The sequence below is a fragment of the Paenibacillus ihumii genome (assembly GCF_001403875.1).
Lineage (GTDB): Bacteria > Bacillota > Bacilli > Paenibacillales > Paenibacillaceae > Fontibacillus > Fontibacillus ihumii.
The window spans coordinates 925,788-983,458 of the sequence record NZ_LN884299.1; the positions used below are offsets into that span (position 1 = coordinate 925,788).

Annotated in this window: 40 protein-coding genes and 1 pseudogene (1 of these 41 only partly in view); 32 read left to right on the forward strand and 9 right to left on the reverse strand. The window is 48.3% G+C overall.

What is annotated here, in order from left to right; all coding sequences use genetic code 11:
- Positions 1-54: 54 nt before the first annotated feature.
- From BN2762_RS11845 to BN2762_RS11865, 5 genes are read left to right on the forward strand one after another with little or no spacing between them, the layout of a single operon-like run.
- Complete coding sequence (locus BN2762_RS11845) at positions 55-948, forward strand: carbohydrate ABC transporter permease (protein WP_055107188.1); 894 nt, start codon at positions 55-57, stop codon at positions 946-948.
- Positions 949-951: 3 nt separating this feature from the next.
- Positions 952-1,791, forward strand: a complete 840-nt coding sequence (locus BN2762_RS11850; protein ID WP_055107189.1) for a carbohydrate ABC transporter permease — start codon at positions 952-954, stop codon at positions 1,789-1,791.
- 55 nt (positions 1,792-1,846) lie between these two features.
- A complete protein-coding gene (locus BN2762_RS11855) occupies positions 1,847-4,363 on the forward strand; it encodes a glycoside hydrolase family 2 protein (protein ID WP_055107190.1) in 2,517 nt (838 codons plus the stop codon).
- A gap of 55 nt (positions 4,364-4,418) precedes the next feature.
- On the forward strand, positions 4,419-4,967 hold the full coding sequence (locus BN2762_RS11860; protein ID WP_055107191.1) for a D-lyxose/D-mannose family sugar isomerase: 549 nt from the start codon (positions 4,419-4,421) through the stop codon (positions 4,965-4,967).
- Positions 4,968-5,004: 37 nt separating this feature from the next.
- Positions 5,005-6,045 carry an NAD(P)-dependent alcohol dehydrogenase gene (locus BN2762_RS11865; RefSeq protein ID WP_055107192.1) on the forward strand — a complete coding sequence of 347 codons (1,041 nt, stop codon included), beginning with the start codon at positions 5,005-5,007 and terminating at the stop codon, positions 6,043-6,045.
- A gap of 1,199 nt (positions 6,046-7,244) precedes the next feature.
- Here BN2762_RS11865 and BN2762_RS11870 read toward each other — a convergent pair.
- The gene (locus tag BN2762_RS11870) at positions 7,245-8,198 is read right to left on the reverse strand and encodes an AraC family transcriptional regulator (protein ID WP_055107193.1); all 954 of its coding nucleotides are present in this window, start codon (positions 8,196-8,198) and stop codon (positions 7,245-7,247) included.
- 194 nt (positions 8,199-8,392) lie between these two features.
- Here BN2762_RS11870 and BN2762_RS11875 point away from each other — a divergent pair, with 194 nt between their 5' ends.
- From BN2762_RS11875 to BN2762_RS11910, 8 genes are all read left to right on the forward strand, one after another.
- On the forward strand, positions 8,393-10,531 hold the full coding sequence (locus BN2762_RS11875) for a glycoside hydrolase family 52 protein (RefSeq protein WP_055107194.1): 2,139 nt from the start codon (positions 8,393-8,395) through the stop codon (positions 10,529-10,531).
- A gap of 88 nt (positions 10,532-10,619) precedes the next feature.
- Complete coding sequence (locus tag BN2762_RS11880; protein WP_055107195.1) at positions 10,620-12,353, forward strand: sensor histidine kinase; 1,734 nt, start codon at positions 10,620-10,622, stop codon at positions 12,351-12,353.
- A gap of 1 nt (position 12,354) precedes the next feature.
- Positions 12,355-14,019 (forward strand): response regulator transcription factor, encoded by a 1,665-nt coding sequence (locus BN2762_RS11885; RefSeq protein ID WP_055107196.1) that lies wholly within the window; start codon positions 12,355-12,357, stop codon positions 14,017-14,019.
- 107 nt (positions 14,020-14,126) lie between these two features.
- A complete protein-coding gene (locus BN2762_RS11890; RefSeq protein ID WP_055107197.1) occupies positions 14,127-15,785 on the forward strand; it encodes an extracellular solute-binding protein in 1,659 nt (552 codons plus the stop codon).
- A 101-nt stretch (positions 15,786-15,886) separates the two neighbouring features.
- Positions 15,887-16,786, forward strand: coding sequence for an ABC transporter permease (locus BN2762_RS11895; protein WP_055107198.1), 900 nt, complete (start codon positions 15,887-15,889; stop codon positions 16,784-16,786).
- Positions 16,787-16,798: 12 nt separating this feature from the next.
- Positions 16,799-17,680, forward strand: a complete 882-nt coding sequence (locus BN2762_RS11900) for a carbohydrate ABC transporter permease (RefSeq protein WP_055107199.1) — start codon at positions 16,799-16,801, stop codon at positions 17,678-17,680.
- A 42-nt stretch (positions 17,681-17,722) separates the two neighbouring features.
- Positions 17,723-19,213 (forward strand): glycoside hydrolase family 43 protein, encoded by a 1,491-nt coding sequence (locus BN2762_RS11905; protein ID WP_055109964.1) that lies wholly within the window; start codon positions 17,723-17,725, stop codon positions 19,211-19,213.
- 44 nt (positions 19,214-19,257) lie between these two features.
- Positions 19,258-20,928 (forward strand): MGH1-like glycoside hydrolase domain-containing protein, encoded by a 1,671-nt coding sequence (locus BN2762_RS11910; protein ID WP_055109966.1) that lies wholly within the window; start codon positions 19,258-19,260, stop codon positions 20,926-20,928.
- A 74-nt stretch (positions 20,929-21,002) separates the two neighbouring features.
- Here the strand turns inward: BN2762_RS11910 and BN2762_RS11915 are convergent, their stop codons facing one another.
- On the reverse strand, positions 21,003-21,815 hold the full coding sequence (locus BN2762_RS11915) for an NPCBM/NEW2 domain-containing protein (RefSeq protein ID WP_055107200.1): 813 nt from the start codon (positions 21,813-21,815) through the stop codon (positions 21,003-21,005).
- Positions 21,816-21,983: 168 nt separating this feature from the next.
- Positions 21,984-22,955, reverse strand: coding sequence for a bile acid:sodium symporter family protein (locus tag BN2762_RS11920; protein ID WP_055107201.1), 972 nt, complete (start codon positions 22,953-22,955; stop codon positions 21,984-21,986).
- A gap of 305 nt (positions 22,956-23,260) precedes the next feature.
- Between BN2762_RS11920 and BN2762_RS11925 the strand changes: the two genes are divergently transcribed.
- Positions 23,261-25,048, forward strand: a complete 1,788-nt coding sequence (locus tag BN2762_RS11925) for an acid phosphatase (protein ID WP_392391591.1) — start codon at positions 23,261-23,263, stop codon at positions 25,046-25,048.
- A 130-nt stretch (positions 25,049-25,178) separates the two neighbouring features.
- Here the strand turns inward: BN2762_RS11925 and BN2762_RS11930 are convergent, their stop codons facing one another.
- Both BN2762_RS11930 and pdxR read right to left on the reverse strand, forming a co-directional pair.
- Positions 25,179-26,339: a serine hydrolase domain-containing protein gene (locus BN2762_RS11930; protein WP_055107203.1), complete on the reverse strand. Its 1,161-nt coding sequence runs from the start codon at positions 26,337-26,339 to the stop codon at positions 25,179-25,181.
- Positions 26,340-26,461: 122 nt separating this feature from the next.
- Positions 26,462-27,871, reverse strand: coding sequence for a MocR-like pyridoxine biosynthesis transcription factor PdxR (gene pdxR / locus BN2762_RS11935; RefSeq protein ID WP_055107204.1), 1,410 nt, complete (start codon positions 27,869-27,871; stop codon positions 26,462-26,464).
- 159 nt (positions 27,872-28,030) lie between these two features.
- Between pdxR and hisC the strand changes: the two genes are divergently transcribed.
- Both hisC and sigK read left to right on the forward strand, forming a co-directional pair.
- Entirely contained in the window at positions 28,031-29,089 is a 1,059-nt protein-coding gene (hisC, locus tag BN2762_RS11940) for a histidinol-phosphate transaminase (RefSeq protein ID WP_055107205.1), read from the forward strand.
- Positions 29,090-29,214: 125 nt separating this feature from the next.
- Positions 29,215-29,910, forward strand: a complete 696-nt coding sequence (gene sigK / locus BN2762_RS11945) for an RNA polymerase sporulation sigma factor SigK (protein ID WP_055107206.1) — start codon at positions 29,215-29,217, stop codon at positions 29,908-29,910.
- A 169-nt stretch (positions 29,911-30,079) separates the two neighbouring features.
- Here the strand turns inward: sigK and BN2762_RS11950 are convergent, their stop codons facing one another.
- The 3 genes from BN2762_RS11950 to BN2762_RS11960 form a co-directional block, all read right to left on the reverse strand.
- Positions 30,080-31,384, reverse strand: coding sequence for an ABC transporter substrate-binding protein (locus tag BN2762_RS11950; protein WP_055107207.1), 1,305 nt, complete (start codon positions 31,382-31,384; stop codon positions 30,080-30,082).
- A gap of 108 nt (positions 31,385-31,492) precedes the next feature.
- Positions 31,493-32,335, reverse strand: coding sequence for a carbohydrate ABC transporter permease (locus tag BN2762_RS11955; protein ID WP_055107208.1), 843 nt, complete (start codon positions 32,333-32,335; stop codon positions 31,493-31,495).
- A complete protein-coding gene (locus BN2762_RS11960) occupies positions 32,335-33,225 on the reverse strand; it encodes a carbohydrate ABC transporter permease (protein ID WP_055107209.1) in 891 nt (296 codons plus the stop codon). Before BN2762_RS11960 ends, BN2762_RS11955 begins: the two co-directional genes overlap by 1 nt.
- A gap of 251 nt (positions 33,226-33,476) precedes the next feature.
- Between BN2762_RS11960 and BN2762_RS11965 the strand changes: the two genes are divergently transcribed.
- Entirely contained in the window at positions 33,477-35,234 is a 1,758-nt protein-coding gene (locus BN2762_RS11965) for a sensor histidine kinase (protein ID WP_230202501.1), read from the forward strand.
- A gap of 34 nt (positions 35,235-35,268) precedes the next feature.
- Positions 35,269-36,828 carry a response regulator transcription factor gene (locus BN2762_RS11970; protein WP_230202502.1) on the forward strand — a complete coding sequence of 520 codons (1,560 nt, stop codon included), beginning with the start codon at positions 35,269-35,271 and terminating at the stop codon, positions 36,826-36,828.
- A 7-nt stretch (positions 36,829-36,835) separates the two neighbouring features.
- Here the strand turns inward: BN2762_RS11970 and BN2762_RS11975 are convergent, their stop codons facing one another.
- A complete protein-coding gene (locus BN2762_RS11975; RefSeq protein WP_055107212.1) occupies positions 36,836-37,735 on the reverse strand; it encodes an AraC family transcriptional regulator in 900 nt (299 codons plus the stop codon).
- Positions 37,736-37,869: 134 nt separating this feature from the next.
- Here BN2762_RS11975 and BN2762_RS11980 point away from each other — a divergent pair, with 134 nt between their 5' ends.
- The 14 genes and pseudogenes from BN2762_RS11980 to BN2762_RS12045 all read left to right on the forward strand — a co-directional run.
- Positions 37,870-38,937 (forward strand): Gfo/Idh/MocA family protein, encoded by a 1,068-nt coding sequence (locus tag BN2762_RS11980; protein WP_055107213.1) that lies wholly within the window; start codon positions 37,870-37,872, stop codon positions 38,935-38,937.
- Positions 38,930-39,658, forward strand: a complete 729-nt coding sequence (locus BN2762_RS11985) for a ThuA domain-containing protein (RefSeq protein WP_055107214.1) — start codon at positions 38,930-38,932, stop codon at positions 39,656-39,658. Before BN2762_RS11980 ends, BN2762_RS11985 begins: the two co-directional genes overlap by 8 nt.
- Positions 39,659-39,810: 152 nt before the next feature.
- Entirely contained in the window at positions 39,811-41,490 is a 1,680-nt protein-coding gene (locus BN2762_RS11990; protein WP_055107215.1) for a glycoside hydrolase family 13 protein, read from the forward strand.
- Positions 41,491-41,744: 254 nt separating this feature from the next.
- Positions 41,745-44,420, forward strand: a complete 2,676-nt coding sequence (locus BN2762_RS11995) for a glycoside hydrolase family 66 protein (protein ID WP_230202503.1) — start codon at positions 41,745-41,747, stop codon at positions 44,418-44,420.
- Between the two features lie 30 nt (positions 44,421-44,450).
- Positions 44,451-45,323 (forward strand): lytic polysaccharide monooxygenase, encoded by an 873-nt coding sequence (locus BN2762_RS12000; RefSeq protein WP_055107216.1) that lies wholly within the window; start codon positions 44,451-44,453, stop codon positions 45,321-45,323.
- Positions 45,324-45,545: 222 nt separating this feature from the next.
- Positions 45,546-46,859 carry an extracellular solute-binding protein gene (locus BN2762_RS12005; protein ID WP_055107217.1) on the forward strand — a complete coding sequence of 438 codons (1,314 nt, stop codon included), beginning with the start codon at positions 45,546-45,548 and terminating at the stop codon, positions 46,857-46,859.
- Positions 46,860-46,945: 86 nt separating this feature from the next.
- Positions 46,946-47,905, forward strand: coding sequence for a carbohydrate ABC transporter permease (locus BN2762_RS12010; RefSeq protein ID WP_055107218.1), 960 nt, complete (start codon positions 46,946-46,948; stop codon positions 47,903-47,905).
- Between the two features lie 12 nt (positions 47,906-47,917).
- On the forward strand, positions 47,918-48,751 hold the full coding sequence (locus tag BN2762_RS12015; protein WP_055107219.1) for a carbohydrate ABC transporter permease: 834 nt from the start codon (positions 47,918-47,920) through the stop codon (positions 48,749-48,751).
- A gap of 33 nt (positions 48,752-48,784) precedes the next feature.
- A complete protein-coding gene (locus tag BN2762_RS12020; RefSeq protein ID WP_055107220.1) occupies positions 48,785-50,572 on the forward strand; it encodes a glycoside hydrolase family 66 protein in 1,788 nt (595 codons plus the stop codon).
- A 126-nt stretch (positions 50,573-50,698) separates the two neighbouring features.
- A complete protein-coding gene (locus BN2762_RS12025; RefSeq protein ID WP_055107221.1) occupies positions 50,699-52,738 on the forward strand; it encodes a methyl-accepting chemotaxis protein in 2,040 nt (679 codons plus the stop codon).
- A gap of 271 nt (positions 52,739-53,009) precedes the next feature.
- Complete coding sequence (locus tag BN2762_RS12030; protein ID WP_230202617.1) at positions 53,010-54,668, forward strand: cache domain-containing sensor histidine kinase; 1,659 nt, start codon at positions 53,010-53,012, stop codon at positions 54,666-54,668.
- The gene (locus BN2762_RS12035) at positions 54,665-56,215 is read left to right on the forward strand and encodes a response regulator transcription factor (RefSeq protein WP_055107223.1); all 1,551 of its coding nucleotides are present in this window, start codon (positions 54,665-54,667) and stop codon (positions 56,213-56,215) included. The genes BN2762_RS12030 and BN2762_RS12035 overlap by 4 nt, the downstream gene beginning before the upstream one ends.
- A gap of 15 nt (positions 56,216-56,230) precedes the next feature.
- Positions 56,231-57,484, forward strand: a complete 1,254-nt coding sequence (locus BN2762_RS12040; RefSeq protein WP_055107224.1) for an extracellular solute-binding protein — start codon at positions 56,231-56,233, stop codon at positions 57,482-57,484.
- An 83-nt stretch (positions 57,485-57,567) separates the two neighbouring features.
- Positions 57,568-57,671, forward strand: a pseudogene (locus BN2762_RS12045) (sigma factor); its annotated part runs 112 nt beyond the window's last position; the annotation flags it as partial.

Below are 57,671 nucleotides of genomic sequence, written 5' to 3' on the forward strand. Positions count from 1 at the left end.
CGCTCGCGTGCCGGCAGCTTGCATCCATTCGTTAATTAAGGAGGAAGCAGCTACATGAACCAGGCAATTCGTCCGTCAAGGAAGGCTTTCATATTGTACATGCTGCCGGGCTTTATCCTGTACACCTTTATCGTATTTGTTCCGATCGTCCTGGCCTTTTATTACGGGTTCTTTGACTGGTCGGGCGGGACGAAGATGAATTATATCGGTTTGGATAATTTTATAGCGCTGGCTAAGGACGACATTTTCATCCAATCTTTTGTCAACAACATTTATCTTACGGTGCTGTGCATCGTCGGACAAATCGGCTTCGCCTTCTTGTTCGCCATACTGCTGAATACAAGAGGCGTCAGATTCAAGGCCTTTCACAGAACGATGTCTTACTTTCCGTCGGTATTATCGGCGGTCGTGATCGGCTTTATTTGGACGATGCTCTATGACTACAACTATGGCTTAATCAATATTTTTCTTAAGCAAATCGGAAAAGCGGAATGGATTCAGCCCTGGCTGAACAATGAGAGTCTTGCGCTGACCCTGGTTGCGATTCCATTGATTTGGCAATATATCGGATATTACATGATTATCATCCTCTCCGCTCTAGCTTCCATTGACCCGCAGGTGCTGGAAATGGCGGAGATCGACGGGGCGAACGGCTGGAAGAAGGCGATCCACATCACTTTGCCTCTCGTAAAGAACACGCTGATCGTCTGCGTAACGCTCTGTATCGCGGGGACGATGAAGGTCTTTGACCACATCTATGTGATGACCGGCGGAGGGCCGGGGACTTCAAGCAACGTGATGGCGTTAAACGCTTATAAGACGTCCTTCCTCAGCTATAAGATGGGTTACGGCAGCGCGATGTCGATCGGCATCCTGATTCTGAGCCTGATATTTATCGCCGGAACGAGATGGCTGCTGTTGAGCTTTACGAAGGACAAGGAGGTGTGAGTGATGGGGGAGAGCAGTAAACGCCGTTTTTTGTCCGGGCTGGTTCCTAATCTGGTTTTGGCCGTTTTCTCCATAACCTGCATATTTCCGGCGATATGGCTATTCTATTCTTCGCTTAAAGGGAAGGCCGAGTTCTACGCCAATCCGATTTCATTGCCGCACAGCCCGAACTTTCAGCAATATATTGCGATTCTGACTAAAAGCAAAATTCTGCTGTGGATGGGCAACACCATCCGGAATAGCGTGCTGTCGCTCGCGATTATCCTGATTCTTGGCTTTATTGTCGGTTACTTTCTTTCCCGCTTCCGGTTTAAAGGGAAAAATGCGCTTTACAACTACTACCTGCTCGGGATGCTGGTTCCGATTCATGCTTTAATGGTGCCGATGTACGTGCTGTTTACGAAAACCGGGATGGGCGATCAATGGTACACGCTGATTCTACCGTATGCGGCCTTCGGTTTGCCGATTTCGATTTTCCTGGTAGAGAGCTATGTGCGAAGCATTCCCATTGAAGTAGAGGAGGCTGCGAATATCGATGGCTGCAGCTTCCATCGCACTCTGTTCCGCATCGTGCTTCCAATGTGCCAGCCGATCCTTGTTACCGTCGGCATCATTCAATTTTTTATCGTATGGAATGAATTTACGTTTGCGTTGATCCTGATCAGCAAGGAAACCCTGATGACCGTGCCTGTCGGCATCACGCTGTTCAAAGGACAGTTCGTTACCGATTATCCGAAAATGATGGCCTCAATGCTGATCGCTATTTTTCCCGCTATGGCACTATATTTCGCGTTCTCCAAGCAGATCATCAAGGGCATGGTCGCCGGTTCGGTCAAGGGTTGATTCGCACCAATGAAACAGGAATGACAACAATTACACATCAAGGATGGGGAGACTTATGAAAAGATTTGATTTAAACGACGCATGGCTTCTGCATGAGGCGCCGCTGCACTGGGGCAAAGACAGCCTGGCGGCTGTAAAAGCTTTGAAGGAAGGCTGGTATCCTTGCTCGCTTCCAACCGATGTTCGCATACCTCTGATCGAGAATGGCATAATTCAGGAGCCGCTGGAGTCCGATCATGCGCTCGCCAGCGAATGGATCGAACAGCGTTCCTGGTGGTACACCAAGGAATTCGACGGCGCGGGTATCGATTTTGACAGTGACATTATTGAGCTAGTCATTGAAACGATCGACACGAACAGCGATATTTTCGTCAACGATCAATATGTCGGCAGCCATCGCAACGTGCATTATCCGTTCGTCCGCAACATCAAGGATGTTCTGACTCCCGGGAAAAACACGCTTACGGTGCGCGTCACTACCGGGCTGGAGGACGTTACCGACAACGATTTGTCGGAGCTCAACTGGGCGACCTGCCGTGAATACGATAACGGCGGCAAAGACCGCGGCGACTATCGCCGTTCCTACGTAAGACGTCCGCAATATACAGTGGGCTGGGACTGGGGGCCGCGCGTTGTCACCTGCGGGCTTGGCGGAAATGCATACCTGCGCTGCGAGAAAGAGATCGCGGTTCGCGAGGTGAAGCTCGTAACCGTTAGCGCAGCTCAGACAGCTCGGCTGAAAGCGACGGTCAACATCGAGAACCTGGACATCATCGGGACGATAAACTGCGATCTGCAGATCGACATTTCCTATGACGGACAATCCTGTGTGACGAAGAAGCTCGAGAACCTGCTTCTGACCTCCGGCACGAACTATTTTGACGTGGATCTCGAGGTGGAGAATGCCCGGCTGTGGTGGCCTGCGGGACATGGCGATCATCCGCTGTACGATGTGCGGGTATCTGCAGCGAGCGCAAATGCGAAGACCGAATATCCCGCATTTCAATTCGGCATCCGGACGGTCGAGCTGGATACGTCCATCTTGCGCGGCGAAGAACGCAATTTCCGGCTGATCGTCAACGGCGTTCCTATTTTCAGCAAAGGGGGCAACTGGGTTCCAGCCGATTTCATCCATGCGCGTGTTACTGACGAGAAGTATGAGACCTTGATCCGCGAGGCGGTGGAGGCGAATTTCAACATGCTGCGCGTCTGGGGCGGCGGGCTGTTCGAGCGGGATATTTTCTACGATTTGTGCGACCGGAACGGTCTGCTGGTGTGGCAGGATTTCATGATGGCCTGCTCCACTTATCCTGACCACAAACGGGAGTTCCGCGATGAGATGCGGGCCGAGATGGACTATCAGACCAAGCGCCTGCGCAACCGGGCATCCATTGCCTTGTTCTGCGGAACTAACGAAGTCCACTGGATCTTTAACAAATATGACAATCCGCGATGGCAGATCGAGTTCAAGCATGAGAAGCAGTACGGCTTATATATTGCGAATATTCTCGCGAAAGAGATCATGTACAACAACTGCTCCCATATACCTTACTGGAACAGCTCGCCGTACGGCGGGGCGCTTCCGAACGACGATACGGTCGGCGATGTCCATCGCTGGCATAACGCCTTCATGAGCCTTAATATGGACGAGCGCATCGAGCCGATGGACTTCGATACGGTGAACTCCAAATTCGTGAGCGAATACGGCTTCGTCGGCCCTTGTTCTTTGGAGAGTACGAAGAAGTATTTGGGCGGGGAAGAAATCGACTTCGACAGCGAAGTATGGCAAATGCACTGCAACGTGTTTGAAAAAGGAACCGTCGTCACGGGCATCGCTAAAAACTACCTTGACCGCATCGACAATTTATCCATCGAGGACTATCTGCTGTACGGCGGCATGGTGCACTCGCTCATGCTGGAGTATTCGCTGGAAGCGATCCGATTCAAGGAGGATTGCGGCGGCGCGCTGTTCTGGATGTACAACGATGCCTGGGGCGAGGTCGGCTGGACGATTATCGATTATTATCTGAGCCGCAAAATCCCGTACTACGGCGTAAAACGCGCTCTGGCCCATACGAAGCTGTCGATGCGCGTGGTGGACGGAAACGTCGTAGTTCAGGGGATGAATGATACGGCAGAGAAGGTGAGTTTTCAGGCGGAATACGGCTATATTTCGTTCGACGGAACAGTTCGGCAGACGAGAACGCTGGAGATTTCCCTTGAGCCGCACAGCCGGGTTTACCTGCTTACGGAGAAGCTGCCGGATCAGGACTACACCAAAGGCAGCATGATGCTGATTCCAGATTCAGAGACTGTGAACTCCATATCCCTGCGGACAGGCGATATGAAGACGATGGTATTCGATCCATCGCCGGTGGAAATCGTCAGCGATGAGCAGATCGGACCGGATCGCAAAATTACGCTGACCAGCAAAGGGTATGCGCACGGTGTATATGTTGCGGGCGGTTATGACTGCTCCGACCTCTACTTTGATCTGCTGCCGGGTGAGGTGAAGACGATTACCGTCTATTCCGCAGGCAGCGAAGCGCTAAAATTTGCTTCGGTCAGATAAACATTAGTAAATTGCTAAATTTTTAAAACACTGGAGATAAGGAGGGGCGGCCGTTATGAAAAAATCAGTATATCAGCATTTTAAGCCCATCATTCTGGATTATTTCGACAAGGCCCATATCGTGCTGACCGAACAGGAGAAGGACAATCTGGAGATCGCCGACTTCGGGCTGGATCAATTCGCGCAGGTGGGGCTTTCCATCGTTACCCTGATCAATACTGACCGCTGCTGTGCAAAGGAAATGGTGCTTTTGCCGAGACAGACCTGTCCCGAGCACAGGCACCCGGCGATTCCCGAGCTGAATTATCCGGGCAAGGAAGAGACCTTCCGCTGCCGCTACGGCACGGTGTACCTGTACGTGGAAGGCGAGCCCAGCTCGAATATTCGCGGTGTTCTGCCGGAGAGCGGCAAAGAGCATTACTCCGTATTCCATGAAATCGTGCTGAAAGAGGGCGAGCAGTATACGATTTATCCGAATACGAAGCACTGGTTCCAGGCAGGCCCGGCAGGTGCGGTCGTATCTGAATTCAGCACCAGGAGCCTGGACGAATATGACATTTTTGCCGATCCCCGCATTGACCGGATTCCTCGCATCGAGGACTGATGAATCGAAATAATCACGCAAGATGGAGGCGTTTCTGTTGAACAATCGCGCAGCATTTATGACTGGCCTGAAGCAAATGGAAATCCGCGAAATTCCAGTTCCCGAGCCAAAAGAGAAGGAGGTGCTCGTCAAGCTTGAATACGTTGGCATCTGCGGATCGGACGTGCATTATTACGAGCATGGCAAAATCGGCGACTTTATTGTCAACGGCGATTTTATCCTCGGGCACGAGTGCGCGGGTACGGTTGTCGCTATCGGGAAGGGCGTCAGGCAGCTGCAGGTAGGAGACCGCGTAGCTCTGGAGCCGGGCGTGACCTGCGGACAATGCGAATTTTGCAAAAGCGGACGCTACAATCTGTGCCCCGATGTGGAATTTCTCGCTACGCCGCCCTACCATGGCTGCTTTGAAAACTACATTGCATTTCCGGAGAACATGGCGTTCAAGCTTCCTAGTTCTATTACGACTAGAGAGGGCGCGCTCGTCGAACCGCTTTCGGTCGGCATGCACGCTGCCAAGCAGGGCGGCGTCACGCTCGGCAGCTCCGTGGTCATTCTTGGCGCAGGCTGTATCGGCCTGACGACATTGCTGGCCTCCAAAGCGTTTGGCGCTATCGACATTACCGTTGTAGACGTCATTCCAAAGCGGCTGGATAAAGCGCTGGAGCTCGGCGCAACGAGAGTCATCAATGCGGCCGAGATGGACGCAGTCAAGCTGATTTACGAGCTGACGGACGGCGAAGGCGTGGATATTGTCATGGAGACTGCAGGCGCGGTAAAAACGGTACAGCAGACAGCGTACATGGTCAAGCGGGGCGGGACAGTCGTGCTGGTTGGCATGGCTCCGCAGGATATCATTGAATACAACTTCGCCAAGCTGCTGGGCAAGGAGGCGGAGATCAAAACGGTGTTCCGCTACCGGAACATCTACCCGCAGGCGATCAAGGCGATGGACGAAGGGCTTATCGACGTGTCCGGCATTGTGACCCACGAGTACAGCTTCGATGAAATTGCCGAGGCGTTTGACGTCAATATCAACCGGAAAAACGACGTCGTAAAGATTATCATCAAAATCGATTAATTTAGTAAGGTAGATGTAAGGGACTGTTCCAAAAGTAGTTATTCAATGAGAGTTATCTTTAGCAGGAACAGATGAATCGAGCAACAGGATTTCAATTATATGAAAAAAAGCGCAAGTTCTCGGGCTAGATCAGCCCCGGAATTTGCGCTTTTTGCTTCATGGTGGTATGGACCATTTGGGCATATTATCGATGGATAAGTGAAGGCCCCCCGACCTTTACGCCCGACCTTTACGCCCGAACTCTACACCCGACCTGTACACCCGACCTGTACACCCGACCTGTACACCCGACCTGTAGATGTACTTTTGGGCAGGCCGAGTAGCAGGGAGCGCCGAAATCCTTGATTTGACACTTTTATACTGGTGAATACAATGCCGAATATAGTAGCGAAGCTTTACATCGTATCCGCTTACTGCTTACCCTGCAACCTTTTGATAGTTCAACCCTTGTCTAAATGGATTTATAGTAGTTAGTTTCTGCGGCTGAGAAGAAAATGTAAATTTAACTGGATTTCATGTCGTTAGAATTAGAAAATTGCCAATCATGGAATGGATTCTTGATTATAGCAGCATGAAATCCATCTAATCCCCATAGGCATTCGTTTAGAGCATCATTAGATTCATGAAATCCATTTATGGTATGACCTGTACGATAGGTTAGTATACTCAACAGTTTATATAAGAGGATTTAAAGAATAGGTGCAGGTATGGGGGGGGGGAATTGTTCCGGAGAAACGGAGAGCTTCATGAAAGAAAGGGGTGCCTCAGCCATTTATAGCCACTTTCGGGACAGCCCCTTACTCTCTTCCTGCCTCAGGAAAAGAATAACGAATCGCAGGGAGTTAACGTCCGCCTTTAGGAGCCATTTGTTACATTAAAATCTAATCCAAAAACAAATGGCGGATAGCAGCGGCCCGTAGATCGTTATTCTTTCCCCCTAATTAGAGGTTGTCAAAAAGTCAATCTTTGATCACGAAGTAAAACAGGGAGTGTACTCGACATCGAATCTTGAATTCAGCCGAGACAAGCTAAGGCTTACGAAGCATGTTTCCTACGGAAACATTTCAGGTGCTCACGTAGGTTTCTCCAAGCATATGCTTTCGGAGTCGTTTTCTTCGAAAACGTGCAGCTCCGCTCCTCAGCCTCTAGCTTCATCCAACCTTCTCGGTGCTGAAAGACTTACTTTTTGAACACTTATTTTATATAAACGGATTGTCGCGATAATGCTGCTCGGCATCAATCTCCCGGCGGTCGGGGTGGTTGAGCTTGCGATAGCCCTGCGGAGAAAGGCCGGTCCAGCGTTTAAACTGCTTGCTGAAATGAGAGGCGTCCCGGTAGCCGAGGCGCAGGGCGATTACCTCTACGGACAGGCTGTAATTCAGCAGCAGCAGCTTGGCTTGGCGGATAATCAGCCCCGACAGGTATTGGCGCGGCGATTTGCCGTAGACCTGCCGGAACACGCGGTTGCAGTGGGCGGGGCTGTACCCCAGCTTCGCGGCAATGTCCTCAATGCCGGCTCTCCCTTCACCGCCAGCTGCTGAAGCGCAGACAAGCTCCTCAAGATGCTTTTCAATGGCATTGGCGAGCAGAATCGCGTTCTCGGGCGGGCTTGGCTCGTACGCCGGCGGGTTATCGGGCAGCTCTGATAATGCCCAGCCGCTAAGTGCGGTGAGCAGCCGGAGCGAGGCGCGAAGCGCATTTAGGCGCTGGCGATTCGTATCCGATTCACCGGAAATTGTAGAACGGATGAAATCTTCCAGCGCCTGCCGAACCTCCGCTATTTCCGCGGTATCTCCCGTAAGAATGACCGAATCAGCCATCATGAGGGAGCGTCTTAGGGATGAATCATCGATATCAAAATTAAGAGCGTAATACGTCATTCCCTCCGGCCCGCCGGAGCCTTGGCTGGAATGCTCCACGCCGGGCCGGATAAACAGGATGTCCCCGGCTTGCTGCAGGAAGGGGCGGCCGGCAACAGTCATATGCTGCTCGCCCTCCAGCACGATGTTGATTTCAAACGCGCGGTGCTGATGCACAGGATAACGCCAGGCGGCGTTGACCTTGCGCCAGTGGGTGGCATAAATGCGGAAGGCGGCCTGAATATCCGGAGACATGATGCTGTCCATGGTGTTAGGTGTGCCGGTATAATCCATCGCGATCGGAACCTCATCTACTGTAAATTGGTAGCTTTATTATATCATACAGCACCAGGGCAATCTGGACGGCGGGCGTCCGTTTTGCCCATTTTGTCGTAAGGTTTGACCCTGTTCCTCCTCGAATGTAAGCCTTACCATAGATTTTAACCCTATGGATTTTAGGAGAATTGCATTAAAGGAGTGTCCGAGGCATGACGCCGAAAAACCAGTTTTTTAACGCCCATCACTCCCCGATCGGGGCATTTGCCAGTTTTACCTTAGGTTTTCCCGAGGCAGGCGGGGGATTCGATTTGGAGCTGGGCCAGTCGCCTATGCAAAATGTGTACATTGGCCTTGAACGGGAGGATGGCAGCGGATACGATTCACTGCCATTCCATGAAATGACGGGAGAGGATGACCGCAAGCGCTATGACGTAGAGAAGGAAGACGATCCTGCTGTTAAAAAGAAGCGGAGAATCATCCATCATTTTCCCCGGGAAGAGATCAAACGGGATTTCCGGCTGGCGACCGACAGCTGGAGCGCAGGCGGCCTGACCTTCCGCATCATTTCGCAGGTGCGCTCCGTTCCCGATCCAAAGACTGCTTCGGAGCAGGAATTGAAGGATGTGCTTGTCCCCGCGGTTCTGATCGAGATGGAAGTGGATAATACGGGATGCAGCCGGTCAAGACGAGCCTTCTTTGGCTTTCGCAAGAACGACCCTGCAGGCTCCATGCGCAGGCTGGATGATGTGTCGGACCGGCTATCCGGAATCGGACAGGGCCGATTCATCGCGATTGCAGCCGAGCGCGGGACGGCGCAGTCCGGGCTATATTTTAATATAGAGGAAATTCTCAGACCTGCGCATGAAGAGAACTGGGGTTTCGGGCTCGGTTCGTCCGGGGCGATGCTGATGGATGTTCCGGCCGGGACGAAACAAACCTATCGGTTTGCCGTTTGCTTCCACCGCGCGGGATATGTAACTACCGGAATCGATGCGAGCTATTACTATAACCGCTTCTTTCCGAATATTGAGTCGGTCGCTGAATATGCCTTATTCAGGTTTGATGCTCTGAAGGAGGAGGCAGAACGGGCGAATGATTTGATCGATAAATCCCCTTTGAACGAGGATCAGGCTTTCATGCTGGCCCATGCCATTCGCAGCTATTACGGCTCCACACAGCTGCTGGATTATAACGGCGAGCCCTTCTGGGTGGTCAATGAAGGCGAATACCGGATGATGAACACCTTCGATCTGACGGTGGATCAGCTGTATTATGAACTGCGGATGAACCCGTGGACAGTGCGCAATGAGCTGGACATGTTCGTGAAGCGCTATAGCTATGAGGATACAGTTACGTTCCCGGGGGATCGCACCGAGTATCCGGGAGGCATCAGCTTTACGCACGACATGGGAGTCAACAATTCCTTATCCCGCCCAGGCCATTCCTCCTATGAAATATACGGCCTCGACGGCTGCTTCTCGCATATGACCCATGAGCAGCTGGTAAACTGGATACTTTGCGCGGCAGCGTATTACGACAAGACGAACGACTCCGACTGGATGACGCAAAATATCGGCATGATGGCACGATGTCTCGACAGCATGCTGAACCGGGATCATCCCGACCCGGCCCGGCGAAACGGTATCATGGGTCTGGACAGCACCCGCACGAAGGGTGGCGCGGAAATTACCACATACGACAGCCTGGATGTCTCCCTTGGCCAAGCGCGCAACAATATTTATCTGGCGGGCAAATGCTGGGCGGCTTATGTGGCGATGGAGAAGCTGTTTGCCGAGTTTGGGATGGCTGAGCAGGCTCAGACCGCAGGGGAGCAGGCTGTCAAATGCGCAGCAACGCTCGTGTCCAGCGTTACCGAGCAAGGCTATATTCCGGCCGTCATCGGGGAAGGCAATGATTCTAAAATCATACCAGCCATTGAAGGGCTGATATTCCCGTATGTGACGGGCTGCCGTGATGCATTGGAGCGCAGCGGCCGCTTCGGGGCATATATCGATGTGCTGGATCGGCACCTGCGCAGCGTGCTGCAGGATGGCATCTGCCTGTTCGAAGACGGGGGCTGGAAGCTGTCCTCGACGAGCAACAACAGCTGGCTCAGCAAAATCTACCTCTGCCAGTTCATCGCCCGGCAAATTCTTGGGCTAACCTGGGATGAACAGGGCCGCCATGCCGACAGGGCCCATGTAGAATGGCTGACGCATCCCGAGCTCTCGGTCTGGAGCTGGAGCGATCAGATCATCTCGGGGCAAATCACGGGCAGCAAATATTATCCGCGGGGCGTAACGGCCATATTGTGGCTGGAAGAGGATACGGCGGAGAAGCAGGCGTAACGGTTGCCGTTACAAGTTCATCGGCCTTCGGTAGGGAACACTGCCCTACAGCGAAGGCTCTTTTCTATTTTAGTGGGGGAGGGAGAATATGAATCTGAATCATCCATGGAAAAAAAACGTGCTCAAAAGGCTGATCCTCTCGTTTATTTGCATTCTTCTTCCGCTTTATCTCCTTAGCATGATCATTTATAACTGGGGAGTCCGCACGCTGAAGGATGAAATCTCCAAATCGATGATCTCACAGGTATCTCAGTACTACAGCGGCCTGGAGGAGGAATTCAAACGAATTCAAACGCTGCAGTATGATGTCTTGAGCGATGATAATTTGAACGCGCTGGGCGCGATCCCGGAATCGATGAATGATATCGAAAAAATGCAGAGCATTCTGCGCTTGCAGCAGCGGCTTAACGCCATACGGAACAGCAGCGCTTATATCGTCGATGTGTATGCCCATATTCCGGCGATCCAAAAAAACGTATCCGCTCTAACGATCTCCTCTTTTAATCCGGAGGAATATGACGATTTCAAGAATATTCCGCTATCGCTGGATTCGAAGCTGATCAATATGAACGGCAAAACCTATTTGAGCGCCTCATATCCTTTTGTGACGCCGGAGAGCAAGAAGTGGCCGCTCTTTATCGTGGTCATCGAAATTTCCAAAGACAAGCTCAAGGAAAATATGAAGAAGATGGTCAACTCTCCGGGGGAGGGGCTGGTATTTAAAAGCTCGCAGTTTGAGATCACGACCAGTCATGACGCTCATTTCGATCTTGCGGCTGCTTCGCAAATGTTAAGCGATGTCGACCCCAATACGGCGCAGACCGTGACGATTACGAACAAGCAGTATTTGGCCGTGTACAGCTACTCGCATTTCTTTGGGGCGGTGCTCAGCAAATACGTTCCGGTCCATGCCGTATTCCAGCCGCTCGAGAAGTACCGAAGCTGGTTCGTGCTGCTGCTGCTCGTATCTTTTGCCATCATCGTCGTGTATTCCCTTTATGTCTATAAGTATATTCACAAGCCGCTGTACAAGCTGGTCAAGGCTTTCCGCAAAGTCGAGCACGGCGATTTCAACGAGCAGATCGACCATGATTTCAATGATGAGTTCCAGTATATTTATACGCGTTTTAACGCCATGCTGGAAAATCTGAAGTCCTTAATCGACCAGGTGTACAAACAGCAGCTATTGACACACAAGGCCGAACTCAAGCAGCTGCAGTCCCAGATCAACCCGCATTTTCTGTACAACAGCTTCTTCATTCTTAATACGATGACGCGCTTGGGCGATTATGACAATCTCGAGCGGTTCACGAATCAGCTTGGGGAGTATTTCCAATTCATTACGCGGGGCGATTCCGACGAGGTGCTGCTGGGGAGGGAAATCAATCATGCCAAGGTGTACTCCGAAATCCAGGCGATGCGATTCGCGAAGCGCAACCGGATCGAGTTCGGCGAATTGCCGGAGCATGTGGGCCATATTATGGTGCCACGACTGATTGTGCAGCCGATTATTGAGAACGCCTTCAAATACGGGCTGGAGAAAAAAAGCGCCAACGGCATTTTAAGTGTCCATTTTGCCCGAACGGAAAACGAGCTGCTGCTGATCGTGGAGGATAACGGTGAGGAGCTGAAGGATGAGCAGATCCGTGCTCTGAACGAGAGCCTGTCGCGTCCGGATGAGGCGGAGACGACGGGGCTGCTCAATATACATCAGAGAATCCGCCTGAAGTTTGGACAGAACAGCGGATTGCATGTGGAGCGAAGCGAGTTGGGCGGATTAAAAGCGACGATTCGGATCGTCATTTCGGATGGAGGGATGTAAGATGTACAGACTTTTGGTTGTCGATGACGAAATGATTATAGCGGACGGGTTGTATGAGGTGCTGTCGAATCTGCCCCAGCTGGAGCTGGATGTTTACAAGGCCTATTCCGGTGATGAGGCGGTGCGGCTGTTCGACCGGACGCGCTTCGATATCGTGCTTACGGATATCCGGATGCCGGGCCTGAGCGGACTTGAGCTGCTGGACAAAATCAGAGAGAGATGGCCAAGCTGCAGGGTTATTTTTCTGACGGGACATAATGAATTCTCCTATATTTACTCGGCCTTCCAGTATGAGGGCGTGAGCTATTTATTAAAGACCGAAGGGTATGAAAAAGTGATTCAAATGGTCGAGCAGGCGGCTATGGATATCGAGACGGAGCTGAAGGCGGAGGCGTTGCTCCAGAAGGCCCAGGAGCAGCTTGATGCGACAAGGGAATTGCTGCAAAAAGACTACGTCAAAGGAATTTTGAACGAGCAGCTCGGCGTGCAGGAGATCCATCAGAAGCAGTTCGATGAACTGGCGATTCCCCTGCGCGCGGACCGTCCTGTGCTCATCATGCTGGGCAGGGTCAACAGCTTTGCCAGCGCGCTCACCTATGCGACGAAGTCCAGGCAGCTTTACAGAATCAGGCTTATAGCCAACCAGTATTTGTCCGCTCGCGTCTCGTTCGTTGACGTCGTCAATGAGAGCATGGACCCGGTTTGGCTGATTCAGCCGCTGCAGGAAAGCAGCGAAGCCGAGAGCTGGGAGCGGGCCATGACGTTCATGAAGGGAAATCTGGAGCTGATTCAGTCGGCGTGCCGCGAGTCCCTCGGCGAAGTGCTGTCGTTCGTGCTCGACGATAGCCCGGTGATGTGGAAGGACGCGGCGGAGCGCTTCTCCACGCTGAACATGCTGATGAATTACCGGATCGGGCAGGGCTGCGGCATGCTGCTTCTCGATAAGCAGATGATCGAGCAGGAGCTTCAGCCGCCGGGGGACGGAACGCGCTCGAGGCCCTTGCTGCGCCATGCCAAGCTGAGTGTGCTTGCCGATCAGCTGGAGCACGGGCAGCGGGCCGAATTCAGAGCTATTCTGCTCGATTGCGCGGCAGCGCTGGCCGGCGTCGACAGCATGCATCATGTCCCGGCCCAGGAGCTGTATTACTCCATCGGGCTGGTATTCCTGTCTTACATGAATCGCTGGAACCTGGTCGAGACGGCAGCGACCCGGATCGGCCTGCACAAGCTGATGCAGCCGGGGGAGCATGAGTCCTGGCAGCAAGCATTCGACTATTTGCTCCATGTCGGGGACATGCTGTTCAACCTTCAGAGTCAGGAGGAGGAGAGGCGGGCAAGGGACGTTATCACCGTTATTCAGAAGCATGTCCAGGACCATCTGCATGATCCCGACGAGATATCGCTGGTCCGGCTGGCAGAGCTGGTCTTTTTTAACCCGTCTTACCTATCCCGGCTGTTCAAGCAGGTGACCGGCACGAATTTATCCGAATACATCTCGGCGTGCCGAATGACGAGGGCCAAGCGGCTGCTGGAAAATCCGGACGTCAAGATCCAGGATGTGGCGGAGCTTGTCGGATACGGAACGGCCACGAACTTCACGCGCTCCTTCCGCAAGGCGACCCATATGACGCCCCAGGAATATCGGGCTACCATATTCAACAGGTAAACAGCTGATTCAAATGTCAAGAGATGAATATTGAATGAGAGCGGTTTCAAATCTAACATTAAACCTATAAGGGCCCTATACCACTTACAGCTTTCAGGGAGGTTCATATGAAAAAGAGAAGAACAATGAAGAAATCGGCAATTGTATGCTTGGCAGGTTTCATGCTGCTCACAGCCTGCGGAGGCGCAAAGGAAGCGAATTCGCCCGCAGCTGCTCCGGATCCGGCCAAGACCGATGTGGATTTGATGGCGAAGTATGATCCGCCCGTGGACATTACGGCATGGCGTTATACAGAATCAACTTACAAATACGAAAACAACGATACGATCGAGGACAATATTTATACCCGCACTTATTTAAGCGATCTCGGCATCAATTTGAAGTATGTCTGGACGGTTCCCGTCGAGCAGTTCGATCAGAAGATGAACGTGTCGATCGCCTCCGGAGACTTGCCCGATATTATGTGGCTGAAGAACAAGCAGCTGACCGATCTGGCGGAGAACGACATGCTGTACGATTTGACGGACTTGTTCGAGAAATACTCATCGCCAATTACGAAGGAAATCATGCTGCAGGATGAGGCCAGCTTCAACACGGCGAAGATCGGCGGCAGATTAATGGCGATTCCGCATACGTCCTCTGCGGTCGACGGGCTGCCGATATTGTATGTCCGGACGGACTGGCTGGAGAAGCTCGGACTGCCGGAGCCGCAAACGATGCAGGATGTGCTCGCTATTTCGGAAGCGTTTACAAAAAATGACCCGGACGGCAACGGCAAAGACGATACATTTGGCCTTGCCTTCACCAAAACATTTTTGACGGATGCTCATTTCGGTACGTCGGGATATTTCTCTGGTTACCACGTGAATCCGGGCAAATGGGTGAAGGACGATTCCGGTCAGCTCGTGTACGGCAGCATTCAGCCCGGTGTGAAGGACGCGCTCCAGCAGCTTCAGGATTTGTACGCCAAAGGCATACTGGATAGAGAGTTTGGCGTGAAGGATCGCGCTAAGGTTACCGAATCAGTGGCGAGCGGCAAGGTAGGCATGTTCTACGGTTCCATGTCTGCTCCGCTGTCCATTATCCAGCAGAATGTCGACAATGATCCGAAGGCTGAGTGGAAGGCATTGCCGCTTGTATCCGTGGATGACAAGAAGGCAACCCCGATCGGCAAAATGCCGATTACGAGATATTACGGGGTGAGCAAGGACAGCAAGCATCCGGAAGCGATTATCAAGCTGCTGAACTTCAGCATGCAGGGTTATGATCCGGAAGTCGCTCAAGAGAACAGTAAATTCGGGATTACCGATACGAACATTCCGGTCTATCTGTACAGTTTGATCAGCGCCGACCCGGCCAAGAAAAACCTGAACGCGCACTTGAATACGATGCAGGCTCTGGAAACGAATGACCCATCCCAGCTGTCTGTTGAGGAAAAGGGCTACTATGACAGAATCGTCGACTACCGGGGCGGCAACAGAGCGAACTGGGGAACGGAACGCGTATTCGGTTCGCCAAGCAGCTTCGACGTAATCGATCATTATGTTCAGGAGGATAACTACATTTTCGATGCCTTCTACGGGGCGCCAACGCCGACAATGGTGGAGAAGCTCGCTACCCTGGAGAAGATGGAGGAAGAGGTATTCACGAAAATCATCATGGGACAGTCGCTGGATAACTTCGACAAGTTCGTAGAGGACTGGAAGAAGCTTGGCGGAGAGCAAATTACGAAGGAAGTCAACGAATGGGCTGAGAAGAACAAATAAAAGTTTGGCTCGGATTGGATAAGAGGACGATGAAAAGGGAAGAAAGGGGCAACTCTATTTTCCCTTTTTATTGTCAGCATGGCATGAATGGAGGGGCCGCAATGGGAATGAAGAAGAAACTGCAGGAAATTCCTCTGCATCTGATGATTTTACCCGGCATTATTTTAACAGTTATTTTTAGCTATGTCCCGATTATGGGGACGGTGATCGCTTTTCAGAAGTTCGTTCCCTCCAAGGGGATTTTCAACTCCAAATGGATCGGGTTCGACAATTTCCGCTATATGCTGGACATGCCGAACTTCACGAGCGTACTATGGAACACCATCTTTATCGCCGTATTGAAAATTATCGCGGGACTGATCGTCCCGATTATATTTGCGCTGCTGCTCAATGAGCTGGCGGGAGCCTTTTTCAAACGTACGATTCAAACGATTATTTATTTTCCTTATTTCCTGTCCTGGGTCATCCTGGGCGGGATTCTGATCGACATATTGTCTCCTTCGAGCGGGATCGTAAATCAATTTCTGGGCGTATTCGGCATCAAGCCGATCTTTTTCCTGGGGGATGATAAGTGGTTCCCTTATACGCTCGTCTTGACAGACACCTGGAAAACCTTCGGTTACGGCACGATCGTATATTTGGCCGCCTTGACGGGGATCGATCAGAGCCTGTATGAAGCGGCCACCATGGACGGCGCGAACCGCTGGAAGCAGACGATTCACATTACGCTGCCCGGCATGCTGCCGATCATTACCCTGATGACCGTGCTCAGCTTGGGGAATGTGCTTAATGCGGGCTTTGAGCAGGTGTTCAACCTGTACAGCCCTATGGTCTACAGCACAGGGGATATCATCGATACGCTAGTGTACCGGATCGGTCTCGTGGACGCGCAATACGGCGTGGCGACGGCGGTTGGCTTGTTCAAATCGCTGATCTCCTTCGTCTTGATCGTCCTGTCCAACAAGCTGGCCAACAAATACGCCGGATACAGGGTTTTCTAGGAGGGAGAAGGCATGCACAAAATATCAATCAGCCGAAAAATATTTCTGACGTTCAACTACATTCTGCTAACCGTTACGGCCATTGTATGCATTCTGCCGTTAATCAACGTGCTCGCCATTTCCTTCAGCTCCAGCAGCGCGGCTGCAGCCGGGTATGTTAAGCTCTGGCCCGTTGATTTTACGGTCGCCTCATATAAATACGCGCTGACCAAAAATGAATTTTTGACTGGATTTTTCGTTTCGGGCAAACGAGTGCTGCTCGGCTACATCGTCAACATGCTTATTACCATTTCGATCGCCTATCCGCTATCGAAGGAGAAAAAGGCGCTCGGGATGCGGAACTTGTATGCCTGGTTCTTCATCATTACGATGCTGTTCCACGGCGGGCTGATTCCGACCTATATGACGATCAAGTCCTTGGGGCTGCTGGATACGATCTGGGCGCTTGTACTGCCTGGCGCCGTCCCCGTATTCAATGTCATCCTGCTGATGAATTTCTTCCGCAACCTGCCCAAAGAAATCGAGGAAGCGGCTTATATGGACGGGGCCGGGCATTGGCGCGTGCTGTGGAGCATCTATTGTCCGCTTTCGAAGCCAGCCTTGGCGACAATATCGCTGTTTGTTCTCGTGGGGCACTGGAACTCCTGGTTTGACGGCTTGATCTACATGAACTCGCCTGCTAACTATCCGCTGCAGAGCTATCTGCAGACGATCATTATCGAGGCCGATCCGAGCATCGTCAGCTCCAACGAGCTGCTGGATATGTCGGAGATTTCAAACCGGACGTTTAAATCGGCTCAGGTATTCCTGGCGGCCTTCCCGGTACTGATCATTTATCCGTTCCTGCAGAAATATTTCATGAAGGGGCTCGTGTTTGGAAGCGTGAAGGGATAAGGATAAGCTTTTTTAGAATAAAGGAGTGGAAAAAGAGTGGATATGAACCGAACGATGACAATGCCTGCGTGGGGGGATCTCGGCAACGGCTATTACCGCAATCCTGTGCTGAACGCGGATTTCTCCGATCCGGACGTCATCCGCGTGGGCGATGATTTCTATATGGTGTGCTCGGATTTTCATTTCATGGGCATGCCGGTGCTGCATTCGAAGGATCTGGTCAACTGGTCGATTATCGGCAAAGTATACGAACGGCTGGATATCGATCCGGCGTATGACGACATGCGGGCTTATGCCAAAGGGAGCTGGGCGCCTGCGCTCCGCTATCACAATGGGCTGTTCTATGTGTATTTCTGCACGCCGGATGAAGGGCTGTACATGAGCACGGCTCAGGACCCTGCCGGTCCCTGGAGTCCGCTTCATGAAGTGAAGCGCGTCGCCGGCTGGGAGGATCCCTGCCCATTCTGGGACGACGACGGCCATGCCTATCTGGGTCACAGCACCGTTGGCGCCGGCCCGATTATTATTCATCGCATGAGCGCGGACGGCAGGACGCTGCTGGATGACGGCATCATCGTCTATGTAGGAAAAATTGCCGAAGGAACGAAAATATACAAGAGAAACGGATATTATTATTTGGTAATTCCCGAGGGCGGCGTAGAGACGGGCTGGCAAACTGTGCTTCGCGCCAGGGATATTTATGGCCCGTATGAACGCCGGGTCGTCCTGCAGAAGGGAGCGACCGATATCAACGGCCCGCACCAGGGAGCCTTGGTGGAGCTGGACAGCGGGGAGACGTGGTTCATGCATTTCCAGAGCGCGGGTGCGATCGGAAGGGTGTGTCACCTGCAGCCAGTGGAGTGGGTGGACGATTGGCCCGTCATTGGCGCGGCTGGAGAGCCCGTGGCCGTGTATGGGAAGCCGTCCGTCGCCGGGCGTCATCCGGTGCGGCTGCCGCAGACCTCGGATACGTTTGAGGGGCCGGAGCTCGGACTGCAGTGGCAGTGGAACCATAATCCGGTCAATGACGGCTGGTCTTTGCGCGAAAGGCCGGGATATTTGCGGCTGAAGGCAATGCCGGCGCCGGAGCTTCTGCAGGCGAGAAACACTTTGACCCAGAAGCTGATCGGAAGCAAAGGCATCGTATGTACTGAGCTCAGCGTCCTGCATATGAATCCGGGACAGCGGGCCGGCTTGGCCTTCCTCTGCGCCCGGGAAGAGAACTGGATCGGCGTTGTGACAGAGGAAGGCGGCAATTATCTTCAAGCCGTTACAGGCGGAACGGTATTCCACGGTCCGAAGCTTGCCGGCGAATCGGTCTGGCTGAAGAGTCATATCGATTTATCGGGCGAGACCAGCTTCTTCTTCAGCCTGGATGGGGTAATCTTTATCCCGTTAGGCGGCGAGTGCCGCATGAGCGCAGGCTTCTGGAAGGGAGCGAGAGTCGGACTGTTTAGTTATACGATCGGTGAGAAAGGCGGCAGAGCCGATTTTCAAGGCTTTCGCTACGAGCATGATGGACCGTGGGCGTAAGCGGTGAAAAGAAGAGCATCGATGATTACATTGTAAAGAGGCTGATGAGATTGAATGAGAGCTTATTGACAAAGCTGCGGGGGCTGGACGCGGTAGCGCTGATTGGGGAGGAGAAGCAAAGTTCTCACGGATCAGTACTTGAGGAATGGCAGCGTTCAGGCGTTAAGTTTGTATCCTCGGCGGAACGGTTCGAGGGCGTCTATTACTCCGCGGGGCGCAAGCTGCTGGATTGCATCGTTATGTCCCGAGGAGGTGCTCACGTCCTGCATGAAGGCGGAGCTTATCCGGGCACCTGGCTGGAGAGCACGGGGACGATCAATGCCGAGCTGCTGTCACGATTCATACCCGGCGTGGCGGAGGCTACGTTCCGCCTGTTCGCCGATTATCAAAGGGACGACGGCCAGATGCCCTATAAAGTAACGGCCCAGGGGCCGGGCTACAGGCAAATCCAGATGGTAACTCCGCTGGCCAGAAGTGTATGGAATCACTATATGCTGAACGTAAGCGGTACAAGTGATCAGGTCTTCCTGAGGGTAATGTACACCGCCATGGCCCGGTTTGACGAATGGCTCGCCCGGTATCGGAACACTCGGGGCACCGGCTGCGTAGAAGCATTCTGCACATTCGATACCGGCCATGATCTGTCGCCGCGCTTTTGGCATGTTCCTGATACCGCCCATTTGGACGATGCCCGGAAGTATAACCCGGATTCGCCCATACTTCCATTTCTGGCGCCTGATTTGACAGCTAACGTATATTGCCAGCGCCAATATTTGGCCAGGATGGCGCGTGAATTGGGAGCAGAGGCGGAAGGGGCGGAATGGGAGCTGAAGGCCAAGCAGAGCGAGCAGAGCTTGTTCAGGCACTGCTTCGACGAAACCGACGAGTTCTTCTATGATGTGGATCGGAACGGGGAGTTCGTCCGCGTCCAGTCCGATGTATTGCTGAGGGTATTAGCCTGTGAGACAGGGGACCGTGCATTATTCGACAAGGCGCTGAGACGTTACTTGTTGAATACGAGCAAGTTTTTTGCTAAATATCCTTTAACCTCAGTAGCGATGGATGATCCGCGCTTTGATCCGTCCTCGGCGTATAATAGCTGGGCTGGGCCCACGAATTTCCTGACTTTGATTCGAACGCCGCATGCTTTTGAGCATCACGGCCGATATGTGGAGTTGACCTGGGTGATGCAGCCGATATTAAGTGCAATGTCGCGTATGACTCGTTTTTCGCAAACATTAAGCCCATGGACGGGAGAAGAAGGATACACGGATACTTATTCACCATCGCTTTTATGCGTGCTGGATTTCGTAGAGCGGATGTGCGGGATTATGCCTACGCCTGAAGGAGAGCTATGGTTCACAGGGCTGCTGCCGTATCCGATGGATCATGGGGAAGAGGTGGCCGGAGAAACAGCGTATTCCCGCTTCATCGATGGCGTGCTGTATGAATTGGTGAATACCCGAGCGGGCGCCACAGTGCACCGGAACGGCGAGGTTTATATGCGTTTTCCTTACGGCACCAGGGCAGTAACGGACCGCAATGGACAACTGCGGGAAATGGTCGGGATGACGTATGCGCCGGTACAAGGCGAGATAGAGTTCGAAGGCCGGATTTATACGCTTGAAATTAAAGGGAATGAACGAAAGACCTGGACAGGGGATACACTTGTAACCTGTGCAGACATCGGTACGGTAGTGCCTGCATATTGCTAGTGTGAAGATTTGAAAAGGGAAATAAAGAAAGGGGCCTTGCCGCGGATGCGGCAAGGCCCTTATGAATAAGAGAACTACTTCTTGAACCCGGCATTAACGATTCCGAAGTAGAGCTTATCTTTGTAATCCATGTCGGAGTCGGTGTTGGTAATGACGATTTTTAGTTTACTGATATTTGAGACGTTAACATCGAAATCAATCGGAAGCACGCCCTTCTCCAGTTTGTCGGAAGTATAGAGGAGTTGATCGTCTCCGTAAACTTTAAGCGTAGCGTGAGCCTCCTCCGAGGAACGGCTGTCATAGTGGAGGACAAAGCTGCCGCTAAAAGATTTGTATTTCTGGTTCAGCAGGTATTCTCTCTCCATAGCCAGACCATGCGTAGCCCCCGTGCCGGAGCCGACAAGCTCGAATTTCAGGCCATCATTATAATTGGTCCCGGTGTTATCCTTATCGTCTTCCGGGCTCCAGGCAGTTACTTTGTTGCTGCTGTGGCTCTGCCAATCCAAATGTCCCCATTTGATACTTTGACTTTCGCTAAGAAAGTCGAGTGAAGACAAGGAAACATCGTGATCGGTTGCATTGACTTTGCCTATATAAATGCTGTTGCCCGGAGCGTCCCATGTTACTTTGCTGTTGAAGGCTTCCGCTACTGCCCGGACGGGAAGATACGTGGTTCCTTCATAAACGAGCGGTTCGATTTTGTTGCCCTTGGCATCAGTTGATTGGACGAGCCTGCCGTCGACGTAAATTTTCGTGCCATTAAAGAAGGCAGTAATTTGCTTTTGAAGCGGGGCCGCCCATGCAGAGGTAGCTGTCGTCAGTACGGCCGCAGCCACGAAGCCTGTACTAAAGATGGCCATTTTTTGTTTGAAGTTTTGTTTGTTCATGCTGTTATCCCTCTTTCTTTAAATGTAGGAATGATCATCCCTATTTTGTATATCGGAAAAGAGAATTTGTTTTTTTAATGGAGTCAGTTAGCTTTTACCCAGGAAGTGAATGGGCTGGGAGCTTGTAATAAATGGCCTGCTATTTCAACGATGAGTATGATAAACGGCTTAAAGTCCCACAGCATTTTTCGATTGCCCCTTATCTGCCCGAACACTGCGGCCGAGCAAATAACCGACAAGGGAGGCGATCATTTGCTGAAATACCATGCCGAGTACGACCGGAACGGCAACAGGAGCGGGAAAATAAGTAACGGCCAGCACCGCCCCCGCGCTAATGTTCCGCATGCCGCCATTGAAGATGAGCGCGACTCTGTCGGGATAACTCCACCCCATGAGCTTGGAGAAGGCCAGGCCGAGCAAGTAGCCCGTAGAAGCTATGACCACGATGACGACGGCCAGACCTGCCAAATGCAGACTGAAATCCGTAAGATAGGGGGCGACGACCGAGCCGTTAATGGCCACGATGGCGGCCATCGCGAGCTTAGAAAACGGGTTGAGCCGCGGACCCCAAATGGGTGCGATACCTCCTTTGCTCCATTCATTCAAAATCATGCCGATCAGGGAGGGCACGACGATCATCCAGAACAGGCTGCTCATCATGTCGTATACATCCAATTGCACATCGGTGCCGACGAGCAAGGATAGAATGCCGGGAACAAGGAAGGGAGCCAGCATCGTGTCAATCAGAATAATCGATAGCGTCAGGGCGATGTTACCTTTGTACATGCTGACCCATACAAAGGTGCTGACCCCCGTCGGTATGCTGGCAGCGAGGATTAGCCCAGTGATCATATACATATCTCCCGGATAGACAAGATGGCCGAAGCCCATCGCAATGAGAGGCATCGCCAGATGCAGAATGAACAGGCAGATGATCAGGGGCAAGGGCCTCTTGAGCACATTCACAAAATCTTTAAAACCGAGGCTGATGCTTCCGGCAAAGGTCATGAATGCGAACAGCCATGGGGACAAATAAGTAAATGAAGACAGGCGGCTGCCGCAAAGGAGACCAATGACGATGCTCACCGGAGTAATTATAGGCATCAAGCGGTTCAGCAGGCGGTTCATGGATTGCAGCATGGTTGATTACGTCCTTTTCATCAGCTAGTAGAGTGGATTGTTTAGTTTAAGACGGGAGCTGCTAAATAAGGTGAAGCAGCTCCCGTCTTTTATATTAAAGGAAAGAAGAGGATGTTTAAACAGAAATGCTGTATTGATTTCGGAATGAGCTGTTTTGCCTGATTGCCTGTTATGTCATGTCCAGAAATTTAATAATTTAATAACATGTCCCGGACTCTACCATGACAATCGTAAGTTACGGTTGATATGTACATATTTTTGTATAAATCTGAATTCATGCCAGCAGGAGGAGAATTATGTTTAAGTTGAAGCCGTCGAACAAAAAACGAATCGTTGTATCCTTAGCGGTATGTTTGCTGTCAGGGAGCCTTGGCGGAGGAGCAGGGGCAAGCGCCGTGGCAATCCCCGAATCGGTAGCTCCGCCGAAGCCGTCATGGGGTTACTTTGTGGACCATTACAAAAATAATGATAAAGATCATTTATCGGCCGTCTTCAATCCCGCGATTGGAGTTCTATCGGAATATCACAAGCTCTGGACTCCCGGGGACAGCTGGGATACGGGAAGCAAATTGAACAATGCGCTGCTGGACGCCAATATCCAGAAGGTCGTCGAAATCACTGCCAACCGGACGGTTGAAGAGGCGGAAGCCGCCTATTACGATGACCGCCGCAAGCAAAGCTACAGCGTCATTGAAGGATTAGGCCCCCTTACCGATATCTACCGCGTCAAAGCAGGAGCTAGGACGACGATCAAAAGCATTCCGGCCGACGCTACCCGTAAAAAATATGACGATGAGGGGACGAATTCGGGCATTCCCGAATCATCGCTTGGCAGTATTGTCAGCTTAGTCGATACGCTGCGCGGCAGCTATTCTTCGACGAATCCTGCGAAGAGCTATTACAACTATGCCCGCCCTTTCCGCTGGAATGACCATGTAGCTGTCCTGCCAACTCTTGTTCCAGCTCAAAACCCCGATCCAAGCAATGACGGCGGCTATCCCAGCGGTCACACGAATGCGGCATATTTGACGGCCTACGCGATGGCTTATGCCATCCCGGAGCGTTACCAAGAGCTGCTCACCCGCGCGTCGGAGCTTGGGCATAATCGGATTGTCGCAGGCATGCATTCGCCATTTGACGTCATGGGAGGGCGGGTCATGGCGACAGCGCTAGCTGCGGCAATCCTGAATGATCCGGCCAACAGCAGCCTGAAGAAGGCGGCCTACGAGGAGGCGCACAATATATTGCTCGCTCATACGGGGGCAGCGGCAGATCGTTTCAGCGATTATGCTGCGAACAAGCAGAACTTTACGAAGCGGTTGACTTATGATTTTCCACAGGCAGGGCCAACAGGCAAGCCGGCTGTCGTGCCGAAAGGAGCGGAGGTGCTGTTGGAGACGCGATTGCCATACCTGGACGATACGCAGCGCCGCTGGGTGCTGGCTACAACGGCTCTCCCTTCTGGATATCCCGTGCTGGATGACGAGGAAGGCTGGGGGCGTCTCAATCTCTTTGCAGCAGCGGATGGATACGGCGCATTTGCAGGTGACGTTACGGCAACAATGGATTCTACACAAGGCGGCTTTCATGCAGAGGACCGCTGGCGTAATGACATCTCCGGCATAGGCAGGCTGATTAAGAAAGGGACAGGCACATTAAAACTGGAAGGCAGCAATATGTATTCCGGGGGAACGCGGATCGACGGAGGGACGCTTGTTGGCGAATCCGAAACGGCGTTCGGCCTCGGGGACGTGTCCAATCAGGGAGGCACTCTCGTGGTTGCCAATGCTTCCGGCAAGCTGACGATCGGAGGAAGCTTCAAGCAGTCTGAGCAAGGAACACTGGAGCTTCGCCTTGACGGCCCAAATGATGGGCTGCGGATTAAGGGAAGCGCATCGTACGCAGGAAAGCTGCGGGTAAATTTTGCAAAGGGTTACGTGCCTAAGGGCGTCATCACGATTATTACGGACGGCAGTCCGGATAAAAATGGAGAATTTGCAACGGTAGAGACCGCCGGATTGCCGAGCGGTTATAAAGTTCAGACGATCTACAACGGTTATAGCGTTCAGTTGAAGGTGCATGCGGGCAAGTAGTTTTTGATGCCATCTAGGCATCGTCCAAACGAAACTGGAAAAGCCAATCTACGGTCTTCTCAACCCCGTAGATTGGCTATATGCATTTAAAATAATCTATCATTACGCTCTATTCTGCTGCTGTATAGGGTTACAAGCTGCCATAAGCCGCTGCGCGGACGCGAAGATGGTGATACTCCTCCATGTTAGGGAATAATTGATGCATGTACACGACCGAGAAACCTTCGCTTGGATCGATAGAAGTCCAGGTGCCCGCGGCGCCGGTCCAGCCGAATTCACCGATGGAGCTGTTGGAGTGGCCGGCCGCCGGATCCATCATGGTTCTGACGCCAAGCCCATAGCCGTAACCAGCAAGGTAGGAATTGTGGAAGTCGGCCAACTGTCTGTCATTTAAATGATTAGTCCGCATTAGATCGATCGTTTTCCGGCCGATGATTCGCTCACCCTTCCAAACTCCGCCGTTGGCCAGCATTTGCGTGAAGGCCAGATAATCCTTCAAGTTGGAGTATAGTCCGACACCGCCGCCCTCATAAATAGAGTCTGCCTGATGATGCTCATCAAGCCAGCCGGGAACCTCCTGCAGAGATCCATCTGCGGCAGGGCTATAACAGGAAGCCATCCGCTCCTCGATATTATCGCGATAACGGTATCCTGTGCTGGTCATTCCCAGCGGGCTGAACAGCTCCTCCTGCAAAAACTGGCCCAGCGATTTGCCGGAAATGACCTCGATCAAAGCGCCGACCAAGTCGTGCCCGTACCCGTAAAGCCACTGTGTGCCCGGTTCAAAGGCCAGCGGAACCTGAGCTGCGGCTTTGGCTTCGGTGAGCAGGCTGTATTTTCCATGCTCCTCCTTTAGCTTCTGCTGCAGATCTCTTAGCTGCCGGGCCGATTCGGATTCCCCGAAGGGGTAAGGAATTCCTGCGGTCATGCAGAACGCGTCTTTGATAAGAATCGGGTTTTTGGCGGCTTCCATATAGATTTCGCCGTTCGGTTTGGTCTTGACGACCTGCGGATTTTTAAATTCGGGAATGTATTCATGCAGCGGCTCATTCAGGAGAAAATGTCCTCTTTCGAAGAGCATCATGGCTGCGGTACATACGACGACTTTTGTCATAGAGAACAACCGGAACACCGTTTCGTCAGATATCGGGATTTCCTTGCTTACATTGGCATAACCGTGATAGCCTTCATACAAAATTTCCCCATGTCTTGCTACAGCGCAGGCACAGCCAGCAAGATTCTTCTTCGTAAAGCCGTCCAGCATTGCGTCCAGATGCCGAAAATCTCCCATCCCAAGTCCTCCGTTTCATTGATTTTAATCATCATACCGTTAAAAAAGTCCATAAATCCATGAATAAAGTCATCATACTGCAAACATGAGAAATTCGCCAATAGGAGAGAAAAGATAATCAATTATTTACCGGTCATTCCCCAGGCTTCGCCTAGCTTGGCAATTCCCGTTTGTATTTCATCCTCCGACAAGCTTCCAAATCCAATTAATACAGTAGAGGTCATGGCCTTTTTAGGATTCAGCCAATAGACGGAGGTCGGATAGACTTTAACTCCTGCATGTTCAGCAGTAAGAACTAACTGTTCTTCACTCATATTATTTTTAACCTTTAGCAATACATGGAGGCCTGAACCTTGCCCGATGATCTCTGCATTTTGCTCGAAAACAGACTTTATAGAATGCAGTAAAATTTCATATTTACGTTGATATAGGGAGCGCATTTTGCGAATATGACCTGCAAAATCCTGCGATTCCATAAACAACTGCAATGTCATTTGCAGGATCGGTGATGATAGCTGGTTATAGCCATGTTTTTTACGCTGAAAGTGCTCTAATAAAGGCTGCGGCAAGACCAGGTAACTGATTCTGATATGAGGAGTCAGAACCCTTGAAAAAGTTCCTATGTAAATTACCTTTTCATGTTCATCGAGGCTTTGCAATGAGGGGAGAGGCCGGCTGTTATAGCGGAATTCCCCGTCATAGTCGTTTTCTATAATATAAGCCTGCTGTTCCTTAGCCCATTGCAGCAGTCTCCGTCGTTTTTCCATGGGCAAAGTCATGCCGAAAGGAAACTGGTGCGAAGGGGTCACATAAACCGCTTGGGCCTTGCTTTGATATAACTCGTCTATGCTGATGCCATCCTTCTCAAGCGCAAGCGGACAAAAGGAAATTGAAGATAATTGATCGAAAATTCCCTTTACTCCTACATTGACTGCTTCCTCTGTGGCCACAACGGCCACTTCATCCTTAAATAGCTGAAATAACAAGCCTAAGGAATGATATGTGCCGGCCCCGATGATAATTTGCTCTGGCTCACAGCGGACACCGCGCATTTGATGCAAATACGATGCGATTTCTCTTCGCAACCCCGGCATGCCTTGGAGATCTCCGGATTGAAGCAGTTGAAGGTTTTCAGGCGTTAAGCATGCGTTGTTTAGCTTGTTCCACTTTTTGTAGGGGAAGTGAACTAGATCGGTCTTGTCATAGTGAAAATCCAGAATATTGCTCTGAGGTGTGTCTTTTATCAAAGCTGTATTAGTTTCGTGTGTTACGGACAAATGCTCATTAAATGAAGCGACATAGAAACCGCTCCGGGGCTTGCTCGTGACATACCCCTCTGCAAGCAGCAGCTCGTAGCAATCTGCAACGGGTGTTCTGCTTATTTCTAAATAGGCAGACAGATTTCTAACCGATGGCAGCCTTGTGTTCTCTTTAATTCTTCCTGATACTATTTCATCGCGTATATATTGGTACAGCTGTAGATACAGAGGGGCTTTGGATCCTTCCTCCAGGCTAGGTATTAATTGAATCACAAGGCTGACTCCTTTCCTGCTAGATCAATCTGACATCTAAAATTTACAAGATCTGACCATTTAACATTATTCCATCTCCAGATATCGTTATCATAATCTCTCTTGCAAGTGAAGTACATAGCTGTTGAATTTATTAATGGACGATAAGGAGTGGTGCAAATGCCGATCATTCTCGATCATATTGAGCGAATGAAACCGTATGTTACTGCTAAACAGCCAACGGAAAGCAGCGGAGCGATCAAGCTTCATCTAAATGAAAATCCGTATCCGCCTTCCAAGGAGGTAATTAAAGTTCTCAAGGAGATGGATGAGGAAAGTCTGCGCTTGTATCCGGATGGACTTTGTGAAGAGCTTCGAAATGAACTGGCCCAGAGGCATCAGGTCCAACCGGAGCAGATTTTGTGCGGAAACGGTTCAAGTGAAATTATTACACTTATTTTTCAAGCCTGCATTAATGCCGGGTCCAGAATTGCGATGCCTGATCCATCATTTGCTTTTTATCGTACCGCTGCTGCGGTTAGACAAGCACAGGTGGTTAACATTCCAACGAGAGAGGATTTTTCAATTGATATTAATTTATTGATAGATAGCGGTGCTGATGTCACGGTTCTTGTTAACCCGAATGCTCCTACAGGACGTTGTCTCCCCTATTCGGAGGTGAAGAGGCTGGTACATGGATTCTCCGGATTGGTCATCATTGATGAAGCCTACATTGATTTTGCCGATGAGGCCGCTTCTGCAGTACCGCTAATTTCAAGCTGCAACAATGTCATTGTGGTAAGGACATTTTCGAAGTCCTATTCGCTGTGTGGAGTACGAGTGGGCTATTGTTTTGCCGATGAAGAGATCATCGGTGCCTTGCTCAAGGTAAAGACGGCTTATAATGTGAACTGGCTCAGCCAAAAGCTTGCCTTAGCCGCATTATGCGATCAGAATGACCTGGCAGAGAAGACATCTGCCATCCGAAGAAATCGTGATATTTTATCGATCAAGCTTCAAGCTATGGGCTTTGCAGTCATTCCGTCACAGACTAACTTTGTTCTATGCACTCCCCCCGAACAGATGAATGCTAAGGAACTATACGAGCGCCTGCTTGAAAAACATATCTATGTACGGTATTTTGAACAACCCCGGCTTGAGGATAAACTCCGCATATCCATCGGCACAAGAGCCGAAATAGAACTGCTGTGTGAGGAAATTGAACGGCTGCTTAATTGAAGCGAGATACTTTCCCCGTACATGCACATCTAGGCCAGTGCCCACATACAATGTAGAACTGAACTTCATTGTGAGCTGGAGCGGGGCGTTCCCCTTCGGCCAATCGACGTGGGGGTGCTTTGTACATGGAATTATTTTCTGCGATTGCCTTGTTCGTGAAACAGCTGACTTTGCTTGTGTCTTATGTGAAAAACAATGCGTTTCCCCAGCCATTGACGGAGGAGGAGGAAGCGAAGCATCTTCAGCTCATGGCTGAAGGAGATGCTGTATCCCGAAATATGCTGATTGAGCATAATCTGCGGCTGGTGGCTCATATCGTCAAGAAATTCGATAATACCGGCGAGGATCTGGAGGATCTGATCTCGATCGGGACGATCGGTTTGATTAAAGCCATTGAGAGCTTCCGGCCGAACAAAGGGACCAAGCTGGCGACATTTGCGGCGCGCTGTATTGAGAACGAGATACTGATGCATCTCCGGTCGTTGAAGAAGACGCGTAAAGATGTGTCGCTGCACGATCCGATTGGAACGGATAAAGAGGGTAATGAAATCACACTCATAGATATTCTGGGAACGGAAGCCGACGACGTAGTGGACCGGGTTCAGCTGAAGATGGAGAAGAGCAAAATCTATCAAAACCTCGATATTCTCGAGGCCAGGGAGCAGGAGGTCATTAAGGGTCGCTTTGGTCTCGAGCATGGAGGCGAGGAGCGGACGCAGCGTGAAATCGCCAAGGAGCTGGGGATTAGCCGGAGCTATGTGTCGCGGATTGAGAAAAGGGCGCTGATGAAGCTGTATCATGAGTTTTATAAGAAAAAATAACGAGATGGATGAATCGTTTAAAAGAATTGTTTTTCAGTAATAGACTGCTTGATTTGAAAAAATGTATATTTGAAAACAACGAGCAGTTATATAATAGCAAACAAACCAGCTGGCAAAAGGGACTGCCAAGCTGGCTTGTTTGTCGAATTTTAAAATTGAAGTGATTTGACTACTGTTTTACAATATCTTGAACTGCCTTATCCAGCTTCTCCAGAAGCTCCTCTCTTGAGATTTGGGCTCCTAAGTATTCCTGCATCGCAGCTCCAAAGCCTTGCGTAACACCGTCCGGGAACAGGTCCCAGTACCAGCCGACAGCAGTTGAGGATTTCTCTTGGACGGCGACAGCAATTTGGCCAATGTCATTTTCTGTTGCCTCAATGCTTGTAAGGGCAGGGATAAATTTAAACTCTTTGCTTACAAATGTCTTTCCGGTTTCGGACGTTACCAGCCAGTTCAGAAAGTCTTTTGCTTCTTCCGGATGTTCCGATTTGCTGTTAACAATATAATTGCTAGGTACTCCGATTAAAACGCTGCCTTCCTTATCGTTGATTGGAGCTGGAAGCACTCCTAACTGCAGGCTAGGATCGATCTTATCGATGTCGGCTTGTGTCCAATTGCCTTGGATCATCATCGCAGCTTTACCTGCTGAAAAGTTGGCGATTTGTGAGGCGTAATCCGTTGTCATTTTATCCTTTTGTGCATGGTTGAATACCAAGTCGACCAGATCCAGCCATTGTTTGAAAACCTCATTGTCTTTAAAGGTCGCATTTCCTGCTTTGACATCTTCAATAAACTTTTGCGGATTGGGCTGGTTGGCGAGTCCGACATTGACCAGGTGCATACCTAGTGACCACCATTCATTCGTTGCCATGAAGGGTGTAATATCTGCGGAGTTTAACTTTTCAACGGCTTCTTTCAATTGTGAAAGGGTCTTAGGTTCTTCGGTAATTCCAGCTTTCTCAAACAATGACTTGTTATAAACAATACCGTATCCTTCCACATTCATGGGCATGCCGTAAAGCTTCCCGTCTACCGTAGTAGGGGTTTTTGACGTTTCAATCAGATCTTTGGTCCAAGGCTCGTCAGTAAGATCCGTCGTACGATCCATATAAGGAATCATGCCGACATAGCCGCCGTTATTGAAGATCTCCGGTTCGGAGCCCGAAGCCAATTCGGCCTTTAGCAATGCGCTATAATCTTCACCGCCGCCATGTGTTTCCACTTCTACTTTAACACCGGTTTCTTTCTCGTATTCTTCGGCCAGTTTATTAAGTGATTCGGCAATTTCAACTTTGTAGTTAAACATTTTAATGCTGATGTCTTTTTTTGTCCCTTGCTGGGTTTGTTCGGTGTTATTAGTCTGTGTACCTTGGTTCCCTTCCTTGCCGTTGCCATTGTTGCCGCTTTTGCCACAGCCTGCAATCATTAAAGTGAAAACGGTTGCGACAATCAGGGCGAGCTTCCATTTTTTCATATAATAACCTCCCTTTTTATTTTGCTTACAAGGCCATTCTATTGAAATCGCATTCAAGCAGACACTTAATATTTTGCTGAAAAAAGTGGACATTATTGTTATTGCTTCCTATCCTTTAACGGAACCTGCTGTCACACCCTCGAGGATATATTTTTGGAGGGAGAGAAAGAAAATGATAATCGGTGTAGTGGCCATTACCAGGCCAGCTAGCGCAAGGTCCCATTTTTTGGTGTACTGGCCGAAAAATTTCGTGACAGCCAAGGGTAAGGTTGTCAGATCTTTATTGCCTCCAATCACAAGTACGGGTAGCAGATAATCGTTCCAGATCCATAATGTATTCAGGATGACGACAGTAATTGCGATTGGCATTAATAGAGGAAAAACGATGCGGAAATAAACCCCGAAAGGGTTTGAACCGTCTACCTTGGCCGCCTCTTCCAATTCGACTGGAACCGTCTTGATAAATCCATGGAACAGAAATACGGATAACGGCATCCCAAAACCGAGATAACAAGCCACAATGCCGTATAATTCCCCGCGCAATTCCAGCAAACTTGTGACCCGAACCAATTGTAGCATGATGGACTGAAACGGTATGATCATGGCCGAAATCAGCAGTAGGAACACCAGCATATTGAATCGGGTTGGTTTCCGGACGATTTGGTAAGCAGCCATGGAACTGAACAGAACGATGAGAACTACGCTAAGTCCGGTAATTTGAAAGGAGTTCCATAATGCTTGAGGAAAGTCTATTGCGCTCCAGACGTTCCGGTAATTATCCCAGTGAAAGATTTGAGGAAAGGATGCTGCGTCGATCAGAATCTCTTTAAGCGTTTTAACCGAGTTGGTCAGCACCAGGTAAAAGGGAGCTAAAAAAAGGATGCCTAGTAATATAGCGGCGACTTCCACAATCAACAGTGTTGTTCGATATTTTTGATTTTGAGAGAACATTAGGCGGAAACCTCCTTGCGCTTGGTCACCCAAACCTGCGCAATTGTAATCGCCGACACGGCGAGAAAGAACAGAAGTGCTTTAGCTGTGCCCAGGCCATAACGGTTATTTATCAGAGCTTCGGCGTAGATGTTATAAGCCAATGATTGTGTTGAAGTGCCAGGACCGCCCTTCGTCAAAGACAGGTTGAGATCAAACATTTTGAAGGCGTTGGAAGTCGTAAGGAAGAGACAAATTGTAATCGCCGGCATAATCAAGGGAATGTATATTTTTCGCAGAAGTTGATGTGGACGTGCTCCGTCAATCTGGGCAGCTTCGATCAAATCTTTCGGGGTTCCTGCCAAGGCAGCAATATAGATAACCATCATATATCCTGCGGTTTGCCAGATAAACACGATAATGAGTCCCCAAAAACCAGTGGAAGGCGTCCCAAGCCATGGCAATTGAAAAAAGGATAGGCCGGTCAATTCTCCGATCGTGCTAAACCCCTTCGTGAAAATGAACTGCCAAATATATCCGAGCAGAATGCCGCCTATCACATTAGGCATAAAGAAGACCGTTCGAAGAATTTTCCGTGTCTTTAAGGACCGGGTCAAAATTAGCGCGAGGGATAATGCTAAGATGTTGGAGAAGATCACTGAAATTACTGTAAACTTCAGCGTGAAGATAAGAGATTCCCAGAACTTGTCGTCGTTCATGAAGATTTTTCTCCAATTATCCGCCCCCGTCCAGACAGCCTTATCCAAGTCGAGACCGTTCCAATCGGTGAATGCGTAATAGAACCCGAGGGCGAATGGGACGAGCACAATGATGACAAAAAATAAGAGACACGGACCGAGAAATATAATTTGCTGGGCCCAATCTTTTTTCGAGCGCAAGACTCTGTTCATATGTTTTCTCCTTTCAGTTCTGCGAGGTTAACAAATTCAGTATAGAAAGGATAGATGCTATACAACACTCATTTTTATGACAATAAAAGTGGAATATTTTGCGGCCCTTTGCTAAGATGTTGAGAAAAAAAGGGGGGATATGACTGTTTCGCAAAAGTATCCGTTTTAAGTTAATAGCGCTTCTTCTGATCGCGGTAATGCTTCCGAACGGCGTTTCAATCACGGTCTCTTACTTTTATACCAAAGTATCTGTGACGGAAAAATCGATTCGCGAAAATACGAACTATCTCACGCTTGGGGGAGCGAATCTTCAAAGCTATTTCACAGGAATTCATGAATTAGCCATGTCCATTTATAGCGGAATCAATATCCCGGATTCCCTGTATACCGCGATATTGTCGGCCAAACCTCACGATTTGCCGGATGCGGGTCCAATCGAAGACTTAAAACGCAATGTTTTTTCGAGCCAGCTGCTCAATATGTTCCAATCCAATAAGGATATCTATCAGATTCATTTGTTCGTGAACGCAAATAAACAATCCAATACCTTATTGAAGGGTTTTTTTCGTAGAGAATATAACGACTCATATCGCCCCCCAGTCTCTCCGTCAGGAAAAGTGGAGCCATATATTGAGGTCTCGCATCCTGATCACAGATATGGTATGAAATCGGGAATACCCAATCTTAAACCGGGTCTGATTGAGGTTTTTAGTGCCCACTATCCCATTTACCGTACGCCAAGCGATGAAGCCATGGGTTATCTTTCTATAGATTTTCGTTTAAGTGAGCTTGAGGAAATTTCAAAGTCAATGAATGAGCAGGGGGCGGAGCAAATTTTCTTGCTTAACGAACAGGGTGAAGCCCTTTATTCTTCCGATCCGGATTTGATAGGAAAGACGATAAAAGCGGGATGGAGTAAAGTCCCATCCGAAGAAGAAGACGGTCATTTTTCTTGGAAGGATGAACGTTTCGAAGGGATTGTGTTTTACAGGGCGATCCAAAGTCCTTTATTTAAGGGTTATCTTCTCAAACTGGTCCCCTATGATAATTTATATGGGGATGCCAAAACCATAACTCGAATCACGACAGGAATCGGTATACTGTTTTTAATTATTGGCATGATCGCTGCTATTCTGATTTCTATTCGTTTTACGAATCCGATTAAACGGCTTATCTCCTTCACGCAAAAGGTACAAACCGGTGATATGGAGGCCCGGGTCGAGGTTGTCACCGAAGATGAATTCGGGATATTAACAAGAAAAATCAATAATATGACGCAAACCATCAATAATTTGATTTTAAAGGAATACAAGCTTGAAATCGCCAATAAGAGCAATCAGTTAAAGGCGCTCCAAGCTCAGATCAACCCGCATTTCCTGTATAATGCATTACAATCGATAGCTACGATGTCGCTTAAGTACAAAGCATTGGAGGTTTATGAACGGATTTGTGCGCTCGGAAGCATGATGCGATATACAATGGCTACGGGGATAAACACGGTCACGCTTCAAGAAGAGGTCGAGCATGCGGAACATTACCTCATGTTGCAAAAGGAACGATTTGGTGAAGAAAATCTTGAAGTTCATTTTGATATCGCGGAAGAAACCAGAATGCAAGCTGTTCCAAAAATGATTTTACAACCGCTCGTAGAAAATATATTTAAGCATGCTTTTGAGGACGGAATCGTGAGTGGAAGAATACGTGTACATATGGTCAGTCGCTTGGACGAGGCAGGAAATCTGTCAATCGCCGTCTCGGATAACGGAAGGAAGCTGCCGCCGGAAAGAGTTCTGGAGATGGAGTCGGCGATCAATGCCGAGATCAGGAATGAAATTGAACAAATTGGGCTTCGAAATGTATTGGCAAGACTCCGGTTGTATTTCGGTAAAGAAGCCAGCTTGACGATGAGGGGACATGAAAAAGGAGGCTTAACCGTATCTTTGTGGATACCTACCAAAAATTACATAAGTATGGAGGCGGACAAGGGTGAAAGCACTGATCGTCGATGATGAGAAGCATGTAAGGGAGGCGATTCGCTATTTTGTGCCCTGGGAGGAATACGGGATCGAGTCCGTATTTGAAGCTATGAATGGGAAAGAAGCGGTTCATCTCATTATGGCGGAGCGGCCGGCAATCATTTTTACGGATATGCGGATGCCCCTAATGGATGGGGTGCAGCTTCTGGAATGGATTCATCAGCATTTTCCGGGCACCAAAGTAATTATCATTAGCGGATATCAAGATTATAAGTATCTTCAACCTGCCATTGTATATGGGGGAACGGATTATTTGCTTAAGCCGATGAATGGCAAGAAAATCGTGGAGGCGACGGAGCGAGCGGTACGGAAATGGCAGCAGGAAAAGGAGGAGAGTGACCGCTCTCTTCATCGGAATATTCAAATCAATGAGCTGCAGCCTATATACCTAGACAGAATTTTTACGGATTTTGTAACAGGCCATAGGCGATATGAGGAACTATACCGTACACTAAATGACCACTTTAAACTAACATCGGGAACTACTCGCTGTCAGGTTTCGGTCCTATCATTGGAACATTTGGAACAAAGGCTTATAACTCGGTTCAATGGAGATGCTTCTTTAATGTATTATGCCATCATAAATATATGCAACGATGTACTTTCCGGGGAAAAAGATAGTCATGGATACGCTTTTCGCTGCGGGATTGAGGGGATAAACATAGTTATTTTATGCTGGGATCATGCAAAGGATATAGAGGGGATCCTCCAGAGTATTAATAAATCTATGATGGAGACCTATCAAATTCAAGTTCACTTTGGTCTCGGTGAAGTATACCCGATTTCGGAAGGGGTACCGCGTTCCTTCGAGCAGGCCAACAAAGCAATAAAACAACGCAATTTGCTTTGTTCGGAAAAACGGATTCACAAGCATCGCAAGCCAGATCAAGTTAGTGAAGAAAACTATTCGTTTCTTCGTTTTTTTGAGCCCTTTAAATTTGCTGCATTATCCGGACAGCGCGATCGCGTTATTGAATGGGTAGATAAATGGGCCGATCATATGGAGCAGCAACCTTACCTATCCCGGATTCAGTTTGAAAAATGGCAGAGGGAATTTGAATCTGCCCTGTTAAACTGGAAGGTTGAATTTGGATGGGATGGGTGCTCCAATTCGGCCGAAACATTTGGTTTTGATCTGCCTTTGGATCCAAACGGAAATTTTTCGCTTTCCGTTTGGAAGGAGCAAGTTGCGGCCAACCTGCTTGCCTTTTCTCGGGAGTACGCCTCCGTACATACCCTGGACGGTCAATTGGTGAGAAACATTAAACGTTATATTGACCAGAACTTCCACAAAGAAATTACGCTGCAGCATATCGCGGATCGCTTTTTTATCAGCCGAGAAAATATTTCCAGGAAGTTCAAGCAAATCACGAATGAGAATTTAACAGACTATCTTACCCGGTTGAGAATCGATAAAGCCAAAACCTTGCTGGCAGATTCAGGTATGCGTTTAACTCAAATCGCTGATCTTGTCGGATATCAGGATGAAAAGTATTTTAGCCGAGTATTCAAAAAGATAACAGGGCAGACCCCGCGTGAGTTCAGAAAACAATTAGATTCGAAATGAGTCTGAGCTATTGCGCGGAAGTTCCCCTCTCCCGAACTTTTTTATAATATTGACTGGGCGAAAGTCCCTCATACTTCTTAAATACCTTGCTAAAGTAATACGGATCGTCCAGCCCGGACAAATAGCCAATTTCATTAAAGCTTAAATGGGTCGCTTCGATCAATTCCTTCGCATGATCGATTCGAATCCGGTTTACATAACGCATAATGCTCCGGCCAGTCCATTTGGTGAATACCCGGTTGATGTAATCATAATTGCATTCAAATTCTTGCTCGATGTCCGTGCTGGTTATTTTTTCGGTATAGTGCTCATGGATGTAGTCAAGCAAGGCGTGGACTTTAATGAACGATTTGGTATTGCCTCCCTCATGCGTTTGAAGCGTATCGATAAAGTATTTCCTGGAGACCTTGATCAGCCATTCGGTAAATTTTAGAGCGGTCAATCCGCGGTTGAAATATTTGCGCCTGTACAGCCCCAGTATTTCATTCATCGCAAGAAAGGAAAAAGACAGGTCTTTTTTCGACAAAGAATAGTTTTTTGGGAAATGACAAATAGAATTGTCCTGGCCGGCCTGATAGGCTTCTTCTTCCAGAATGACGTGTCTGGCTAAGGGAAGGATATCTTTCACCTCCACCGCTTTCATGTCCGAATGCTCAAAATGAACATAGTAATAGTCGCAAACGTGCTTATCTATGCCTTCGTGCTCCAAATTTGGCTCCAGGACAAGGAGATCCCCCTTCTTCAGGATATAGTCGACACCGTTTTCCCGGAGATGAAGCTCACCGCATTTGATGAAATAGAGAACCCATTCGTGCGTCGTTCTCTTAAAGTGAATCCAAGGCTGTTTATAGGAAACGAACCCCATCAATTTGATCTTCGGCATTACTTCCACATTAATAGCAAGCATGATTATCCTCCCAGATCAATTTATAAAAGTCGCTTTTGTACAAAAAGGGTATCTTTCCGCCATTTCCGTCCATTCTATCACACTCTATACTGGGGTTGTGATTAAAACGATGTTAACAGGGATGGGGCGATGAAATGGAAAAGCTGAAAATCGGTGTGATCGGCTTGGGCGGTATCGCGGACATGCATATTGGGGGCATATTGTCCAGCGAGGATGCCGACGTATGGTCGATTTGCGATTGCAATGAAGAAGCGCTGGCAAGAAGGGGCGAAGAACTCGGCATCCCGGAAACGCGAAGATATCTGAGTGTTACGGAATTGCTGGAGAATCCCGAACTCGACGCAGTGACGATCGGTACGCCAAATCACAATCATTATGCGATCGCCTGTGAGGCGATAAAGCGGCGTAAGCCTTTTGCCCTTGAAAAGCCGGTGTCGCTGGATACGCGGGAGGCGCGTATGCTGAGGGATATGCTGGCGAACGATTACCTGCCGCATATGGTTTGCTTCAGTTACCGTTACAAAGCGGCGGTGAGATATGCAAAATGGATGATTGACCAGGGCAAATTAGGCGATATTAAACACGTGTACAGCCAATACCTGCAAAGCTGGGGACTGGACGAAAGCATTCCGCTGGTCTGGAGATTCCGCAAAGAGCTGTCGGGATCGGGGGCGCTGGGAGACTTGGGCTCGCATATTCTCGATCTTCAGCGTTTTCTCATCGGCGATGCAGAACGGGTGATTGCCGATGCGGATACGATTATCAAGGAACGCGGCCTCATTTCCGGAGACGGTAAGGGGGAGGTCGACGTCGACGACTTCTGTCATGTGCTGATGCGCCTTAAGGGAGGTGCTTCGGGAGCCATGTCCATTTCAAGATTCGCTTACGGGCGGGGGAACTACCAACAGCTGGAGATTTACGGTACCCGCGGAGCACTTGTGTACAATCTCGAAGAGGAAGACACTCTTTACGTCCATTTTTCCGAAGAGGGAGACCGCGGATTCCGGAAAGCGGAAATTCCTGAATCCTTCCGAACTGATCAGATGCAGTCTTTTATCAACCTTGTCCAAGGAAAAGGGGATGGGTGTGACGCCGATATGGAAGACGGTTATATGAATCAGCTTACCCTTGACTCTATTATCGAATCATTTACGGAACAACGATGGATTCATATCAAACAGGAGGTGTTTCATCATGTCTAACATCAATGTAACCGTATGGAACGAATACCGACATGAAAAACAAAGTGAACAAGTGAAAGCGATTTATCCGGAGGGCATTCATAGGGCCATTGCGAACTATCTGAACGGCCAGGACGGATTGGAGGCAGGAACCGCCGTGCTCGATGAGCCGGAACACGGACTGACCGATGAGGTGTTGGATAGAACCGACGTGCTGATTTGGTGGGGGCATTTGGCTCACGACGAGGTGAGCGATGAGATCGTAGAAAAAGTGCGCCAACGAGTGCTGTGCGGAATGGGTCTGATCGTCCTTCACTCGGGACACGGTTCAAAAATATTCCAAGCTCTTATGGGCACGAACACGGGAGCGCTGAAATGGCGGGATGACGGAGAAAAGGAAAGAATCTGGATTATCGAGCCCGGCCATCCAATCGCGAAGGGCCTTGGCGAGTATATCGAAATTCCGAAGGAAGAAATGTACGGGGAACGTTTTGAGATCCCGGCCCCGGACGAATTGATCTTTATTTCGTGGTTCGAAGGCGGTGAAGTGTTCCGCAGCGGTTGTTGTTACAAAAGAGGGCAGGGTAATATTTTCTACTTCAGGCCGGGACATGAAACATTCCCCGTATACCACCACCCCGAGGTGCTTCAGGTGATTGCCAACAGCGTGCGCTGGGCGGCGAAGAGTGAACTTGCTAAATTCTCTTACGGGCGCGTGGCGCCTCTGGAGACAGTTCGTTAATTTAAAGGCAGTTATCACAGGAGGGCGAATATGTCAACGCTCTCCTTTTTGATGTTTTGGAGATTATAGAATGTTGTACATGAAAGAGAGATTTTTTAAGATGAATTTGAAACGTTTATTTATATGCGGTATTGGGAGGAATTTAGGTGAAAATGGGCGCTTTTTGGCAAGAAGAAGTCGTTTATCAGATTTATCCCCGTAGCTTCATGGACAGCAACGGAGACGGGATCGGAGATTTGCGGGGGATCATCAGCAAATTAGATTATTTGAAGGAGCTCGGAGTAGGCATCGTGTGGTTGAGTCCGGTCTATAAATCTCCGAACGACGATAATGGATACGACATCAGCGATTATCAGGATATTATGGATGAATTCGGCACAATGGACGATTGGGAGGAGCTGCTCCACGGCCTTCATGAACGCGGTATTCGGTTGATTATGGACCTCGTGGTCAATCATTCCTCTGACGAGCATTCCTGGTTTCAGGAATCCAAAAAATCCAAAGATAATCCTTACCGTGATTTTTATATTTGGAAACCCGGGAAAGGGGACGGTTCCGAACCGAACAATTGGGTATCTTTCTTCGGCGGCTCAGCATGGCAATATGACGAGGTGACGGATGAATACTACCTGCATCTGTTTTCGAAGAAGCAGCCGGATTTGAATTGGGAAAATCCAAGGCTTCGGCGTGCGGTATACGATATGATGACTTTCTGGTTAGAGAAGGGGATCGACGGATTCCGCATGGACGTGATCAATTGTATTTCAAAAGCGGAAGGTCTGCCGAGCGCTGGGGATGACAAATATGCTTGGGGAGGCGAGTTTTTCCTCTGCGGGCCGAGGTTGGAGCAATATCTGAAAGAAATGAACGAAGAGGTATTGTCCAAATACGACGTCATGACCGTCGGGGAGATGCCGGGAGTGACGCCGGAGCTGGCTGCGCGCTATACGGATCCGGCTAACAAGGAATTAAACATGGTATTTCATTTCGAGACGATGGATATCGACGCCGGGGAAGGCGGGAAGTGGAACTTCACCAAGTGGAAGCTGGCCGACTTGAAAGCCGTTACGAACAAATGGCAGTACGGACTGAACGGCAGAGGCTGGAACAGCCTTTATCTGAACAACCACGACCAACCTCGTATGGTGTCCCGTTTTGGCGACGACACGGTATACCGGAAAGAGTCGGCCAAGCTTCTGGCCACGTTCCTTCACACCCTTCAGGGCACGCCTTACATTTTTCAGGGCGAGGAAATTGGCATGACGAACGTGAAATTCGATAATATCGACCAATACCGGGATATCGAGACGCTAAATTTCTTTAAAGAGGCGGTTCATGACGGGGGCATGCCGGTGGAGCAAGCGATGGCCGCGATCTATGCAAAATCCCGGGATAACGCAAGAACTCCGATGCAATGGAACGAAAGCAAACACGCTGGATTCACGACAGGAGAGCCTTGGATCGGAGTAAATCCCAACTTTAAGGAGATTAATGTCGAGGATGCGCTGCGGGATAAGGATTCCATTTTTCATTACTACAAAAAATTGATCCAATTGCGCAAGCAGCATCCGATTATGATCTATGGCGATTATGATATCGTGGCTGAAGAGCATGAACAAATTTATGCCTATACCCGAACTTGGCGAAACGAAAAATGGATCGTGATTCTCAATTTCTCTGACAGGGAGGCGGAATTCACGCTTCCAGAAAAGCTAGAGGAATATCGTAGTGGAAATCAATTAATCATTTCCAACTACGAAAACGTGACTGAAACACCGATCCGTGAGTTGAACCTCAGACCTTATGAAGCGAGAGTATATAGATTGGTATAGAAGAAGGGGCCGCCCCTTCTTTTTTCTTTTGCTGAGATAAAAAGTAAAAGAAGACACGATCAGAGTAATTAAATCCACTTTTTGCATAATTTAGGATGTTATTCTATAGAGGGAAGGGGGTGGTGACTTTTATCATACCGATGAAAAAGATTGTGCACGAGTAAAATCTATGAAGGGAGTAGGTAAATTTGATCGGCAAGAGTTTGAGGAGGATGCTTGCGGTATCTTTAACATGCACGCTGCTTTTTAGTCAAATGGGTTGGGGCTCGGATGAAGCAGCCGCCGCAAGTACGGGGAAAGTCGTTTATGACGTAACGACGGATAAAGCAATGTATGATCCGGGCTCGACAGTGGAAGTACGGATTGACTTGAAAAACAGGCTAGGGAGGGATCTCACCGGAGGAACCGTAGAAATCAAGGCCAAGCATTTAGAGAGCCAGATTGGTGAGACGATCCGGAAACCTCTGGATTTGAAGCATAGTGCAGATGTCATCATGGTCGCGAATTGGCAGGCTCCTAACCAGGATTTTAAAGGCTATTTGCTAGAGGTTGATGTGAAGGATGCATCAGGGAACGTTGTAGATTCGGACACGGTAGGAGTAGATGTCTCGTCATCCTGGGTTAAATTCCCGCGATACGGGTATGTATGGGATTTCGGACAAAACACGAATACTGCCGAACGCATAGATAAGCTGAAAAATTATCATATTAATGCCCTTCAATACTATGACTGGAAATACCGCCATCACAAGCCGGTAGCCCCCGATTTGAGACAGTGGGACGACTGGTCGGGACGGCCGATCTACGGCGACACGGTTCGAAGTTATATTGCCAACGCAAAGGCCGTCGGAATGGCGAATATGGCCTATAACATGATTTATGCGGCCACCTCGGGATATGACAAGGATGGTGTTAAACAGGAATGGGCTTTATATTACGCAGATGACAACCCGAGGGGGCAAGGTCACTTCAGTTTTAAAATGGCGGATTCCACACCGACGGGCATTACACATCTTTACTTCTTCAATCCGCTAAACCCCGGTTGGCAAAATTATATTTTTGCGGAAACGAATAAAATATTCGAACACTTCGATTTTGACGGGTGGCATGGGGATACGGTTGGAGAATGGGGGAAGATGAAAACCTCGGATAACCGGACCTTGTACGTGAAAGACACGTATACTGAATTTTTGAACAAAGCAAAGCAGGCGATCGGCGGTAAATATCTGGTGTTCAATCCGGTTGGAGCCCAAGGTATTGAAAATGCTAGCAAGGCGAATGTTGACGCGATCTATGCGGAAATCTGGCCATGGGACAGAGACAGTGAGGGTGAGCTATATGACACGTATTATTCATTGAAGAAAGAGATCGAGCAATCCCGAAAAGAGAGCGGAGGCAAGTCTCTAATTGTTCCCGCCTATATGAGCTACGATTATGGGGAGCAGAACCCAGGCAGTCCGTTTAATACGGCGGCTGTTCTGCTGACCGACGCCGCTGTGTACGCAGCCGGCGGTTCACGAATGGAGTTGGGCGACAACGGGAACATGCTCAGCAATGAATATTTTCCCGCCCAAAATTTATATATGACCGAGGATTTGAAATATCGTATCGGCAAGCTGTATGACTTTATCGTGGCTTACGAAAACCTGCTTCGAGATGGGCAAACGGAAACGGCGAACCGGATTGAGTTTCCTCAGTACGCAAGCAGTGCAACGGGCGAGCCTAATAAAATATGGGCTTACGGCAAAAAGGACAATCGGTATGAAATTATCCAGATGATCAATTTGCTGGGAGTGAGCAAGAACGATTGGCGTGCGAACGATGGACGCAAGGAGACGCCCCAGAAGATCAGCAACTTTGAGGTGAAGTACTACTATACGAATGACGTGAACAGCGTATGGCTTGCCTCACCGGATTCCGACGACGGACGTTCAAAACGGCTGCAGTTTACCAAAGGTAGCGACGGAAAAGGCAAGTATGTGCTGATCTCGGTGCCTTCGTTGGAATACTGGAACATGATTTATATGAGCAGTGACCGTTCCGGAGGAGAAGAGGAGCAACCTGGCGGAATCGGGAAACTGATGAACGGCGGTTTTGAGAGTGGAGAAGCAGGATGGACATATGCAGGTACAGCTGCCCATGGTGTCGACAGCAACGATGCTTTTGAAGGAAGCAAGTACTGGATTTGGGGTCCCGATGCTTATACGGCTAAAGTATCGCAAACCGTTTCGGGCCTGGAACCGGGGACTTACTCGGTAAGCGCAAAGGTTAAACAAAATACCGGCACGCCCATGATCAGCAGAATGGAACTATCCGGTCTTGGCGGAGAGACGGTTTTCGTGAACATTCCTCACAGCGGTCAGTACGAAAATATATCTGGTACCGTTCAAGTAGTAAATGGTGAGCTCAACATCGCTTTTTACCAGGAAGCCCCGGGCAATACGAATCTGCAAATCGACAACGTCGAATTAATTGCAGGCACCGGAAGTAGTGAAGAGAATCCTCCAGGCAGCTTTCCGGCATTGGTCAACGGCGGGTTTGAAAGCGGTGACATTTCGGGCTGGAAGGCAACGGGTACAAATGTTGGCGTGGATGGTTCCGACGTCAATGACGGTAGTTTTAAATGTTATTTCTGGAGCGGACAAAATTATCAGCAAAAGATAGAGCAGGAATTGACGGGCTTGGAAAATGGCAAATACACGGTTTCAGCCATGGTGAAGCAAAATACCGGAACCCCTTTGCTTAGCAGAATGGAACTATCCGGTTATGGCGGCAGTCCCGTTTACACAAACATTTCTCACGGAAATGACTACTCCATGATTAAGGGCACAGTTCAGGTTACGAACGGCAAGTTGAATATAGCTTTTTATCAGGCAGCTCCGGGCGAGACAAATTTACAAATTGACAAGGTTGAACTTGTGAAAGATTAATAACAATTCCATTTCAGGAGGGAATAACTTATGGAAAGTTTTATCTGCTTAAAAGAGCGTGTGTTTGTTGGGCCGGTAAATAAGTTGATGGTTACCCTAGGAATTTCAGTGCTGTTATTCGCATTGTCCATTATGTTCGCGGACAAGGCATCCGCTCACGGTTTTGTTGAGAATAGCCGGGCGGATCTGTGCGCCAAAGGAATTAATACGGATTGCGGCTATGTGAAATATAATCCCGCCGATTTGGAGGCACCGGGCGGATTTCCTAACGGTGGACCTGAAGACGGAAAAATTGCCAGCGCCAATGGCCGATATCCGGAGATGGACCAACAATGGACTGACCGGTGGGAAAAAATAAATATCGCAAGCGGACTCAATACGTTTACCTGGGTTCATACGGCAAACCATAATACAGCGAATTGGAGATACTACATTACTAAGCCTGATTGGAACCCCAACCAGCCGCTTACTCGTGATTCATTTGATGCTCTCTCTTTTTGTACGGTGTCGCATGATGGATCGCTTCCTGAATTTAAAGATAATCACCTCTGTAATGTACCATCGGATCGAAGTGGCTATCATGTGATTCTCGCTGTTTGGGAGGTTGCGTATACGGGAAGCACTTTTTATCAAGTAATAGATGTTAATATTGACGGCGATATCGATCCTGGCAACGGCGGGAATCCCGGTACCGGGGAGGGAAATGAGAACCCTGAAGAATGCGGGCACCTTGCTTGGAGTTCCACTCAAGTATACAATTACGGCGATATTGTTTCGTTTAACGGGGGAGACTGGAAAGCCAGATGGTACTCCCAGGGGCAGGAACCTGGAGTTTCCGGCGAATGGGGGGCCTGGGAGTACCTGGGGAAATGCGCTGATGCCGATGGCCACCAGCATCCATAATAAAAATAACGTTAACTTTTTAGGAGTTTGGTAGTAGAAGGTGTAAAGGTGCATTATTTTGAGATCATATCAAAATAAAATGCACCTTTTTTATTTTGCATATATTTGGAAACGCTAACTTCACAATATTGTTCACCATGAGCCAAATGTAAACGGTTTCTCACTGAGAAGTCCCGCCTCATAATAAAGGAGTAAGTTAAATCGATAAGGGGGTTTCAAAGTATGAAGTTTTACAAAAAAATATCTATTGGTGTAATGTCAGCCGTTTTGGCATTTTCATTATCTGCCTGCGGCGGAACTAATGGCGGATCGGCTTCAAACGGGAATTCGGACAAGACGGGCGGCAACCCAGGAAATACTGGCTCAAAGAAAGTGACAATCGAGTACTGGCATACCTACGGGGAGCAGGAAGAAAAAGTGCTGACGGAACAAGTAGTTCCGAAATTCGAAGAAGAACACCCTGAAATCAAAGTAAACTTGACCAGAATGCCTTATGAAGGATTAAAGGAGCAAGTCATTGCCGGTGTAGCTGGCGATGCAGCGCCGGATTTGATGCGCATGGATATTATCTGGGTTCCTGAATTCGCCAAAATGGGAGCACTGCAAGACGTCAGCAAAATGGATGGATTTGAGGAAGTGAAGTCCAGTGTATTTAAAGCGCCGATGGAAACGAACTACTTCAATAATGGCTACTATGGCGTTCCATTGAATACGAATACCAAAATTGCCATTTATAATAAGGCGCTTTTGGAGAAGGTCGGGCTTAAGGAAGCTCCAAAAACAATGGATGAATTTGTGGCAGCTTCCAAAAAGGCAATGGAGCAAGGAGCCAAAGGGGCGATTGGTATCTCGGGACCGCATGTTTGGGGTGCTTCCCCTTATTTCTGGAGTCTTGGCGGCGCTTTGACTAACGAGGATTATACCGAAGTTGAAGGTTATCTGAACGGTCCGGAAAGCGTTAAGGCGTTGGAGACGATCGTACAGTGGGGCAAGGAAGGGCTGATTATCCCAACCATGCTCGGCGGAGAGCCGGGTGTATGGGATGGATTGAAGAACAATGAATATTTCATGATAGATGACGGCCCTTGGTTCTTCAGTACATTGATGAATGAAGAGAACGCAAACTTTAACATCGAAGATACAGTATGGACGCAAATGCCTGAAGGAATTGGTGGAAGTCGTTCGGTTGTTGGCGGTGAAAACTTGGTCATCTTCGCGAATTCTAAACACCCGGCAGAAGCTTGGACATTTGCCAAGTGGTTGATTACGGAAGAACCCCAAAAAATATTGGCCAAAGCTGGATTGATTCCGACAAATCAAAAGGCCGCAAACGATCCATCCGTTTTGAAAGAACCATACATGACAGAATACGTAAAGCAATTGGAAACGGCCCTTCCGCGGACACCGATCCCACAGTATGGTGAAATGGAGACCATCGTGAACCTGGCGATCGAAAAAGCGGTTCGCGGTGAGTCTGAACCGAAGGCGGCTTTGGATGAGGCAGCTAAAAATATCGAATCTATTCTTAATAAATAATTGAAGCTAGTACTATAAGGATGCATCGCCTGATGACGCCATCAGGCGATGCATCTTTACCCGGATAAGGGAAAGGAGTGGTGAAGATGTCAATTCCATTGGCCAGCCAGCCGCAAGCCGGAAAAAAACCGCCGACAGCAACACGGATGAAAAAAGGCCTCAAACAATGGATGGCTGTTTTGCCTTTTATTTTTTTAGGGGTGCTGGGTACCGCGGTATTTGTCGTCTACCCGATGATCCGAAATATTTTTATCAGCTTTCAAGATTACAGTATCATGCCAAATGCGGAGAATCCATTCGTTGGGTTTGAGAATTATGTTTCCGCTTTTACGGATCCTAACAACAAAGTATTGATGGCGATTCGAAATACGATTTTGAACGTGATCGTGACCGTGCCGATCAACTGGCTTTTGGCGATCGTTTTCGCTGTATTAATTAATCTTCACTTTGTAAAGTACAAGCTTGTGTTCAGGACCGTGTATTACTTGCCGATTATTACCTCTTGGATCGTTGTTGCATTTCTGTTCAGATTCTTGTTTGCGGGCGGGGAATACGGTTTAATCAACTTCATTTTTTATAAGGTACTCGGTATTTTTCCGGAACCGGTCAATTTTCTTTCCAACTACTGGACGGCTATGGTCGTAATTTGGTTGTTCCATATCTGGAAGACGGTCGGTTGGGGGGTTGTTATCTATTTGGCGGGGCTTCAAGGGATATCGAAGGAATACTATGAGGCTGCCCAAATTGATGGAGCTAGCGGAATCAGGCAATTTTGGAACATTACAGTACCGATGCTCGCTCCGGTTACCGCGTTTGTGATCATAAATCTCGTTAATGGGGCTTTTAACTTCTTCCCGCAGGTGTATTTCATCACTCGTGGAGGGCCAATGGATCAGACACAAACGCTCCCGAGTTTGATGTATATGCAGGCGTTCAAAAACTTTAACTTTGGATATGCTTCCGCTGTTGCCGTTATGATGGGTATCACTGTATTTTTGGTGACCTATACCCAGATGAAAAAATTCGGCAATCAGAAGATGCTGTAGGAGGGGCAGACAATGAAAACCAAATGGTATCTTCAACTCCTCGTATACACGGTCATTATTATGGGGGCTCTCGCGTTCTTGTTTCCCTTCGTATATATGATCTTGACCAGTTTTATCAAGAGCGCGTATTCACTACCACGACCGAAAGAAATTTTCTCGGTGGTTCCCAATCTGGACAACTATTTTCTTGTTTGGAACAAAAATAATTTCGCCCGTTACTTCCTGAACAGTGCACTGGTGACGGTCGTATCCATGGTCGGCAGTATGCTGCTGGGATGCTTAACGGCCTACGGATTTGCCAGATTTCAATTTCCTGGAAAGGAACTGCTTTTCCGCGTATTCTTGTTGACGACGATGATTCCAGGTGTCATTAACATTATCCCGCAGTTTCTTATTATCAAAAATCTTGGACTGGTAAGCACTTATTGGGGACTGTGGTTGATTTATATCGGTGGGGGAGTTGTTGGAAGTACGTTCTTCCTTCGAGGATTTTTCCAGAGCATCCCCAAGGAATATGAAGAATCCGTTCTCATTGACGGTGGTGGAAACTGGCGTATTTTCTGGAATATTTATTTGCCGCAATCCCTTCCGGCGATCGGAACTCTGGCGGTATTGTCCTTCCAGGGCACGTGGGAAGAATATTTTACGGCTCTCGTAATTATCAAAGACGAGGCGATGAGAACACTGCCGATTGCCTTGCTGATGTTTAACGATAAATACGCAACTAACTACGGATGGGTGTTTGCGGCTTCAATCATTGCGCTGATCCCAACCGTGCTGCTCTATATTGTTTTCCAGAAAAGGTTTGTTCAAGGCGGATTTAATGAAGGCGGTGTAAAAGGGTAGTTCAATAAACAGGAAGACAGGAGAACTAGCGAAATGATAATGAAATTTTGGAGATTACGGCGGACTTCACTTGTAATTTTATGCTGTCTGACGGTCTTGATTGCAGGCTGCAGCAAGAAGCAATTGCTGAAAGCGGAAGAGGTGACGGGTGAGTCAAAGATGGACAGAGTCGCAACGGATAAGGCGGCTTATAAGCCGGGGGAACAAGTAAACTTCACGCTTTATTTAAAGGAAAACGTCAGTGATGCAGAGGTCAGAGTCCAGTATCGCCATTTGGAGGAAGTGATTGAACAACAGGAGCTGAAAGCTGCTGGCGAAAAGCTGAATTGGACCTGGAATCCTCCGAAAGAGGACGGAAAAGGGTACATGGCCGAGATTTTTCTGATGAAGAAAGGAGAGGCGCAGGATCATCTTAATATCGCGGTCGATGTTTCTTCCGATTGGACTAAATTTCCGCGTTACGGGTATTTGGCGGATTTTCATGCTATGAGCCAGGATGAGATGGCATCGATCATTGAACGTCTGAATCGGTTCCACATCAATGGGGTGCAATTTTATGATTGGCAATATAAGCATCAAACGCCGATTAAGATGGATGCAGACCAGCCGGCAAAAAGCTGGGACGACATTGCCAACCGACCGGTCGCTTTTGATACGGTGAAAGGTTACATTGATCTGGTCCACGGGTACAACATGAAAGCAATGAATTACAATCTGATCTTTGGCGCGTATGAAGACGCGGAGCAGGACGGAGTCAAACGGGAGTGGGGGCTTTTTAAAGATCCCAGTGCGATGAATCAGGATAAACACCCGCTTCCGGAAAATTGGGCAAGTGATATTATGTTGTATGATCCGTCCAACACGGATTGGCAGAAATATTTGATCGAAAAGGAAGCCGAGGTGTTTAAGCATCTGCCCTTTGACGGGTGGCATGTCGACCAGCTGGGAGATCGGGGAGGTCTCTGGAATGCGCAGGGAGAAAGTGTCAAACTGCCCGAAGGCTATGTCTCCTTTTTGAAAAGTGCAAAGGAGCGCCTGGATATCTACTACGTCATGAACGCGGTTGGTCAGTACGGTCAAGCCTTTATGGCCCCGAACGCACCACTGGATTTTCTATATACGGAAGTATGGGATGGACATCCGAAATATAAAAACCTCAAAGAAATCATCGATCAGAACGCCAAGTACAGCAAAAATCAGTTGAATACGGTACTGGCTGCCTATATGAATTATGATTTGGCCAATACTCCGGGTGAGTTCAACACACCGGGGGTGTTACTGACGGATGCGGTCATCTTTGCTTCAGGCGGATCACATCTCGAGCTTGGGGAGAACATGTTGGCCAAGGAATATTTTCCAAATAAAAATTTGAAAATTCCCGCTGAGCTTGAGGAACAACTAATTCATTACTATGACTTCCTGGTAGCTTACCAGAATATTTTGCGAGATGGAATGGAAGAGTCTGAGGTTACGGTAGAAGGAACGGACGAGGTACAAATTTCTGCTTCTGCGGATCAAGGAAAGGTCTGGTCTTTTGCTAAGCACAAGGATGGGGAGGATATTGTTCACTTTATTAACTTCACCGATGCAGTAACTATGGACTGGAACGATTCAGCAGGGGAACAGACTGAGCCTGCCGAACGTCAGAATGTGAAGGTCATAGTCCAAACCAGTGGGACAGTGGACCGGATCATGTTCGCATCTCCTGATTATTATGGAGGTTCGCCTGTAGAACTCTCGTTTGAACAAAAGGACGGTCAAATTTCTATAGAGCTACCTAAGCTGAAATATTGGGATTTAATCAAAATATCTTATAAATAAAAATTCTTCTATACAGATACCAAAATGAGGCGGGATTCTGAGCTCACTCGTTTTGGTTTTCTGTAATATTTGAAAACGTTTGCTTTAGTTAGTTTTATCACTATAAGACTAGGATGTGAGCATCCATTGAATTTTTTATCGTTCAACTATCGTAATATTAACCTTCACTCAATTAAATGGAAGCTGTTAAGCCTGTTATTGGCATTGATTCTAATCCCATTAGTTGCTGTTGTCTTGGTCTTCTACTATCGTTCATCTGCTATTATCAAAAGTACGGTTACAGATGTATCTATAAAATCGGTGTCACAGGCTAATGAGAAACTGGATTTAATGCTGTCGCAATACGAAATGCTGACCATGCAAGTGTTGCTCGATAAAGACGTGCAAAGTGCTTTAAATATGGAAACGGTAAAGACGGGAAAGACAGATCAAATTAATAAAACGAATAACAAACTTAAAGAGTTGAAAGGGCCTTATAAAGATTTAATAGGTATCTATATGATTGCGGATGATCTAGAAAGACAGAGAAAACTTCCGTTATTTTACAATATTTCCGATGATGTTCGGGAAAGATTGATAGGTCAGGTTGGGACAGCAGGAGGCACCGTATATTTAGGTCTTGAGAATAGCATTGCTTCCGATGAGTTTCTCAACAAACAGAAGGTATTTGCGTTTGGTCGTCCACTGAAGCGGCTGAGTGACAATAAGACGGTAGGTTTTCTCCTTCTAGAAGTGAAGGCAGATGCGATAAAGCAAACGCTGGCAGACCTTCGTTTGGATGACGAGGGAAATTCATATATCGCCTCTGCGGATGGCAAAGTATTGGTTGCCGAAGAAGAATCCTTGTTAGGAACCAAGCTGTCATTCGGCTTGAAAGAAAATGAACAGGAGAATAGCTGGCAGGAGGTAATTAATGGGAATAAATTTATTGTTACTCGGGCGGCATCCGCTATAGCGGGTTGGCAGGTTGTGTCGGTATATCCGGTGGACAAGCTGCTAGAAGATATGCGCCAGATTCGGTCTGAGGTTATCTTCATCGCGCTTGTTTGTTCAGCAATCATTATCGTACTTGCATATTTCAGTGCAAGACGCTTCACGCACCCGATTGAAAAGCTCCGCATGATGATGAGTCATGGCGAGGCAGGAGATTTGACAGTACGGGCTGATTTAGCGGGAAAGGATGAGCTTGCTGCGTTAGGCGGAAGTTTTAATCAAATGATAGGAAAAATCCGTAAACAGTTTATTCAGACATTTGAAGCTGCAGATGAAGTTCTTGGTACCTCTACTCATCTGAGCGAATCCTCAGGGGAAATGTCCAAGTATGCGAAGGAAATTGCCAACGCTACCGAGAGTATCGCGAAAGGCGCTGAACAACAAGCTACGGCGCTTGAGAAAGGGAATGGTCTAGTTCTAGAGATGACCTCCAATGTGAAACAGATGACGGAGGATGTTCAAGACCTGATTGAGGTTTCCAATCAAGCCCAAGAACGAAGTGTGCAAGGTACCCAACATATGACACTGATGATTGGCAAAAATCGGGACACAGCTCAAATTATGAAGGAAATCTCCAGTCATGTGAGCAAACTCTTTGATAGACTTGGGGAAATCGACAGCATTCTTGAACTTATCCGCAACATATCTAAGCAAACAAATATTTTGTCACTGAATGCCACAATTGAAGCCAATCGTGCGGGGAACGCGGGCAAGGGCTTTATGGTGATTGCATCGGAGGTACGTGCTCTGGCCATGCAGTCGGGGGATTCGGTTACCCGAATCGTACAAACGCTGGATAATATTCGCAAGGATATGGATGCAACTAAAGTTGCTTTGCTTAAATCCGGTCCGATCATGGAAGAACAGATTCATTCTGTAGAACAGGCTAACTTGATCTTTAATCAGGTGCAGGAAGGAATGGATGAGGCGAATAAGAGATTATCTACGTTTACTATGACTATGGAGCGAATGGACCAATCGCAGCAACAAATTATGGAGTTTATTTCAGATGCTGCTGCCGTTGCTGAGCAATCTATGGCGATGTCTCAGCAGGTGGCTTCATCTGCCGCGGATCAACAGCAGTTAACCGAACAGTTTGTCCGTTGGTCGGTTCAACTTGAGCAAGTATCAGAGCGACTTAGAGTTTCATTAAATCATTTTAAAACTTCATAAATATCACTTCGGATGGCGGTATGGTTAGGAAACTAAGTTTTTTATGGCAGGGGAGATGCCTAATAGACCTTTGCACCGAATGATATAATAATGTAGCACTTGTAACATGGATTAAAATTATGAAACGAATTAGGGAGATGAACAACAAATGCCACTTTTTGATCGAATTAAGAATCGGTTCGCTACCAAAATGATATTGGCGTTTTTGTTCATCATCCTTATTCCGACTACGTTGTCGGGGCTTTCCTTCTATTTGGAATCTTCCGCCTTGGTGAAGAAAAATGTCCGGGCTTCGGCCCTGCAGCTGACTAAACAAACGGCTGATTCCTTATCATCGATTTTCAATGCGGGTAGTGACACATCGGATTTGATATATAGTGACTTAATTATCCAACAATCCGTCAACCACTATAAAAGCAGCCCTCTGAGTATTCAAGTGGAGTTGAGTCAGGACATGGCAGCCCGATTAAACCATGTCGTGTTTTCGAGTTCCTTCGTAAGGAGCATAAATATCGTTAAAGACGGCAGTCTTGGTTGGGGAAGCGGTACATTCTCGTCCGTAAAGCTAAAACGTATGGACTTTAATAACTTGGCTTGGGTGAAGGATTCCAGAGAGAAGGACGGAGAATTAGTATGGAACGGTTTGCGTAGGGATCCATTTAGCGGCGGGGGGGAAAACACCGACCTGGTACTTCCGATTAGCAGAGCCATGAAGGATTTTCAATCCTTGAATCAAATTGGAATTTTACTCGTTAATTTAAACGGGAAGACGATCGTGGATACGATTAGCCAAGTAAAGTTGGGCGAGACAGGAAGCTATATGGTCGTAAACCGGCAGGGGGTAATCATGATTGATCCCGATTTGTCCAAAGTCGGACAAGTTGTTCCAACCCGCGAGCTTTATGATCAAATTGTGATGAATGACGCCTCGGAATTTGAGATAACGATAAAGGATACTCAGTATTACGGAGTTAAGCAGTTGCTGAGTAACGGATGGATTTTAGTAGGTACGGTTCCGGCCTCCGAAATTATCGGAGCACTCGACAAACTGCATAGCCGCATCTTATTGACTTCCGCGGGTTTTGCCATGATTGCCGTCATCATTGGATTGATCATCGCTAAATTGGTAACCAATCCGATCAAACAATTGACCATCGGAATGAGAAAAGTTCAGCAAGGGGATTTGAAGGTCCGTACACAAGTAAAATCCTCCGATGAATTTGGACTTATGAGCAGGAACTTTAACAAAATGCTTAATGAAATTGAGCAGTTGATGACGAGGGTGAGCGAGGAAGAACGTCAAAAAATGGAGGCTGAGATCAAGGCTATCACTTACCGGATTCATCCTCACTTTCTTTACAATACGTTAAGCACACTGCGTTGGCTGATACGATCCGGTGAAAAAGACCGGGCTGATCAGGGACTGGCGGCTTTAACCCGGCTCTTGCAAGCCAATATGGGTAAAAACGGACAGCTTATAACCCTTGCCGAAGAACTGGAGATCATTGAGAAGTACTTAGCCATTCTGGAGATGCGTTACGATCATAAATATGAATTGGTTTTAGACATAGAGCTAGGAATCAAACAATTTAAAATTCCGCGCATGCTGCTGCAGCCCCTTGTAGAAAATGCGGTTTTCCATGGATTTGTTCCTTTAAATCGAGGGGGAACTATAAAGATTGCCTCAGTCAAAGAACCGGGGGAAATACGAATAATTGTCGAAGATGATGGAGCGGGTATGACTCCGAAACAATTAAGGGAATTGACAACGGCAAGCGGTCAAAAAAAGACAGGAATCGGACTGAAGCATATTTCAGACTCTTTGCGTTTGTATTATGATGATGGCTCAACAATGACCGTAGACAGCGAGGTGGGGAAGGGAACGCAAATTTTGATCGCGATTCGTTTCCCGAAGGAGGTAGGAAAATGACAGATCGTGTGCTGATCGTTGATGATGAACCCATAATCCGAAAAGGACTGAAAGGCTTTATCGATTGGGAATTGCATGGGCTTCAGTTGGCTGGGGACTGTGCAAACGGGGTGGAAGCCCTGGAGGTGATTCGTACACAACCAATAGATATTTTGATTACGGATATTAAAATGCCTCTTATGGATGGTCTTCAGCTTACACAGAAGGCGCTTCAGATAAATCCGGATATGAAAGTCGTATTGATCAGCAGTTATAATGAGTTTGATTATGTCAGAGAAGGCATGAAATATGGTGCGGTGGACTATTTACTTAAACCATCGCTGGAAGCGGACGAATTGATCATGGTGCTGAGCCGTTGTAAAGAGATGCTTCATAAGCAGAGGCAACAAATCGTAGAACGGCAAAAATTCTCAGAACAAGTGCATACATTGGAAAGGAAAAAGTTGGAGCAAGAAATTATTCGACGGCTCGTTTCAGAGCAGGCTAATATGAAATTTATTGATATTTTTGGAGAACAAACGGGTGCTTTTGTATGTGCCTTCGGTGTATTGGACGGGCTTGAAGTATGGCAAGAACTGTACGGAAGGCTTCATATCAGTATCATTTATGAAGAAATACAGGCTTGTTTTTATAGCCAATTTCCAAAGGGGAGCGCTCCCATTCTTGCAGGTGAGGGAATATTTATGATCTTTCCGCAAGAGGGAGATACAGAACGTATCCTTGAACAACTTAAATCTCGCATTGAGAGTGACCTTCGCGTCCGGATCACGTTGGGATATTGCGTGGAACAAGCACATGAATGGCTGGAAAGAGGGCTCAAAAAAAGCAGGGAAGCCAGCGGACGACGATTCTATGAAGGGGCCGGAAAATCGTTCGAATGGCAGGATTCGAACCCGTATGATTTTGAATCCTCTCCGGAATCCATTCAACTGCACCGTATTTTGGATATGATCCGTGAAGTAAGGGATACGGCCACCGTATTGGAGCGCTTCGTTTCCCGCTGGAAAAAGAGCAAGATTTCACCCGACCGAGTGAAGAATGAAGCCTACGAGTTGTTGTCTGCTCTAGCTTATTCCTTCGGAGATGCAAAACTGCTAGCGGATTCTCGTGACCGCATTTTACATTCTGAAACCTTGGACGGATTAATCGAGATGATCAACGGACTGGTCGACGAAATGAAGCATCCGAGTCTTCTTGTTTCCACAGATCGGGGACAAGGCGGGCAATTAATTAATAATGCTATTGATTATATTAAAACCCGTTTTACAGAGGAATTGACACTGCAGGAAGTCGCCGACTATATCCATGTCAGCAAAAGTTATTTTTCAAATTTATTCAAGAAGCACACGGGACATAATTTTATTGATTATGTCATTGACCTTCGGCTGCATGAAGCGAAGCGACTGCTTTTGATGAAGGAGTACAAAATCTACGAAGTAGCTGAAAAATCGGGGTTCAATGACGTGAAGTATTTTAGCAGACTGTTTAAAAAGATGACGCAAATGACGCCTGTGGAATACAGGGATAAGCATGATCGGAAGGTATAAAAAGGGGGTATGGGGATGAAGAGGTTGATTTGCTTTTTTATTATCATTGTTTTGTTGACCGCTTGCAACCAGAATTCAATCATCACCGATCCGGAAGCTGTCGAAAAGCTAAGCAATCCTCAGATCAGAACCATTGAGTTCTGGCACACTTACAGTGATGAAGAAACCCATCTCCTAGAACAAGAGCTTATTCCTGCCTTTGAGAAACAATATCCGGGGATAAGGGTACATCCGGTAAGACATGCAAATAATATCGAGCTCAAATACACTCTAATCGCCAAGGCGTCCGCCAACCGCTCTCCTGATGTGGTGCGTATGGATGTCGCGTGGGTTCCGGAGTTTTCCCAAAGCGGTTTACTTACTCCATTGAACGGTTTCCATGATTTTGAGGCCGTAGTAAGCCTGCTTCAATCGAGTGCAGGTTTGGCGGGGTATTATGAGGGTGCCAACTATTCGCTCCCAGTTAATATTAATACTAAAGTCGCAATTTATAACCGTTATCTTTTGAGACAAGCGGGTTTATCTTCTCCACCGGAAAGGTTCGAAGAAGTTATTACGCTGGCAAGGAAAGGGCGGTACCGGATCGGCCTTGGCGGCTTGGATACATGGAAGACACTCCCTTATATTTATGCAATGGGCGGCAAAATGACTGATGACCAATATACGCAGGCTACAGGGTACCTTAACAGTAAAGCAACGGTTCATGCGGTTGAAGAATTAGTTTCTTTGTATCAAGAGCAACTAATCGATAGAACCGTGGTCAATGGCGGCGGTGACAACTGGGAAGGGGTCAAGTCGGGAAACATACTCGTCACTGATGAAGGTCCTTGGTTTTATAGCGTTTTTCAGGGAGATGAATTGAGTAGAGCCTTAAATTCAACGATCGCGGTTCCCTTTCCACATGAATTCGGTCCTTCCTCAATCGTCGGTGGTGAAGACTTAGTCATTCCTAAGGGAGCTAAACAACCTGAAGAGGCTTGGGGGGTTATGAAATTTATGACGAGTAAGCAATCTCAGGAAATCATGGCGCAAACCGGGTTAATTCCGACAAACCGAGAGGCGAAAGTAAAAAACGCAGCACTGGAATCCATTATTCGTCCTTACGAAGAGGCTTTGAACAACAGCTTTTTAAGACCGCCCGTTAAAGCCTGGAGCCAAATTGATGAAATATACACTTCTTTTATGACCCGCATTTTTCAGGGAGAATTATCGGTAGAAGAAGGACTGACTAAAGCTGCGTTTGAAATAGATATGGTTCTGGGGAAGTGATTTATGTTTTGCAGAAGCGAATGAGGGAAGGGAATATATATTTAGATATTCTAACCACTTATCAACTTACATCGTTTCGTGTCCATAACCTCAAGAAATTCGATAACACCGGCGAAGACCTGGAGGATCTGATTTCGATCGGAACGATCGGCTTGATCAAGGCAATTGAGAGATTCCGGCCGAACAA

Excerpts from the sequence above, each read along its gene's own strand:
- BN2762_RS11845 (WP_055107188.1), top strand. The coding sequence starts at position 55 with ATGAACCAGGCAATTCGTCCGTCAAGGAAGGCTTTCATATTGTACATG.
- BN2762_RS11850 (WP_055107189.1), top strand. The coding sequence starts at position 952 with ATGGGGGAGAGCAGTAAACGCCGTTTTTTGTCCGGGCTGGTTCCTAAT.
- BN2762_RS11855 (WP_055107190.1), top strand. The coding sequence starts at position 1,847 with ATGAAAAGATTTGATTTAAACGACGCATGGCTTCTGCATGAGGCGCCG.
- BN2762_RS11860 (WP_055107191.1), top strand. The coding sequence starts at position 4,419 with ATGAAAAAATCAGTATATCAGCATTTTAAGCCCATCATTCTGGATTAT.
- BN2762_RS11870 (WP_055107193.1), bottom strand. The coding sequence starts at position 8,198 with ATGGATTATACCGGCACACCTAACACCATGGACAGCATCATGTCTCCG.
- BN2762_RS11875 (WP_055107194.1), top strand. The coding sequence starts at position 8,393 with ATGACGCCGAAAAACCAGTTTTTTAACGCCCATCACTCCCCGATCGGG.
- BN2762_RS11880 (WP_055107195.1), top strand. The coding sequence starts at position 10,620 with ATGAATCTGAATCATCCATGGAAAAAAAACGTGCTCAAAAGGCTGATC.
- BN2762_RS11885 (WP_055107196.1), top strand. The coding sequence starts at position 12,355 with ATGTACAGACTTTTGGTTGTCGATGACGAAATGATTATAGCGGACGGG.
- BN2762_RS11890 (WP_055107197.1), top strand. The coding sequence starts at position 14,127 with ATGAAAAAGAGAAGAACAATGAAGAAATCGGCAATTGTATGCTTGGCA.
- BN2762_RS11895 (WP_055107198.1), top strand. The coding sequence starts at position 15,887 with ATGGGAATGAAGAAGAAACTGCAGGAAATTCCTCTGCATCTGATGATT.
- BN2762_RS11900 (WP_055107199.1), top strand. The coding sequence starts at position 16,799 with ATGCACAAAATATCAATCAGCCGAAAAATATTTCTGACGTTCAACTAC.
- BN2762_RS11905 (WP_055109964.1), top strand. The coding sequence starts at position 17,723 with ATGAACCGAACGATGACAATGCCTGCGTGGGGGGATCTCGGCAACGGC.
- BN2762_RS11910 (WP_055109966.1), top strand. The coding sequence starts at position 19,258 with ATGAGATTGAATGAGAGCTTATTGACAAAGCTGCGGGGGCTGGACGCG.
- BN2762_RS11915 (WP_055107200.1), bottom strand. The coding sequence starts at position 21,815 with ATGAACAAACAAAACTTCAAACAAAAAATGGCCATCTTTAGTACAGGC.
- BN2762_RS11920 (WP_055107201.1), bottom strand. The coding sequence starts at position 22,955 with ATGCTGCAATCCATGAACCGCCTGCTGAACCGCTTGATGCCTATAATT.
- BN2762_RS11930 (WP_055107203.1), bottom strand. The coding sequence starts at position 26,339 with ATGGGAGATTTTCGGCATCTGGACGCAATGCTGGACGGCTTTACGAAG.
- hisC (WP_055107205.1), top strand. The coding sequence starts at position 28,031 with ATGCCGATCATTCTCGATCATATTGAGCGAATGAAACCGTATGTTACT.
- sigK (WP_055107206.1), top strand. The coding sequence starts at position 29,215 with ATGGAATTATTTTCTGCGATTGCCTTGTTCGTGAAACAGCTGACTTTG.
- BN2762_RS11950 (WP_055107207.1), bottom strand. The coding sequence starts at position 31,384 with ATGAAAAAATGGAAGCTCGCCCTGATTGTCGCAACCGTTTTCACTTTA.
- BN2762_RS11955 (WP_055107208.1), bottom strand. The coding sequence starts at position 32,335 with ATGTTCTCTCAAAATCAAAAATATCGAACAACACTGTTGATTGTGGAA.
- BN2762_RS11960 (WP_055107209.1), bottom strand. The coding sequence starts at position 33,225 with ATGAACAGAGTCTTGCGCTCGAAAAAAGATTGGGCCCAGCAAATTATA.
- BN2762_RS11975 (WP_055107212.1), bottom strand. The coding sequence starts at position 37,735 with ATGCTTGCTATTAATGTGGAAGTAATGCCGAAGATCAAATTGATGGGG.
- BN2762_RS11980 (WP_055107213.1), top strand. The coding sequence starts at position 37,870 with ATGGAAAAGCTGAAAATCGGTGTGATCGGCTTGGGCGGTATCGCGGAC.
- BN2762_RS11985 (WP_055107214.1), top strand. The coding sequence starts at position 38,930 with ATGTCTAACATCAATGTAACCGTATGGAACGAATACCGACATGAAAAA.
- BN2762_RS11990 (WP_055107215.1), top strand. The coding sequence starts at position 39,811 with ATGGGCGCTTTTTGGCAAGAAGAAGTCGTTTATCAGATTTATCCCCGT.
- BN2762_RS11995 (WP_230202503.1), top strand. The coding sequence starts at position 41,745 with ATGGGTTGGGGCTCGGATGAAGCAGCCGCCGCAAGTACGGGGAAAGTC.
- BN2762_RS12000 (WP_055107216.1), top strand. The coding sequence starts at position 44,451 with ATGGAAAGTTTTATCTGCTTAAAAGAGCGTGTGTTTGTTGGGCCGGTA.
- BN2762_RS12005 (WP_055107217.1), top strand. The coding sequence starts at position 45,546 with ATGAAGTTTTACAAAAAAATATCTATTGGTGTAATGTCAGCCGTTTTG.
- BN2762_RS12010 (WP_055107218.1), top strand. The coding sequence starts at position 46,946 with ATGTCAATTCCATTGGCCAGCCAGCCGCAAGCCGGAAAAAAACCGCCG.
- BN2762_RS12015 (WP_055107219.1), top strand. The coding sequence starts at position 47,918 with ATGAAAACCAAATGGTATCTTCAACTCCTCGTATACACGGTCATTATT.
- BN2762_RS12020 (WP_055107220.1), top strand. The coding sequence starts at position 48,785 with ATGATAATGAAATTTTGGAGATTACGGCGGACTTCACTTGTAATTTTA.
- BN2762_RS12035 (WP_055107223.1), top strand. The coding sequence starts at position 54,665 with ATGACAGATCGTGTGCTGATCGTTGATGATGAACCCATAATCCGAAAA.
- BN2762_RS12040 (WP_055107224.1), top strand. The coding sequence starts at position 56,231 with ATGAAGAGGTTGATTTGCTTTTTTATTATCATTGTTTTGTTGACCGCT.